This window comes from Alteromonas sp. DY56-G5, from assembly GCF_041414725.1.
Classification (GTDB): domain Bacteria; phylum Pseudomonadota; class Gammaproteobacteria; order Enterobacterales; family Alteromonadaceae; genus Alteromonas; species Alteromonas macleodii.
The window spans coordinates 1-57,671 of the sequence record NZ_JANHZQ010000031.1; the positions used below are offsets into that span (position 1 = coordinate 1).

Annotated in this window: 47 protein-coding genes and 1 pseudogene (1 of these 48 running past the window's edge); 15 read left to right on the plus strand and 33 right to left on the minus strand. The window is 45.0% G+C overall.

Translation table 11 applies throughout. The annotated features are described in order from the left end of the window. Positions 1-126: 126 nt before the first annotated feature. The 4 genes from NO989_RS14795 to NO989_RS14810 form a co-directional block, all read right to left on the minus strand. Positions 127-1,230: a mechanosensitive ion channel domain-containing protein gene (locus NO989_RS14795; RefSeq protein ID WP_171337922.1), complete on the minus strand. Its 1,104-nt coding sequence runs from the start codon at positions 1,228-1,230 to the stop codon at positions 127-129. A gap of 154 nt (positions 1,231-1,384) precedes the next feature. Next, on the minus strand, positions 1,385-1,795 hold the full coding sequence (locus NO989_RS14800; protein ID WP_014978478.1) for a hypothetical protein: 411 nt from the start codon (positions 1,793-1,795) through the stop codon (positions 1,385-1,387). A 79-nt stretch (positions 1,796-1,874) separates the two neighbouring features. Continuing rightward, entirely contained in the window at positions 1,875-2,804 is a 930-nt protein-coding gene (locus NO989_RS14805; protein WP_171337921.1) for a PA2778 family cysteine peptidase, read from the minus strand. A 4-nt stretch (positions 2,805-2,808) separates the two neighbouring features. Beyond that, positions 2,809-3,189, minus strand: coding sequence for a PA2779 family protein (locus NO989_RS14810; protein WP_014978476.1), 381 nt, complete (start codon positions 3,187-3,189; stop codon positions 2,809-2,811). Between the two features lie 653 nt (positions 3,190-3,842). On the opposite strand from NO989_RS14810, the gene NO989_RS14815 reads away from it, so the two are divergent. After that, positions 3,843-5,435 (plus strand): ABC-F family ATPase, encoded by a 1,593-nt coding sequence (locus NO989_RS14815; RefSeq protein WP_039230708.1) that lies wholly within the window; start codon positions 3,843-3,845, stop codon positions 5,433-5,435. A gap of 96 nt (positions 5,436-5,531) precedes the next feature. Here the strand turns inward: NO989_RS14815 and NO989_RS14820 are convergent, their stop codons facing one another. From NO989_RS14820 to NO989_RS14830, 3 genes are read right to left on the minus strand one after another with little or no spacing between them, the layout of a single operon-like run. Beyond that, positions 5,532-6,437 carry a hypothetical protein gene (locus NO989_RS14820; protein WP_014951403.1) on the minus strand — a complete coding sequence of 302 codons (906 nt, stop codon included), beginning with the start codon at positions 6,435-6,437 and terminating at the stop codon, positions 5,532-5,534. 47 nt (positions 6,438-6,484) lie between these two features. Further along, on the minus strand, positions 6,485-7,627 hold the full coding sequence (nagA, locus tag NO989_RS14825; RefSeq protein WP_371342803.1) for an N-acetylglucosamine-6-phosphate deacetylase: 1,143 nt from the start codon (positions 7,625-7,627) through the stop codon (positions 6,485-6,487). Then, positions 7,624-8,499 carry a BadF/BadG/BcrA/BcrD ATPase family protein gene (locus tag NO989_RS14830; RefSeq protein ID WP_156085995.1) on the minus strand — a complete coding sequence of 292 codons (876 nt, stop codon included), beginning with the start codon at positions 8,497-8,499 and terminating at the stop codon, positions 7,624-7,626. Before NO989_RS14830 ends, nagA begins: the two co-directional genes overlap by 4 nt. Before the next feature lie 253 nt (positions 8,500-8,752). Between NO989_RS14830 and NO989_RS14835 the strand changes: the two genes are divergently transcribed. Further along, positions 8,753-9,517, plus strand: a complete 765-nt coding sequence (locus tag NO989_RS14835) for a MipA/OmpV family protein (protein ID WP_156085994.1) — start codon at positions 8,753-8,755, stop codon at positions 9,515-9,517. Between the two features lie 111 nt (positions 9,518-9,628). On the opposite strand, the gene NO989_RS14840 is transcribed toward NO989_RS14835, so the two are convergent. From NO989_RS14840 to NO989_RS14855, 4 genes are all read right to left on the minus strand, one after another. Further along, positions 9,629-10,171 (minus strand): CreA family protein, encoded by a 543-nt coding sequence (locus NO989_RS14840; RefSeq protein ID WP_371342804.1) that lies wholly within the window; start codon positions 10,169-10,171, stop codon positions 9,629-9,631. Between the two features lie 68 nt (positions 10,172-10,239). Continuing rightward, positions 10,240-11,823, minus strand: coding sequence for a histidine ammonia-lyase (gene hutH / locus NO989_RS14845; RefSeq protein ID WP_156077963.1), 1,584 nt, complete (start codon positions 11,821-11,823; stop codon positions 10,240-10,242). Positions 11,824-11,825: 2 nt separating this feature from the next. After that, positions 11,826-13,565 (minus strand): urocanate hydratase, encoded by a 1,740-nt coding sequence (gene hutU, locus NO989_RS14850; protein WP_156085993.1) that lies wholly within the window; start codon positions 13,563-13,565, stop codon positions 11,826-11,828. Between the two features lie 105 nt (positions 13,566-13,670). Beyond that, the gene (locus tag NO989_RS14855; RefSeq protein ID WP_049589034.1) at positions 13,671-14,495 is read right to left on the minus strand and encodes a UTRA domain-containing protein; all 825 of its coding nucleotides are present in this window, start codon (positions 14,493-14,495) and stop codon (positions 13,671-13,673) included. Positions 14,496-14,687: 192 nt separating this feature from the next. On the opposite strand from NO989_RS14855, the gene hutI reads away from it, so the two are divergent. Beyond that, positions 14,688-15,947, plus strand: coding sequence for an imidazolonepropionase (gene hutI, locus NO989_RS14860; RefSeq protein ID WP_049589040.1), 1,260 nt, complete (start codon positions 14,688-14,690; stop codon positions 15,945-15,947). After that, positions 15,940-16,908 carry a formimidoylglutamase gene (hutG, locus tag NO989_RS14865; RefSeq protein ID WP_156085992.1) on the plus strand — a complete coding sequence of 323 codons (969 nt, stop codon included), beginning with the start codon at positions 15,940-15,942 and terminating at the stop codon, positions 16,906-16,908. The genes hutI and hutG overlap by 8 nt, the downstream gene beginning before the upstream one ends. 34 nt (positions 16,909-16,942) lie before the next feature. Here hutG and sstT read toward each other — a convergent pair whose 3' ends face one another. The 7 genes from sstT to NO989_RS14900 all read right to left on the minus strand — a co-directional run bounded on the left by sstT (position 16,943) and on the right by NO989_RS14900 (position 28,784). Continuing rightward, on the minus strand, positions 16,943-18,163 hold the full coding sequence (gene sstT / locus NO989_RS14870) for a serine/threonine transporter SstT (protein WP_101563563.1): 1,221 nt from the start codon (positions 18,161-18,163) through the stop codon (positions 16,943-16,945). A gap of 380 nt (positions 18,164-18,543) precedes the next feature. Then, positions 18,544-19,965: a S41 family peptidase gene (locus tag NO989_RS14875; RefSeq protein WP_069943812.1), complete on the minus strand. Its 1,422-nt coding sequence runs from the start codon at positions 19,963-19,965 to the stop codon at positions 18,544-18,546. A gap of 125 nt (positions 19,966-20,090) precedes the next feature. Then, on the minus strand, positions 20,091-23,828 hold the full coding sequence (locus tag NO989_RS14880; protein WP_168533291.1) for an AAA family ATPase: 3,738 nt from the start codon (positions 23,826-23,828) through the stop codon (positions 20,091-20,093). 4 nt (positions 23,829-23,832) lie between these two features. Continuing rightward, positions 23,833-25,365, minus strand: a complete 1,533-nt coding sequence (sbcD, locus tag NO989_RS14885) for an exonuclease subunit SbcD (RefSeq protein ID WP_371342805.1) — start codon at positions 25,363-25,365, stop codon at positions 23,833-23,835. A gap of 215 nt (positions 25,366-25,580) precedes the next feature. After that, positions 25,581-27,398, minus strand: a complete 1,818-nt coding sequence (locus tag NO989_RS14890) for an alpha-amylase family glycosyl hydrolase (protein ID WP_371342806.1) — start codon at positions 27,396-27,398, stop codon at positions 25,581-25,583. A gap of 19 nt (positions 27,399-27,417) precedes the next feature. Then, positions 27,418-27,819, minus strand: coding sequence for a heme-binding protein (locus tag NO989_RS14895; protein WP_231506413.1), 402 nt, complete (start codon positions 27,817-27,819; stop codon positions 27,418-27,420). After that, positions 27,816-28,784 (minus strand): aldo/keto reductase family oxidoreductase, encoded by a 969-nt coding sequence (locus NO989_RS14900; RefSeq protein ID WP_156085989.1) that lies wholly within the window; start codon positions 28,782-28,784, stop codon positions 27,816-27,818. The genes NO989_RS14895 and NO989_RS14900 overlap by 4 nt, the downstream gene beginning before the upstream one ends. 238 nt (positions 28,785-29,022) lie before the next feature. Here NO989_RS14900 and NO989_RS14905 point away from each other — a divergent pair, with 238 nt between their 5' ends. Beyond that, a complete protein-coding gene (locus NO989_RS14905; RefSeq protein WP_156085988.1) occupies positions 29,023-29,940 on the plus strand; it encodes a LysR family transcriptional regulator in 918 nt (305 codons plus the stop codon). A 122-nt stretch (positions 29,941-30,062) separates the two neighbouring features. On the opposite strand, the gene NO989_RS14910 is transcribed toward NO989_RS14905, so the two are convergent. Further along, a complete protein-coding gene (locus NO989_RS14910) occupies positions 30,063-31,355 on the minus strand; it encodes a TMEM143 family protein (RefSeq protein ID WP_278344389.1) in 1,293 nt (430 codons plus the stop codon). 665 nt (positions 31,356-32,020) lie between these two features. Here NO989_RS14910 and NO989_RS14915 point away from each other — a divergent pair. Continuing rightward, positions 32,021-32,332, plus strand: a pseudogene (locus NO989_RS14915) (PAS domain-containing protein); the annotation flags it as partial. Positions 32,333-32,455: 123 nt separating this feature from the next. Next, positions 32,456-32,863, plus strand: a complete 408-nt coding sequence (locus NO989_RS14920) for a methyl-accepting chemotaxis protein (RefSeq protein WP_321825600.1) — start codon at positions 32,456-32,458, stop codon at positions 32,861-32,863. A 128-nt stretch (positions 32,864-32,991) separates the two neighbouring features. Here NO989_RS14920 and NO989_RS14925 read toward each other — a convergent pair whose 3' ends face one another. Next, positions 32,992-33,315 (minus strand): DUF3718 domain-containing protein, encoded by a 324-nt coding sequence (locus NO989_RS14925; RefSeq protein WP_014978455.1) that lies wholly within the window; start codon positions 33,313-33,315, stop codon positions 32,992-32,994. A 324-nt stretch (positions 33,316-33,639) separates the two neighbouring features. Here NO989_RS14925 and NO989_RS14930 point away from each other — a divergent pair, with 324 nt between their 5' ends. Continuing rightward, complete coding sequence (locus NO989_RS14930) at positions 33,640-34,248, plus strand: YigZ family protein (protein ID WP_156085985.1); 609 nt, start codon at positions 33,640-33,642, stop codon at positions 34,246-34,248. A 123-nt stretch (positions 34,249-34,371) separates the two neighbouring features. Here NO989_RS14930 and NO989_RS14935 read toward each other — a convergent pair whose 3' ends face one another. From NO989_RS14935 to NO989_RS14945, 3 genes are all read right to left on the minus strand, one after another. Then, the gene (locus tag NO989_RS14935; protein WP_014975770.1) at positions 34,372-34,908 is read right to left on the minus strand and encodes a redoxin domain-containing protein; all 537 of its coding nucleotides are present in this window, start codon (positions 34,906-34,908) and stop codon (positions 34,372-34,374) included. 320 nt (positions 34,909-35,228) lie between these two features. Continuing rightward, positions 35,229-37,175 (minus strand): M1 family metallopeptidase, encoded by a 1,947-nt coding sequence (locus NO989_RS14940; protein ID WP_156085984.1) that lies wholly within the window; start codon positions 37,173-37,175, stop codon positions 35,229-35,231. A gap of 220 nt (positions 37,176-37,395) precedes the next feature. Then, positions 37,396-37,824 (minus strand): organic hydroperoxide resistance protein, encoded by a 429-nt coding sequence (locus NO989_RS14945; RefSeq protein WP_014948414.1) that lies wholly within the window; start codon positions 37,822-37,824, stop codon positions 37,396-37,398. Positions 37,825-37,963: 139 nt separating this feature from the next. On the opposite strand from NO989_RS14945, the gene NO989_RS14950 reads away from it, so the two are divergent. The 3 genes from NO989_RS14950 to NO989_RS14960 all read left to right on the plus strand — a co-directional run bounded on the left by NO989_RS14950 (position 37,964) and on the right by NO989_RS14960 (position 40,002). Then, positions 37,964-38,416: a MarR family winged helix-turn-helix transcriptional regulator gene (locus NO989_RS14950; protein ID WP_039230769.1), complete on the plus strand. Its 453-nt coding sequence runs from the start codon at positions 37,964-37,966 to the stop codon at positions 38,414-38,416. Between the two features lie 337 nt (positions 38,417-38,753). Further along, positions 38,754-39,428 carry a hemolysin III family protein gene (locus NO989_RS14955; protein ID WP_014948411.1) on the plus strand — a complete coding sequence of 225 codons (675 nt, stop codon included), beginning with the start codon at positions 38,754-38,756 and terminating at the stop codon, positions 39,426-39,428. A gap of 46 nt (positions 39,429-39,474) precedes the next feature. Beyond that, a complete protein-coding gene (locus NO989_RS14960) occupies positions 39,475-40,002 on the plus strand; it encodes a hypothetical protein (protein WP_061484801.1) in 528 nt (175 codons plus the stop codon). 100 nt (positions 40,003-40,102) lie between these two features. Here NO989_RS14960 and NO989_RS14965 read toward each other — a convergent pair whose 3' ends face one another. From NO989_RS14965 to NO989_RS14980, 4 genes are all read right to left on the minus strand, one after another. After that, positions 40,103-41,044 carry a hypothetical protein gene (locus NO989_RS14965; protein WP_014978448.1) on the minus strand — a complete coding sequence of 314 codons (942 nt, stop codon included), beginning with the start codon at positions 41,042-41,044 and terminating at the stop codon, positions 40,103-40,105. 17 nt (positions 41,045-41,061) lie between these two features. Continuing rightward, a complete protein-coding gene (locus tag NO989_RS14970) occupies positions 41,062-41,820 on the minus strand; it encodes a hypothetical protein (protein ID WP_156085983.1) in 759 nt (252 codons plus the stop codon). Then, positions 41,820-42,350, minus strand: coding sequence for an RNA polymerase sigma factor (locus NO989_RS14975; protein WP_156085982.1), 531 nt, complete (start codon positions 42,348-42,350; stop codon positions 41,820-41,822). Before NO989_RS14975 ends, NO989_RS14970 begins: the two co-directional genes overlap by 1 nt. Before the next feature lie 257 nt (positions 42,351-42,607). Further along, positions 42,608-43,516, minus strand: a complete 909-nt coding sequence (locus tag NO989_RS14980; protein WP_156085981.1) for a hydrogen peroxide-inducible genes activator — start codon at positions 43,514-43,516, stop codon at positions 42,608-42,610. A 334-nt stretch (positions 43,517-43,850) separates the two neighbouring features. Between NO989_RS14980 and NO989_RS14985 the strand changes: the two genes are divergently transcribed. After that, positions 43,851-44,828 carry a universal stress protein gene (locus tag NO989_RS14985; protein ID WP_014975760.1) on the plus strand — a complete coding sequence of 326 codons (978 nt, stop codon included), beginning with the start codon at positions 43,851-43,853 and terminating at the stop codon, positions 44,826-44,828. Positions 44,829-44,924: 96 nt separating this feature from the next. Here the strand turns inward: NO989_RS14985 and NO989_RS14990 are convergent, their stop codons facing one another. The 5 genes from NO989_RS14990 to NO989_RS15010 form a co-directional block, all read right to left on the minus strand. Beyond that, positions 44,925-46,196: an inorganic phosphate transporter gene (locus tag NO989_RS14990; protein ID WP_039224609.1), complete on the minus strand. Its 1,272-nt coding sequence runs from the start codon at positions 46,194-46,196 to the stop codon at positions 44,925-44,927. A gap of 340 nt (positions 46,197-46,536) precedes the next feature. Next, positions 46,537-47,253 (minus strand): phosphate signaling complex protein PhoU, encoded by a 717-nt coding sequence (gene phoU / locus NO989_RS14995; protein ID WP_014948403.1) that lies wholly within the window; start codon positions 47,251-47,253, stop codon positions 46,537-46,539. 150 nt (positions 47,254-47,403) lie between these two features. Next, positions 47,404-48,210, minus strand: a complete 807-nt coding sequence (gene pstB / locus NO989_RS15000; RefSeq protein WP_014975758.1) for a phosphate ABC transporter ATP-binding protein PstB — start codon at positions 48,208-48,210, stop codon at positions 47,404-47,406. A 15-nt stretch (positions 48,211-48,225) separates the two neighbouring features. After that, on the minus strand, positions 48,226-49,785 hold the full coding sequence (gene pstA / locus NO989_RS15005; RefSeq protein ID WP_075176031.1) for a phosphate ABC transporter permease PstA: 1,560 nt from the start codon (positions 49,783-49,785) through the stop codon (positions 48,226-48,228). After that, positions 49,778-51,955: an ABC transporter permease subunit gene (locus NO989_RS15010; protein WP_156085980.1), complete on the minus strand. Its 2,178-nt coding sequence runs from the start codon at positions 51,953-51,955 to the stop codon at positions 49,778-49,780. The genes pstA and NO989_RS15010 overlap by 8 nt, the downstream gene beginning before the upstream one ends. A 209-nt stretch (positions 51,956-52,164) precedes the next feature. Here NO989_RS15010 and NO989_RS15015 point away from each other — a divergent pair, with 209 nt between their 5' ends. The 3 genes from NO989_RS15015 (at position 52,165) to ppx (ending at position 56,510) form a co-directional block, all read left to right on the plus strand. Beyond that, positions 52,165-52,671: a glycine cleavage system protein R gene (locus NO989_RS15015; protein WP_014975755.1), complete on the plus strand. Its 507-nt coding sequence runs from the start codon at positions 52,165-52,167 to the stop codon at positions 52,669-52,671. A gap of 187 nt (positions 52,672-52,858) precedes the next feature. Next, the gene (gene ppk1 / locus NO989_RS15020; protein WP_014948398.1) at positions 52,859-54,931 is read left to right on the plus strand and encodes a polyphosphate kinase 1; all 2,073 of its coding nucleotides are present in this window, start codon (positions 52,859-52,861) and stop codon (positions 54,929-54,931) included. Positions 54,932-54,947: 16 nt separating this feature from the next. Further along, complete coding sequence (ppx, locus tag NO989_RS15025) at positions 54,948-56,510, plus strand: exopolyphosphatase (protein WP_156085979.1); 1,563 nt, start codon at positions 54,948-54,950, stop codon at positions 56,508-56,510. Positions 56,511-56,640: 130 nt separating this feature from the next. Here the strand turns inward: ppx and NO989_RS15030 are convergent, their stop codons facing one another. Continuing rightward, on the minus strand, positions 56,641-57,671 hold the end of the coding sequence (locus tag NO989_RS15030; protein ID WP_156085978.1) for a S9 family peptidase. 1,096 nt of this gene lie beyond the right edge of the window; the window shows 1,031 of its 2,127 coding nt (coding positions 1,097-2,127); its start codon lies off the right edge, out of view; its stop codon occupies positions 56,641-56,643.

Genomic DNA, 57,671 nt, shown 5'->3' on the forward strand with positions numbered 1-57,671 from the left:
AAAATATCGCGATCGCAGCCTTCGGCTGCTAGAAAAAATAAACCCCTCCGAAAAAAGAGGGGTTTATCATCAATCTGCCACGTTACACAACGTGGCTTTTTTATTGAGCTACGCAAACCAGTCTATTTAGTCTCTTGGCTTAATGTGTTCGTGCGCTGCCGGCAGGCTAGCTGCACCTTCCTGCTCTAGGTTAAGCGCAGTAATTGGAAATGGAATGACAATCCCTTCTTCATCAAAACGCTTTTTAAGCATTTTTATAAAGGCGCTCTTTATGAAGAAGCGGTTAAAGTATTCACGGGTTCTCAGCATCACTGTTAAGTTGATACTAGAATTGTCGAAAGTGTGAAACAGAACAAAAGGTTGATAAGTTTCAACACCAAACTCGTGCTGCTCTAGAATAGTATTGGCAACCTCTAAACATACGTTTTCAACATGCTCTAAATCAGAGCTATAATGCACGCCAACTTCAACAGGCACCGACAGTTCGCGTTCAGGGTAGTAGTAGTTAATCAACTTTGAATTAGACAACTTACTGTTAGGCATGATCACGATGTTGTTAGGTAGCATTCTAACCCACGTGGAGCGCCATCCTATTTTCTCTACAAAACCTTGTTCTCCGGAATCCAGCTCTATGAAGTCGCCTATACGAATGGGCTTATCCATTACCAACTGAATACCCGAGAAGAAGTTTTCAAGCGTTGGCTGTAGCGCTAGTGCTACTGCGAGCGAAGTAATGCCTAACGATGCAACAATGGGTGTTACCGACACCCCCATGGTGCTTAATATAATCAAAATTGCTAATACAGCGAAAAGCGCTCTAACTGCTCCACCGGCAATTGCGCTGGTATTTTTAACTATGGTTGACTGGTCGCGATAACGACTTAACGAGTAAGTGACAAAACGCTCGAAGAAGAGAAACAAAGTAATGATGAGGCCAGCTTCGATAACAATGGTTAGCGCTTTAATCGCCCCTTCATCTTCTATCTGAAATACTGAAACAATACTTTTAACCAACAGCAGGAAAATCACCCAGATAAGCAAATTAAGTGGAGCATTTAACGACAATACAAGCACGCGATAGATATCAGACATACTGCTGTTTTCTGAGCGCGCTTTAGCTTTCAAACGCACCAAAATAAGTCGTTTAACAATGAAGAGCACAATAACAACGCCTACTAATCCGGCTATTGCTATTGCCTGCTGGTTTTCAAGAAGTTGAGTGCTGTCCACGGCTGACGGGGCTCCTGCATATATGAGTAGGCACTTTTTATTTTAGCTACACCTTAGTACGTGAAAGAAGAGGCAAAAGGTGCACCAGTTATACCAATCCACATAGGTAATTGCCCACTAGAGTTAACTGTGCTATTAACTTATTACAGGCTAATTAGGAATCAGAGAGCAGAGATAGTTTGCGTTCATATTCGCGAGACAACCACGAAGAAGCTTCGTCAATATCTGTGAAAAAAAGATAATCCATACTTTTGAGCTCGGGGATCCTCTGAAACATTATTCCGCGTATAACAGGTCCTTTATAAACATAAGCTTTCGCGATTAATCCCATATCAGGGAGCCGTTTTATAATACGCTTGAGTATGTCGAAGGCCTCAGGAGTTGCTCCTTCAACTTGGCTAATATCTGCCAGAAGGGAAAAGGGTCGTTGATTCAGTCCTATGACTAGTTTAAAAAGACGATCGCTGTAGTCTTCCGCACTTTTTTCATTAAACGCGCCATAGAGTCGAGTGGTGACTACTCCGTTCTCGTGCGAAATTGTTGATGAGCTCAGTATTTTTGGCATAGCCTACTTTCACAATTACTTCCTAGGTTAATAGTAGACGATAAGTTTTCGTAAATGCGAATACTCTTAAAGTTTAGGTTTATTTTTCAGCCAATGTTGACAGCGCTTCGTTATCGGGAAAGCGTTCAAGCCCCTGTTTTAGAATTGTATTTGCCTTCTCGGGCATGTTGTTTTCGCGCAAAGCTAATACGTAGTTGTGAACATAAACATGTTGGTTCTGCCCCACTTCATAGCCTTTCTTAAACCAAGCCACGGCTTGGATGTCGTTTTGCTCTAAGTAATAATTGGCAATCAGGAAATAACTTAACCAGTAAGTTGGCCATGTATGCGACGCGGTTTCCAAAAACGCCAATGAACGCGCTTTATCTCCCACTTTAAGCATGTCGTAAGCCGCACTTACATAAGTAAACGGTGTCATCTCAGGCGAGGTTACATTAGGAGGAACTGGTGCCAAATACCAGTAATTTCCTCTTCCCCACGTTCTTTCAAAAAGCTCAAGCGACATTTCGTGATTAGGCGTAAGGCCGGTATGTAAAGTAACCGTTCCCTTATCACTATCGAACCCAATAACAACAGCGTAGTGCCATTGGGGTAACAACTGGATGGACAAATTTTGAAAAACAATCACTGGGATATCGTCTTTAACTAACGACACAATTGACGATAAAGTCCCTCGGTCAGAATATGGCAAAAAACCAAATTGTCGGGTAGCGCTCACCATTTCTAGTTGTAAACTCCCTTCTTTACTGGGAATGAATAACTTAGGCGCAATGTCATTTGGAGAGGTGCTTTCACCATAGTAACCAAACACTTCAGATAGTGTGGTAGGCCCGCAATAAAACTGTTCTTGGGGAAAAAACGGAACAGATTGAATAGTGTGAGATTCAGGTAAAGAGGCAAGTCCCTCTTGCCGCAGCTTGTCAGCTTGAGGTGTGGACTGGCAGCCTGAAAGCAAAAATAGAAGCGAAAGACCTGCTAACGCGCAGGCCTTTTTAACTGAATTGATCATCCAATTAGCTGTTCACTGGACGAATAAATGGGTAAACGTCAGTTACACCAATCAGGTCCAAAATTGCGATAATAGCAAGTACGGTAAGCACTGCGCCCACAACACCACCCGCTGGCGCTTGATTAATTTCATCATTTAATTGGGCAATTTCGCTGTCGGTCATGCCGTTGATTCTGGCGATAGCTTGGTTGCTATCTACACCTAAGCTAACCAATTTACTCTGCACATCTGCACGATTAACCATGTCAATTAGCTGCTGCTTATTGTAGTGAGCGGCTTGAGTTTGCATTACGGAATCTGAGCTAATTGCTTCTGCATGCACGCTGCCTGACATTAAAACCGTTGCCGAAAAGCAACCAATCGCAATTTTTTTCAACAATTTCATGATGTTTCCCTCTTTAAAATGCCCAGTTTTATTCTTCTTTTGCGTTACCTAACTCACGATAAACTAGAGTGAAATAAAACTTCGCACTGATTCAGCAGACGCATTTGCGCTCTGCGGTTTATTTTCAGTAGATACACAGCAAGATTAAGACCAACTAAAAATGCTTTTTTTCATAATAGACAAGGTTTCATTTTTTCTCTTTAAAATAACGATTTAAGTGACCTTTGTACGAAAAATGCTGTTCAAAGCTTTGTTCGTTAATTCTGCATTGATGCATCACCGCGCGCTGACTTTTATGTAATATTTTCTTTATGCTGGAATTATTTGCTTGCCACTAATATAAAAAGAGCAACAAACCATAAGGGGCACTCTGTGGAATGAGCGGGTGTTTCGAAACGCCTATTTCACGCCTCATACCATACGGAGTTAAGTTTGAGGTGCAATTTTTGACAAAAACACGCTATAAAAGACCGTATCGGGGTTAATACTTTCTTTAGCGTTTGGGTGAAATGCGTATCAGCGCAAAAACTGTTCAAAATTCCCTCGACATGTAGCCCTCAATTCCTTATAGTGCGCGCGCTTTTATATATTAGTGAAGTGACAATCGCTTTCACTACTATCTCTTCTCATCGTTTTACCCCTGGATACCTGTTTTGATTACCACCGCAAATATCACAATGCAGTTTGGCTCTAAGCCATTATTTGAAAATATTTCCGCAAAATTCGGCAACGGCAACCGATACGGCCTAATTGGCGCAAACGGTTGTGGCAAGTCTACCTTTATGAAAATTCTAAGCGGTAAACTTACTCCATCGTCGGGCAACGTTTCTATGGCGCCAGGCACAAAGCTAGGTATCTTGAGTCAGGACCAGTTTGCGTTTGAAGAGTTTAGCGTAGTCGATACCGTTATCATGGGTGACCGTGAACTATGGGAAGTTAAGCAAGAGCGCGACGCCATTTACAGCAAGGCTGAAATGAGCGAAGAAGATGGCATGCGCGTGGCGGACTTGGAAACCCAATTCGCCGAGATGGATGGTTACACCGCCGAAGCGCGCGCTGGCGATATCTTAAACTCTGCTGGCATCGACGAAAGCTATCATTTTGGTCTAATGAAGGAAGTAGCACCTGGTAAAAAAGTACGTGTGCTTTTGGCGCAGGCGTTATTTGCCGAGCCAGACATTCTGCTTCTAGACGAACCAACCAACAACTTGGATATCTACACCATCAGTTGGCTAGCTGAAGAGCTGAACAAACGTAAATCGACCATGCTTATTATTTCGCACGACAGACACTTCCTAAACTCTGTATGCACGCACATGGCCGATATCGACTATGGTGAGCTGCGCGTTTATCCGGGTAACTACGACGACTACATTCAAGCTGCCATGCTCGTTCAAGAACAGCTTCATGCAGAGAATGCTAAGAAGTCAGCGGAAATTGAAGAGCTACAGAGCTTCGTAGCGCGATTCTCTGCCAACGCATCGAAAGCGAAACAAGCCACCTCGCGTGCCCGCCGTCTTGAGAAAATTGAATTAGCTGAGGTAAAAGCGTCTAGCCGTCGTAAGCCTTATATTGTGTTTAACCAACATAAGAAACTTCACCGCCTTGCCATCACACTTGAAGACTTAGGCCATAGCTACCCAGATCTTCCGTTATTCGATAACGCGAACTTGCTATTAGAAGCTGGTCAGCGCTTGGCGATTATTGGTGAGAATGGGGCCGGCAAAACCACGCTTTTGAAGTGTTTGGTTAATGACATTGAACCTACCGCAGGAAGCTATAAGTGGGCTGAAAACGCTGCGATTGGTTACATTCCGCAGGATAACGCTAAATACTTTGCCGAAGATATCACTATGTTTGAGTGGATGAGCCAATGGCGTAGCCCCAAACACGATGACCTGCAAATAAAAGGTATGTTAGGACGTTTGCTATTTACGTCTGACGACTTCAACAAACGCGTGCAGGTATGTTCTGGTGGTGAGAAAAACCGTTTGCTGTTCGGAAAGCTAATGCTTCAAGACATCAACGTTTTAGTAATGGATGAACCCACTAACCACATGGACATGGAGTCGATTGAAGCCTTGAACAATGCGCTATACAAGTTTGATGGCACTGTTATTTTTGTTAGTCACGACCGTGAATTCGTTTCGTCACTGGCAACGCAAATCATCGAAATTAAAGACAAGAAACTGAATCACTTCGATGGAAACTACGAAGAGTTTTTGGCGCATAAAGAAAACGCGTAGTTATATATCGATGCCTTCATCAATAGATGAAGTGAGCCACATAACAAAACGGGCACTTATTTAAGTGCCCGTTTTTTGTTTCAGTATATTAAAAGCTTACTGACCAGATAAATACTTGCCAACCGCTGTCGCTAAGCGGTCGAAGTAGTTAACAATCGTATTTTTAATTGGCGCTAACTCTTGTTCCGTTATTTCATCAAAGTTATCTGGCGGTGTGAAATCTTCAACACGCTCATTTTTTAGCGCATCATCTTGAAATTCGGTAAACACTGGCAGCGTTAAGATATCAACTGGCTTGTCTAAACGCTCAATACTAACGTTAAAGCTTGCCGAAGCAATATAGTGATCGGTACCCAAAAAACTACGCGTAAACAGTCCGAACCCTTTGCTTTGATGCTCTGAACATCCATAAGTACCGCACTCGGTAATAGCCACCGTCGGCGCTTCTTCAACGATAATCACAGTGGCAATGCCTTTGTCTAACAACGATTTTCTTAATGTGTTTTGTTTGTCATTGAATGCCCCGTTATTTCCTTCACCCATCACAAAATCTAGGGCGCCTGCATCGTCAACCATAGAAGAGATATCCACCGCAGTGAAACGACTGTTTTGCTCAATGGCTTTTTTGAATGTGCTATACAGCGTGTTGTTCAATTGCCAGTCGTAGCTATATTCTTTCGTAAAATTGTTAAATTTAGTGGTACCGATATGCGTGTGAGTGGGAAACTTTTTAGCGCTAACCCATACCCCAACTTTTTGTTTTGGTGGCGCTACTGGCTTGCTATCTGGCTCTTTAGTCGATTCGCCTTTCGTGGTTCCATCATTTACGCTGTCGCCATCTTGCACCACATCTTCTTGCTCTGTGCTTTCAGTTGGCGTGGCTTCCTCGCTATTAGGTTGAGAAGGAACGCTTTCGCCAGAATCCATACCTCGTTGCGTAACACACCCTGCAGCCAACATTAATACGGCTAACAGAACAGTAAACTTTGTCACAAACTTCATAACACTTCCTTATTTCAAAGCCATTTAAGTTAATACTAAATTTCTACCTAAAAGACCATTCTCATATTACTGAAAACGTGGGTCAGTGCATTGGCGGAATTAAGCAGTAAAAAGTCTGCGCGCTGACCTTCGGTAATGCTGCCTATGTCACTCTCTAGCCCCATAAATTGAGCCGGCGTGGCACTCGCCATTTTGCTCGCACCTTCTAACGTTACACCGCAATCATTGTGCGCATTCAAAACTGCACTATGCATATCTAAGCACGAGCCAGCCAGTGTTTTGCCATCTGGCGTAGTCAGTTTATCGCCATGCCTAACAATCTCGGTATTAAAAAAGTGAAGACGCTCAATATCACTGCCCACATGCGCCATGGCATCGGTAACCAACACGGCGCGGTTGGCAGTTTTCACATTTAATGCCAACTCAGCACTTTTGCGATGTAAGTGGTGATGATCGATAATAAAACCACAATATACGGTGTCATTAAGCAACGCTGCACCAACGGCTCCTGGCTCCCGGGAGGTTAATGCAGACATAGCGTTGTACAAATGCGTAAAGCCTGTAGCTCCCGCGTCGATAGCCGCCTGGACTTGCTCATAGCTGGCATTGGTGTGCCCAATTGCAACCACAACTCCTTCAGTAACCATTTCTTTTATGAAGCTAGTACTCACCGTTTCTGGTGCGACAGTAAGTAAGACTTTACCAATATCTTTACGACATAAGGTTGCAAGCTCTGCGTCAGAAGGCATTCTTATAAATTGTGCTTCGTGCACGCCCTTTTTTGCTTTGCTCAAAAAGGGCCCCTCAAAGTGAATCCCTTTTATTAACGCTTTAATGCACTCTGGGCCGCCCGCCATTACTTCCGCAATGGCATCCGCCGCCTGAGCCATTGTTGAAGCATTATCGGTAATGATAGTTGGCAACATTGACGTTGTGCCGAAACGAAGATGAGCCAGCGCCATGGTTTCTACTATAGCGGCAGAAGGGCTATGGTTAAAAAGCACACCACCACCGCCGTTCACTTGCGTGTCGAAATAACCGGGAATGAGCTTTCCGTTGTAAATACTACTGAGCTCTGCTGAGGTCGCATCGCTAATACTGACTATCTTGCCGCTATCAGCAGTAATGGTTTGGTTTTCAAGCCAACCTTTTGGCGTTAAAACCTGCTCGACAGTAATCGATTCTTTCATTCGCTTTTTACTCTTTTGGCAAAGCTGATAGCGCCATATTCAGCACTTTTTAGCGGCGCTGTTAAATTAGAAGAGATAGAAGGCGAAAGTAAAGGCGTGTAAACATCAGCAAGGCCACCAACTAAACATAGCGGCAATGTAGAAGCCTGATTAATCAATGCTTCACCCAACTGATTGAGGTAATTTGCTCCCTTTCGAATAAGAGAGGTCGCGGCGGCACACTGGTCTCGATAAGCCTGTATAACCACTGGGGCAATATCACCAAAATCTGCAGCGTTGTAATTTGCCACCAAGGTCACTAATTGCAGAGGTGACGCTAAATTAAGGTGCTCACAAATTCGCTTCTTTAATTCACTAACGGGCTCTACGCCGTCATAAGAAAGCAGTACATGCTTTATAGCTGATAAGCCCAACCACGCACCACTTGCATCATCGCCAACTTGCAGACCGTAACCACCTTTGTCAGTAAATACCCCCTTGTCGTAACGGGTTGCCGCTGAACCTGTACCGCAAATAATAAGGGCTCCAGACTGATTGTCGTGCGCGCCCAAACAAGCGGCGTGTAAATCACTTATTACCACGGTATCGGCAAATGGGTTGTCTAACGCCAAAAAAGAATGCTTTGCTTGAGGAATATTCGCCCCTGCCAATCCAGCAGCTAGCAACACTTCTTCGCATGTAATCGGCAACGAAGCACTGTCTATTGCGTCTAACGTTGCGTCTATTACCGATCCCATTGCTTGTTCGGGGTTGGTCATTATATTTGCAGGGCCTGCCGCCCCTTCACCTAATGTATTGCCATCAATATCTTGCAACAATGCACGGCACCGGGTGCCACCACCGTCAATACCCACTACATATTTGTAACTCACGGGTTACCTGCTTCTCTAAACTATTCAATACAACTTGTTGTATGCACTTTACCACACCGATTTCACAGAATAACTTGCTTTCTTGCCAGTAACGCAGCCTTTCACGTTACCCGAAGGCCCTTATACCAATCCGCATAGTTAATTGCCCACTCAGAAGCCGCTGCAAAAATGTACAGCTTAGCTCAATAGGCACAAGCGAATATGATCGAAGAACACAGCAGAGCAGTATCTTGATTAAAAAGGAAATTTACCTATGAATTTAAAAACCGTTATTGGCGCAATAACTCTGGCTTGTGTAGGTGTTAGTTCTACTCCTGCTTTTGCACAACAAGCTGGCGCTCAACAGCCTCAGGGTTGGATGTGGGGTTTTGGCGTCGCAGCATCGCAAGATGTATATACCGACTTTGATAATCGCGTTGTTCCTATTCCTATTATCGGCTACACCGGTGAAAAGTTACGCGTTTACGGACCATTTATTGGCTATGAACTTTTTCGCGAAAGTGGCTTTACTCTTGACGCTCAGCTTGTCCCGATATTTGCAGGTTATGAAGAAGATGACAGTGCCGTATTTACAGGTATGGACGACAGAGATTTTAGCTACGCGGCCGGAGTTGGGCTTAACTACAACCCGGGTAGCTGGGTTTATTCATTGTCAACCAATGCCGATATTCTTGGTAAGTTTGATGGCTACCAAGCGTCCGCCCGTATCGGGAAAAGGTTTAGAATAAATAACGTCATGATCGAGCCGTCTATAGGCGTAAACTACCAAGACAGCAATTACGTCGACTATTACTACGGCGTGCGCCCTGAAGAAGCCACAGCATTTCGAAGTGCATATAACGGCGATAGCGCGCTCAATACGGAAGTACGCGTTGCCATCTCAACCCGACAGTTTCTGGGCGGCATGACCCGTTTAGAAGTTGGCGCCACCTTCTTTGACGATAGCATCAGCGATAGCCCGCTGACAGACGATGATACCGCGCTTAACGCCATGCTGGTTTATACACGCTTTTTCTAGACTATTGCTAATAGCCTACTCTACAACCGCGTAGATGGCTTAAAGACAAGGTGCTAGCATCAAAAAAGCCCTCATGTAAGAGGGTTTTTAATATTGAGTTGATGCGTTTCGCTACGCGGGCTTTTTAAACGCTAGCGTTTCCCACAGTGGTACCGTAGACAAACTATGTTTATAGCTGCCAGATGTCTCTTTGGTGCTGTAAGACAAGTAAATCAGCGTTTTTGAGTCGGCATCGTAAATTCTTCGAAGCTTCATGTTTTTGAAAAACACGCTCTTAGATTTTTTAAAAATTACTTCACCTGAATCTGACTTATCAATGGCGTTTAGCATCTCAGCCGTAATAGGGCCGGTTTGTCTGCACGCGATTGAACTGTCTGATGGATCCGACAAATCAAGGTTCGCTTCAATACTTGAAATATGGCAGGTTACACCTGTCACTATGGGGTCTTGAAGCGCATCAATTTTAATGTCTTTTGTGGTGAAAAGACCAAGGGACACATCGCCCACTTCGCTGTCGCTACAGCCTGCCAACGTAAACACCGACGCGGCGAGTAACCCCAGCACTGTGCTTTTCACAAAAGTGCCGCTCTTGAAAGTGCCTTTCATAGAAGTACGAGCCTCGTATGAACTTAACCAACGTCCATTTGTTTTCATATCATTCCCACCTCTACTCTATTTATGATCTTTATTTGTTTACTCGAAATACCGAGCCTGTGATCATTTTAGCCTAACAGGTTTAACTGTGTCTTATCCATAAGGTCGTGCTGCTTAATAAGTTGCTTTGCCTTTTCAATGTCTGGCGCAAAATAGCGGTCTTTGTCGTAAAACGGCACTTGGTCTCTTAGTAGCTGCATCAACACTTGGAGCTTTTCGCTGGTTTTAAACGGCTTCCTGAAATCTAACCCTTGGCAGGCCGCTAACCACTCAATGGCCAATATACCTGCCACGTTATCGAAAATATCTCGTAAACGCCTCGCGGCGAAGGTCGCCATAGACACGTGGTCTTCTTGGTTCGCAGACGTAGGCAACGAATCGATAGATGCGGGGTGCGCCAGGGTTTTGTTTTCACTAGCAAGCGCCGCACAGGTAACCTGCGCAATCATGAAGCCCGAGTTTACCCCACCATTTTCAACTAGAAACGGTGGCAAACCACTTAAATGCGTATCAATCATTAACGACATTCTGCGCTCCGACAGTGCGCCAATTTCAGATAGTGCAATAGCCAGCATATCTGCCGCCATTGCCACGGTTTCCGCATGAAAGTTTCCGCCAGATAGAATATCGCCAGTTGGCGTATCAGCGTCATCATTATTTTCAACAAAAACCAACGGGTTGTCGCTTACCCCATTAGCTTCCACCACCAAAATCTCTTGGGCATAGCGCATTTGCTGTAAACACGCTCCCATCACCTGTGGCTGGCAACGCAGAGAGTATGGGTCTTGTACTTTTTCACACCGTTGATGTGAATGACCAATCTCTGAGGTGTCTAGCAATGTTCTAAACGCAGTCGCCACATCGCTCTGGCTTTTGTGGCCACGCACTTCGTGGATCCGCGCGTCGAACGGCACGCGAGAACCTAACGCGGCCTCAACAGTAAGCGCACCAATACCTATAGCACTATGAAGCGCATTTTCAGTATAAAACAACCCCTGAAGTGCAAACGCTGTCGAGGCTTGCGTGCCGTTTAACAGTGCTAAGCCTTCTTTGGGTGCCAGCGCAATTGGCTGCATACCCGCAATTTCAAGGGCTTGGGCTGCACTAATTCTCTCTCCTTTATAAAAAGCTTCCCCTTCCCCTAACAGCACTACACTCATGTGTGCTAAAGGCGCTAAGTCGCCGCTGGCGCCTACCGAGCCTTTTTCAGGAATGGCGGGATAAACCTGTGCATTAAACAAGGTAATGAGCGCTTCTATTACGCTGAGGCGAATGCCAGAGTAGCCACGGGCCAAGGAGTTAATTTTTAACAGCATGAGCAGGCGCACAGTATCTTCTTGCATAAAGTCGCCCGTACCGGCGGCGTGCGATAACACAATACTGCGCTGTAATAGCTCTAACTCATCAACATTAATACGGGTATTAGCCAACAAACCAAAACCGGTATTGATGCCATAGACAGTACGGTTCTCTTTAATAACGTTAAGCACTACTTGCTCGGCGGCGTTTATAGCGGGTACTGCGCTTTCATCTAAAGATAAATGAACGTGGCTTCGATGTACTTCCCGTAACTGATCTAACGTCAATGTACCTGGCACAAGATTAAGTTGCTTAACACCACCGTTTTCAGTAATAAAAGACGAATGCGACATGACTATTTCTCCCCCCCAGAGCTTTTGTTCGAGCTTGAATGTGTGCTTGTTCCATCAGGGCTTTGATTATTAGCCGCGTTATTGACCATGGGAAGATCCAAGTTATGCTTGGCAGCACAGTCTTTTGCAATGTCGTAGCCTGCATCTGCATGACGCATTACGCCCGTGGCAGGGTCGTTATGAAGAACCCGAGCAATACGCTCAGCCGCTTCGTCCGAACCGTCACAAACAATCACTACACCCGAGTGTTGGCTAAAACCCATTCCTACACCGCCACCATGATGAAGGCTTACCCAGGTTGCACCACCCGCTGTATTTAATAGGGCGTTCAGCAGCGGCCAGTCCGAAACGGCATCTGAACCATCGAGCATGGCCTCGGTTTCTCTATTGGGTGAAGCTACCGAACCAGAGTCGAGATGATCCCGCCCAATCACAACTGGCGCGCTTAGCTCGCCACTGCGAACCATTTCATTAAAGGCAAGCCCCAGCTTTTGTCTTTCACCCAGCCCCACCCAGCAAATACGCGCGGGCAGGCCTTGGAATTGAATGCGTTCTTTGGCCATATCTAGCCAGTTATGTAGATGGGGGTTGTCGGGTATAAGCTCTTTAACTTTAGCGTCCGTTTTATAGATATCTTCCAGATCGCCTGACAGCGCAGCCCATCTGAAAGGCCCTATGCCCTGACAAAAAAGCGGTCGTATATAGGCAGGAACGAAACCTGGGAAATCGAACGCATGCTCAATACCCTCTTCTAGCGCCATTTGTCTAATGTTGTTGCCATAATCAAGAGTAGCAGCGCCAGCTTGTTGGAAACCAAGCATTGCTTTAACTTGCAGCGCCATCGACTGTTTAGCACTTTTCACAACACCCGCTTCGTCTTTTTTACGCTGCGCCTCTGCTTGATCTAGCGTCCACCCCACTGGTAGATAGCCATTCAACGGATCGTGCGCACTGGTTTGGTCGGTCACAACGTCGGGAATAATCCCTTTCGCTAGCATATCGGGAAAGACTTCAGCAGCATTGCCTAATAGGCCAATTGATACAGGCTTCCCAGCTTTTTTGGCTTCCTCAAGTAGTTGCATGGCTTCTTCTAACGATTGCGCTTTTTTGTCCAAATAGCCCGTGCGAATTCTGAAATCTATGCGAGTTTCATCTACCTCCACAGCTACCATTGAAAAGCCAGCCATGGTTGCAGCTAAAGGCTGTGCTCCGCCCATACCGCCCAAGCCACCAGTCAAAATCCAGCGTCCTTCAGCGCTTCCTTCAAAATGCGTTTTGGCCACACTAACAAACGTTTCATAAGTACCCTGGACAATGCCTTGCGAGCCTATGTATATCCATGACCCTGCGGTCATTTGCCCGTACATCATCAAACCTTCTTTATCCAGAGCGTTAAAGTGCTCCCAGTTTGCCCAATGCGGTACAAGGTTAGAGTTAGCAATTAACACACGAGGTGCATTTTCGTGAGTGGGAAATACCCCAACAGGTTTGCCTGATTGAACCAGCAACGTCTCATCAGTATTTAAACGCTTGAGTACTTCTACAATTTTGTCGTAAGACGCCCAGTCACGGGCCGCACGCCCAATACCGCCGTAAACCACCAGATTTTGCGGATGCTCCGCAACGTCTGGATCCAGGTTATTCATTAACATGCGAAGCGGCGCTTCAGTTTGCCAGCTCTTCGCATTTAGCGTACTGCCTCTTGGGGCACGTATTTCTCTTGTAGGGTCGAGGCGTTTCATAAACTTCTCCTAGGCATATTCTTACGTTTGCTGATTTGTTTTTTATTAGGAAGTGTCATCTTTTTAGAAAGTAATGAGTTGCTAGCGCCTTTGGCGCAATGACACTTAGAACTCCAAGTGTCCTCCCAAGCGGTATCGACTGCCTGGGTGATACAGCACCGCGTGGCTAACCACTGCGCTTGAACTCGCTTTTGGACTATTATTCACGGATGTATCTGACGTAGCCTTTAAGCCGTTCCCTAACTGGGCATTCGCCGTCGAGGGCTCGCCAATATTGCTCTCATCGCTGGTTATTGCGCTGGGCACTCGAGAGAAGGTTCGTCGAGTAATCTTCAGACACGGCTCTTTAGGCTTAATCAATAGTGCTTGTGCAATATCTTTTTCAACAACCACAGCTTCTACGCTGTGATCGGCTTGTGAAAGGGGCGCGACCTGATTCAAATAAAAGTTTGCAGTTTGAGCTTTAAAATCTTTATCTAAATAGTCGTTAATCCATGCAGGGTTAACCCACCTGTCTTCATACTGCACGGGTAGGTTGTTCTCGCAGTGTACGATAATGCTATGAAATACTGGCTCTCCCACATCGATTCCCAGTCGTTGAGCAATAGCATCACTGGCTGGCGAGGTTTCCAACACTAATATCTCGTTAGTGTATCTATGCCCCCGTTGCTCTATTTCATCGCGAATACTTTTGATCTCAAGCATTGAGCTCATAGGGCGACTATCTGACACAAACGTGCCTATCCCCTGGCTGCGCATCAAAATGCCCTCGTCCACCATTTCACTTAACGCTCTTCGCGCAGTCATTCGGCTTACACGGTGCTGCTGGGCAAGTTGGTTTTCTGAAGGCACTTGGCTACCCGGCTTCATCTCACCACTTTCGATGGCATCCAAAATTGCTGTCTTAATTACTCTGTACCGAGGTTGCATATCGTGGCCATTCACAACTAAATTGTTAATAATATGCTAACAGCATACTTGTATATACAAGTATGCACAAGTACACTGAACTCAAAATTTACACTGCGTTTCAGTAAAGATTTTGGACAAAGCCAGACAAAGAACTAGACGACCAGTTAGACGAAAAAACCAGACAAGAGGTGGCTTAGAGTGGAGCACGTTATGGGTTATCAGTACGACACGCTTATTTACAATGTTCGCATTGCGTCTATGCAAGACAACGAGTTGCCTTATGGTGAATTACCGCCACACGCCATTGCCATAAAAGACGGCAAAATTGCTGCGTTACTTCCTTGCGATGACTCACTAGACGACGTGTTTGAGCAGGCCAAAAGCGTAATAGATGCCACTACCCTAATTCCCCAAAATGAAGGTTCAACGCCCAAACACCCGTGGCTATTGCCTGGCTTCATCGATTGTCATACGCATCTGGTGTATGGCGGCAATCGCGCCGAAGAATTCGAAATGCGATTGCAAGGCGCAAGTTATGTAGACATTGCGCAGCGCGGCGGTGGTATTAAAGGGACGGTTGAAAAAACTCGACGCTCTGACGAAAACACCCTGCTTCACACTGCGATAAAACGCGCAAAGCGACTGTGCGAAGAAGGTGTCACCACCATTGAAGTCAAATCAGGTTACGGGCTGGATTTAGACACTGAAGTGCGCATGTTACGCGTGGCTAAATCCCTTGAGCAGCATCTTCCTGTGAGTATTCAAACTACCTATTTAGGCGCTCACGCCTTGCCCAATGAATTTGCTGACGACTCAGAAGGATATATCGATTTCATTTGCAACGAGGCACTTCCTCACATTGCTTCGCAAAACTTAGCTGACGCCGTTGATGTATTTTGTGAAACTATTGGATTTTCAACTTCACAAACAGAAAGAGTGTTTAGCTGTGCACAGCAGCACGCTTTACCCATTAAAGCTCATGTAGAACAGCTTAGCGACAGCAAAGGCGCAGTGCTAGCAGCTAAGTACGGCGCACTATCGGTAGACCACATCGAATATTTAGCTGACAGCGATATTCCCTTACTTGCCCAAAGTGGCACCGTTGCCGTGCTTTTACCAGGCGCTTTTTATTACTTGAGTGAAGTTCAAAAGCCGCCGGTAGACGCCCTAAGGGCGCACAATGTGCCCATGGCATTAGCCACTGACTTTAATCCAGGTAGTTCGCCGTTAGCCTCAATCCTTACCGCGATAAATATGGGGTGTGTGCTGTTTCAACTTACGCCAGAAGAAGCGCTACGCGGCGCCACTGCACACGCGGCTAGCGCACTTGGGCTGCACGACCGAGGTGTTATTGAAGCAGGTAAGCTTGCTGACTTAACACTTTGGGATATCGAAACGCCGGCAGAGCTTGCCTATTGTATTAATGGCCACCGCCCCATTGCGGTGTTTAAGGAAGGTAAACATGTTTAAGTGGCAAGGCAGAATAGACAGTGAAGACGGCATTGAGGGCCTACGTTGGCATCAAAAAGTTAACGAACTTGAAGTGGGCGAAGATAATTCATTAGCCAACGCCGTTACCCTTGTTGGTTTTGAAAGTGATTTAGGTGTGGCATTTAACAAAGGCCGCGTAGGTGCAGCGGCTGGTCCAAACGCTATTCGCCAGGCACTGGCAAACTTACCCTGGCACTGGCCAAGCGCAGCATTGGCTGATTTAGGGAATGTTACCGCTAAAGAGAACTTAGTCCAGGCACAAACCCAATATGCTGACGCCATTTGCTATGCGCTCAAGCAAAATGATGGTTTGGTCATCGGTCTGGGAGGGGGACATGAAATTGCATGGGGTAGCTATCAAGGGGTTTTCAATGCTAAGCCCGAAAGCGCCCGCATTGGAATTATTAATTTCGACGCCCATTTTGATTTAAGAAAGCCTTCACCAAACACCAGTTCAGGTACGCCGTTCAGGCAAGTGCATGATCACTGCCAGTTACACGATTCACCGTTTCATTATGCTTGTTTGGGCGTATCGAAAGCGGCCAATACACCAGCGCTGTTTAACTTTGCCAATACGTCCAACACGCGCTATTTAACCGATGTGGCGTTAAATGATGAATCACTGTGTATGCAGCGAATAGATGAGCTACTATCTCCGATGCTAAAAGACATCGATGGGCTTTACGTCACTGTATGTTTAGATGCATTTCCAGCAGCACAAGCACCTGGCGTTAGCGCGCCCAGTGCATTGGGAATATCCCCCACACTTGTTATCAACACGCTACACTTTTTAGCACAGCACCAAAGTACTTACGGATATCAATGGAAACTGTGTGACGTTGCGGAAATGAACCCCAATTATGATATTGATAGCCGCACAGCAAAGCTGGCTGCACGGCTAATTTTTGAAGCAGTAGATGCAATAAACTCGCACATTTAACGAGTTAACGCTTTAACGTTTGACGCTTTTATGTTTACTGGCCGCCTGCCCTTTCACATGCAGCGGCGGTAAACAAGACATCAGTGGAACTATTTAATGCTGTTTCAGCAGAGTCTTGCAGTACGCCAACAATAAAGCCCACCGCAACCACCTGCATAGCCACTTCATTGGGTATATTGAACAGGCTACAGGCAAGCGGAATAAGCAGTAGCGAACCACCTGCAACACCTGAACTTCCACATGCTGATACCGCAGCGATAACGCTTAACAATACAGCAGTAGGGAAATCTACAGAAATTCCCAAGGTATTAACCGCAGCTAGCGTCAACACGGTTATTGTGATTGCAGCCCCAGCCATATTAATCGTGGCGCCTAACGGAATAGATACCGAATAGGTGTCTTCATCAAGCTTTAAGCGTTTACACAGCGCCATGTTTACCGGAATATTCGCAGCCGAACTACGGGTGAAAAACGCCGTAATACCGCTTTCTTTCAGGCATTTGAACACCAAAGGATAAGGGTTCTTTTTGGTTGCCAGAAATACTAACAAGGGGTTGGTCACAAGTGCGATAAATAGCATCGCGCCAATCAATACCGTTAGTAAATGAGAGTAGCCAAGCAATGCTTCAAAGCCCGTTGTAGCAATGGTATTAGCTACCAAGCCGAAAATACCGAAGGGCGCGAGTTTAATAACAAAACCCACCACAGTTGTTACGCTATCTGCCATATTTTGAAGTAGCGCTTTCGTTGCCTCGCTAGCATGACGAAGACCTAAACCTAGACCTACAGCCCACGTGAGAATACCAATGTAATTTCCATTTACTAATGCATTTACCGGATTATCTACCATGTTATAAAGCAAAGTAGTAAGGACTTCCGATACACCTTTCGGCGCAGCTTGGCTAACTTCTGAAGTCACTAAGCTTAAGCTTGTAGGAAAAGCAAAGCTTGCCAACACGGCGGTGAGCGCGGCCAGTAGTGTGCCCATCAAATAAAGCACAAGCACGGGTTTGATAAAGGTTTGCTCGTTTTGCTTATGGTTGGCGATGGACGCCATGACCAAAACAAAAACCAATAAAGGAGCAATTGCTTTTAGGGCTTTTACAAATAAGTTACCCAATAGCCCTGCTGATTGAGCAGCTGAAGGTGAAAAACTCGCTATCGCAATACCGCATACGATACCAATGATAATTTGCAGTACCAAACTGCCATTCATGTAGCGCTGAAACAGGCTGGGGCGTGACGTTGAATCCATAAATGTTGGTCCATTATTATTTTGACGACGCACCATGATACCAGTCCACATAGATAATTACCCACTCAGCGAGAGTTAAAATGTTCGTAATCGCGGCGTGTTACCGCAGGTATAGTGGTTCTACATCAAGGTAACACAACAAAGAGTACGAACATTTTAAACTCGCCCTTTGGGAAGGTCTGGCAAGCTTCCTAGCTGCATTCTGGGAATTTGAAAGGGAACAGCCATTCCTGCATTCCCACGCTTTGCTAGGAAACTTGCCAGCGCCTTCTGAGAGGGTAATTATCTGTGCGGATTGGTATAGAGGATAACGCCCAACAAATGAACCTGTTTGGTCTTAGTTACTCGCAAATAACCGTATGCTTGCCGTTTATAAGGGTTTACATGCCTTCAAGTATCTTTTGCGTATAAGACGTCCACTGGTAAAGAGGAAGTTCTCCATCAATATAATAGTCTGGCTGAATGCCTACCCCATCAATGGCCATATGCGGAATGCGTAAACTTTTAGTCAGGCTGTAATACAAAGTAAAAGTACCGCTCGGCGAATCAGTTTGATACATGTTAGAAATATCGAGTACACCTGCGGTAGTTTGCCCAAACAGCTTTACTTTTTTGCTTTGTTTAGCCGCCAGTAAGAACTGCTCAGCGGTGCTGCCATTACTTGAATCAACAAGTACGCCAATACTCTTCGGCAAGGGTTCAATTTTGTCGAATGTCTCCACCGTTACGTCTTCATCAATATTGATGTAGCTGCCGATGTGTTGATTAAGAATGTCGTACCCGTCTTTTGCCCATTGCTTTTCTTCTTCACTAAAATGAGGGTTTTGCAAAAAGCCAAGCATTCTAGAATTGTTAAGCTCGGTAGATAAGTATTCCATGCCTACAGTGCGAATAGGGTTAGTGTATAAAATAGGGAGTAAAGACGCATAGCTTACGTCACTACCACCACCGTTTCCTCGGATGTCGATAATGAGGTTTTCAGTTTTTAAAATCGTGTCTAGGTGCTTAGCGATAACCGCGTCGATGTCTTTTTTGAAGGCGTGATCGAAAGCCGGTATGCGAACTAACACAGTGTTCTCTGAAACTTTCTCGAATAGCGGAGCCTTTGTACTTAGTAGGCGAACATAGCGTGTTATTTCAGGGGATGATTCTTGTCGCGGTTCCTCTCGCGACATAACGATAAAGCTATTGCCCAACACCACTTCATTGTTACCCAAGAGTGTCATGGTATCGATTTGTCGGGCGGAGTGATCGCCCATAAAAAACGTCACTTTTGCAGTATTGTTGTCTTCAGGGTCATTAACGATGAACTTTACTTGTCCCGCCTTCCATGAAGGGTTGGTACTTTCAACGATATAAGCTTTATGGACATTGCCCTCTTTTTTTAAGGCAACCGTATAGCTTGAGAATTGCCAAATCCCCTCAAGAGTTTCGTCACGTTGGCTTTTCAAATGTTGTTTAAATGCCGATAAGTCGAAATCATGCACTACCGATTCGCGTACCGCTTCCTCTGAGCCATTCGTATTTAACGCAAGACCAATGTGCCCCTTGCGAAAAAATGTAAGCCAGTCGCTAAGCACTGTGTGGCATTGCGCTTCGCTTTTCGCGCTTTGTACTCGCGCCAAAATCGCACTATTGTGGGCCGAATAAAGGTCCTGCCCTTTTTTCTCGACGCTATATTGAAAACCGGCATCGTTGTTTTCAAACGTGCTTTTTAGCCATGCAAACTCACTTTCACACTGAAAGGTACTACCAAACGTACAGAAAGAGGCAAAAAGAGGGAATATCGCAAATCGTTTCACTAAATATGATGTCCATATCTACTTTTAATAACGATAAAGTATCATAAAACCATGATCTTGCGAGCATTTACCAAGCACATACTTGTAAGCAAACGTTTTAACTACTAATTCCTAAAGCGGTGAGTTCACCCCACCGCATAAGGTTTTTCTAGTGCACTTAAGCCCACACCGTTGCGTTTAATCACTTTAAGCTGAGTAGGAATACGCTCTTTCATGGCTTCAATATGGCTTATCACACCAATCATTTTTCCGCTGGCATTTAGGTTGTCTAGTGCATCAAGCGCCACATCCAAAGTTTCAGCATCAAGGGTGCCAAAGCCTTCATCCAAAAACAGTGAATCAATACTGGTCTTGTGACTGACCAAGTCAGATAAAGCTAAAGCCAGCGCTAGGCTCACTAAGAAACTTTCTCCACCAGACAGGGTTTTGGTATCTCGCACTACGTCACCTTGCCAGGTGTCTAATACACTTAAACCCAACCCTTCGTTTTCTTTTCGAATTAACTGATAGCGACCGTGTAATTTATCAAGCTGCTGATTTGCAAGCTGCACTAAGTTGTCCAGAGTAAGCCCTTGTGCAAAACGTCTGAATTTGTCGCCGCTGGCCGAGCCAATTAACGAGTGTAGGTAAGTAATATCGTCGTAATAGGCCTCAAACGCAGCCATCTCATCCACAAGCTGTTGCTGCCTTTCGCGGGCTTGATTGTTAGCGCTTAGCTGCTGTTCTATTTGCCCTAAAGACGATAACAGCGTGTCACGCTGCTGAGCTTGCTGGGTAATTTTCGTATCGAGCCACTGTGCACCGTGCTCTTCTAACTCGCTCTGCCACAATGCTGCGTTAGCATGGGCTTTTAGCGATTGTTGGGTAGCTAGCGCGTTTTCTAGCTTTAAGTCTGCTTGTTGTTTTTGCTGAGTTAATCGCTTTTGCAGTTCAAGTAAGGTGTTGCGGGTATCTTCGTCTAAAAGCGCATTGCTAAACGCTTGCTCATCGTCAAATGGGCTGCTCGCCAACTGACGGCTAAAGTGCTCTGTTGCCTCTGTAAGTGCTTGCTCTTTTTCGCGCAGTTGCTCATTGAGCTGGGCAATTTCGGCCTCTAAACGAGACAATATAGTGTCCGTTTGTTGCAGGCGAGATTTGCATTCACTCACGTTTCGCTCAGCCATTTCTTGGCCAGCGCTTGCCTTATTCCTTGTTTCAGCAATATCCCCTTCTGGGAATACGGTTTTGCGCGAGTCTCGCAGCGCCTTTAAACTATTATCTAGCTGCACAAGCTCTTCAGATACATCCTTTAGCTGATTCTCAGCGCTTTCGATATCACGACTAACCACTAGCAAGGCGCTACTTACCCCTTGCAACTCATCTTTAAGTTTAGCGTGTAGCTGATGATTGTGTTTATAGGTTTTAAGCGCTTCGGCTTTTTCATTTAACCACGTGGCAATTCCATCAATAGCCAAGTTGTGAATATCAGCACCGTGCGCCGTCATAGTTTCCCTAAGCGCTAAAATACCATCGTTAACCCCTTTTGTTTTATTCTCTAACTCTGCACTACGTTCTGTAAATTGCTTTTCCAAGGTTTCGCGCTGCTGCAGAGAAACTGCAAGTTCTGACTGTTTGGCTTGTAGCAACTGTTGCGCTTCATTTTTAGCCTGCAATGCAGCATTTAGAGCTTGCTCGCACTCCTCTAAACGGGTTAATTGGGCACTAATATCATCGAGACGAGTTTTAAACTGCTCCGTAAATTGAGCGACGCTTTGCGAAGTATTAATGTCGACCTTTTCAAAGCTCGGTATATCAGCGCTAAGTACGCTTGAAATCTGCTGCCACTTTTCTAGCAGCGTATCTCGTTGCCCGCTTGCCTGTTCTAGCTGCTTATTAACCTGAGCAAGAGTGAATTCAGTTTTTGTAACACTTTCTTTTGCCCGCGCCCCTTGCTGCTCAATATCATCTAACTGCTGCTTTAAGCTATCTCGCTTTTGGATAGTTTCAGGTACATCAATAACCACGCTAGACGTGGTGTGCTCGTTTGCCCCACAGACAGGGCATGGCTCGCCACTTTTTAGCTGGGCGCGCAGGTGCGCCACTTCAGCATCCAAGGCGATAAGCGCCTCTATGTCTTTTAAATTACTACGAGTTTGCTTGTAAGCATCAACCAAGGCTTGGCGGTCAGATTGCTGCTGAGCTAGTTTCTTCGCTAAGTCTTCCTTTTGCGCACCCAGCGATACTTTCTCTTGTTCTAGTGCCAAATATTGCTGTTGAATATGCCCTATCTGTAATACGTTATCCCAATGATGAAGCTTGGTATCACGCTCTTGCTGAAGACTTGCTTTACTGGTTGCATTAGCACTATTAGTATCACTTGGTTTGTCAGATAGCGCGGCCTGAAGTGCCTTTTCGCACTTGGCTACTTGCGCGTTTTTGTCATCGAAGGTCTGCGTTAACGCGCTTAACGACTCATTTGTCTTTGCAATAGCGTCATCTAGGGATGAAAGCGCCTGACGATGATTATTTACGCTTTGTGTCAGTGTTTCTAACTGCTTTTTATCATGTTCAATATGGCGCGCCGTTTCACTCCAGCCACTTATAAATTCCGCTATGCCGCTAAGTGATTGATGTTCACGTAAGTAGGTTTCCAGTTCACCAAGCTTGGTCTTGTTATCTGCCGAAGCGTTTTCGATTTCTGTGCGCTTTAGCGTTAACGCGTTTATTGACTGCCTTAAACGTGCCGCGTTTTCGTTTGCTTTTTGCTGTTCGGTAGTGAGCTGCGCTATTTGGTTATCTAGCGGAACTACCTGCTCATTTATGCGCTTTTCAAGCTCACTGCTTTGTTGCTTTGTAAGAACTAACGCTTGTTCAGCGTTCATCACTTCCAAACTGAGCTGTGCCTTTTGCGTTTTTAAGTCGGGCAACTGGGCTGCTTTCCCGTCAAGCCTTTCTTTATAACGGGTTACGTCTTGCTGAAGCCCGTTTTTTTGCAAAAATGGCAGGCGAAGCTTTTCAGCTGGCTCACTTTGGGTTAAAAGATCAAGTTCTTGTCTCGCCTCATTGATGGCGTTATTCGCGGTCTGCTGCGCTTCACTGGCTTCTTTTATGGTTTGCTCATTGGCGTTAAACGCTTGTTGCCACTGCTGTTGCTTTTGTAACTGAACAAGTGTTTGGTTAGACACGGCGACTTGGCTCTTGGTTTGTGCTTGCTCTTCTTCAAGCTGGGCGATTTGCTCGTCGCTAAGCAAGGTTACGCCTTCCAGCTTTATCGCAAACTCTTTTTTCTTTTGTTTAGCGTCACTAAATTGCTGATGTACTGCCTGTGATATCTGCCCGTAAATTTCAGTGCCAGTTAACTCTTCAAGCAGCTCGGCTCGGTCAGCCTCGTTAGCATTTAAAAACGCAGCAAAATCCCCTTGCGACAACATCATAGACTTGGTGAAACGGGCAAAATTAAGGCCAGTCAGCTTTTCAATCTCTTCACTTTTCGGCCTAACCTGGTAAGCCAATATCTTGCCGCTTTCAACTTCGGCTAGCTCAACTTCGGCACTTTGCAGATTACCGTCAACTTTCCCTCTGGCCCGACGCATACTCCAAAACGCACGATATGCTTTGCCTTTAATATCAAACTCAACCTCCGCCAAACACTCCGCCGTGCCGCGGGTCATGATGTCGTTGTTAGACGTTGAAATTGGCCCCAAGCGAGGGGTTTGGTGATAAAGCGCTAAACAAATGGCATCAAGTAGGGTGGTTTTACCTGCCCCTGTTGGGCCAGTTATGGCAAACAGGCCATTGTCGATAAACGGCGACTGGGTGAAATCTATCTTCCACTCCCCTTTTAGGGCGTTTAGATTTTTAAGGCGTAAGGTCAGTATTCTCATTGTATTACTCGCCTTTATTTTCTGTTGTGTTTGCCAATGGTGCCTTTACTGATACTTCAGCATCTTCATCATTGGTATGCACCCGCTCTAGCGCTTCATTAAACAGCTGCCTTATCCGGTTTATGCGTGAAGCGCTTTTTTCTGAACCGGCTTGTTTCATTGCTCGAGGGCTTTGGTCGTCATCTAGCAGGGTTTCTCGTACCGACTCAGTTGGTGCCGACTCATTTGGTGCCAACTCACTTGTTGGATTATCTTCTATGCTCTCCAGTGCCAAACGCGCTTCAAATACATCGTTTACCGATAGTTCACTAAGCTGAACGTTTTGCTTTTCTGTTAGGCTATTTACCATGCGCTTACGCTTGCGTTTCAACTGTAAAATCTCAGCGTTTTTCCCTTCTAACAAGCCCTGAATACGCTGCTGTAGATCAGTCAGATAGTCTTCTTTTTCAACTTCAATGCATAACCACACTGGGTCTTTAGAGCTAATGGCGTTATCCGTTGCGCTAATGGTTTTATTAAACTCGCTAAGGGCTTTATCTACTTCATCCAATTCGCTAACGGCATCATCTGTTTGAGAAGCTAACGTGATGGCATCGCTCTTATTAATGGCCGCCTCTATAGCTTTTAAGTCCCCTTTTATTACTTCCATGGCCTGAAAGCGCGGTACCGGAAGCGTTGAGATAGTTGGCGTTGTGCTTTCTATTTCAAACGTAACCAACACCACTTGCTTTTGTGTGTTTAGTTCATCAAAACTTAGCGGTATGGGTGAGCCTGAATAGCGAATGTGTTCTGTCTTAGCGACTTTCTGTGGCCTGTGAATATGCCCAAGTGCAATGTAATCGGCGGGCGGAAACCCTTTGGCGTCAAAGCCTTCAAGGGTGCCGATGTAGATATCGCGTACACTTTCTGACTGACTCACGCCTAAAGCGGTTAAGTGCCCTGTAGCAATAATAGGAATGGCAGCGCTGTTTTCACTGCCGTCTTTTATTCGCTTTTCTTCCATTGAAGCGCGCAGTGACAAGGCTTCATTATAAAGCGTCCCATAATGCTGCTTTATCGCATCGCCAAGCGCTTGACGCTTGTCAGTGCCGCTTTGCCCTGCCTCACTAACAAGCACATCGCGTGGGCGAATAAAGGGTACGGCACACAGTACGGCACTGGGCTGCCCCTTGCGATCGTTAAGCGTAATGACTTGTTCACTCAATTCGCCGTATGTACTGGCAATTACGTGGCTATTTAAGTATTTCAGTAGCGCCTTACTTTCGTTCAATACCGATACTGAATCGTGATTTCCCCCCAGCACCACCAATGTACACTGCATCCCCTGAAGTTCACCGATAAACGCATGGTAGAGCTCTCTGGCGTAGCTAGGCGGCGTGCCCGTGTCAAACACATCACCCGCGACAATAATCGCATCTATTTGATGCACTTCTACTTGTTGAAGAAGCCATTTAAGGAAAGCGGCGTGTTCGTTTTTGCGACTTTTCGTAAAAAAACTCTGACCTAAGTGCCAGTCAGATGTATGCAATATTTTCATGTAGAAGTGAACCAGGCTTGTTGCATTGGAGATAGAGAAACGCATTCGGCGCAATGGCGCTGCTGCTATGGAGTGTCGATGTTGATCAACGCACCGTACAGCAACTATAGAGATTTTGTGGTTTTATGACAATGGTTTGTCTGTGATGCATGTTCACAGGGAGCAGGTAAAAAAGAGGCACCACACGCTTTAATAAACGTCTGGTGCTCAGGATATTATTTTGATGAAAACAACCCAAAGCTAAAAGCTGGCAGAGTAATCTGTGTTTCACCGTTGTCAGAAGCGGAAATTTTAGCGGCTCCTGAAACAACTAAGTAGCTTTCATACTGCTGAGAAACCGTTACCGTTTGCTGCTCGGCTGACACGTTAAACACAACTAAAAGTGCTTCGTCATTTTGTTGCGCCACGCCCCCGTTTGGCATTGTGTCATTCGCTACGCGGGCGAAGGCAAACACCTGCTTTTTATCATCAAAGAACTTATTTTCTTGCACTCCATATTGAAGTAACGGCTGCTGCTTGCGAATGGCAGCGTACTCTGCAATAGATTTGTACAGCGGGTGCTGAGGGTTGAAGTTGTCATTCTTGGTGGTTTGCTTAGTACCTAACAACGTATTGTCGTTATAGCTAGCTACCTTAGATGGCATCATATCTTCTCTGGCATCCACATCGTTGCCATCACCGGTAAAGCCCTGCTCATCGCCATAGTAAACGACAGGTACGCCGCGAGAGAAAAACATCATGGCATGTGCCAGCATACTGCGCTGCAGCTTTTCTTCGTTAGACGCATTGGGTAAATGCTTATTTAAGAAGAAGCCCGGGCGACCCATATCGTGATTGCCTAAAAAAGTAAGCAGTTGATTAACGTTGCTGTCTTCGTCATTGTAAAGGTGATCTTGTGCTATCAGAGTTTCAATGGTCGACACTGGCTTGTCTTCAAAGAACACGCCTCCCACCGCACTTTGAAATCCAAAATCAAGCACGGCAGGAAGTTTACCCTCGGTAGTGAATGAACTTAGCGCTTCAGGGTTTGGGTCATACACTTCACCAAATACATGAAAGTTCTTAATTCCCTCAGCTTTAGCGTGCGCCATAATTGCCGGTGAGAATGCTTGCCAAAATGGCAACTGGACGTGCCTTACCGTATCAATTCTAAAGCCGTCAGGTTTAAATTCACTGATAAGCTTGGTGTAAATATCAATCATCCCTTTAACCACTTCAGGGTCTGAAGTATTGATATCATCTAACCCATTAAAATCGCCATATAAACTATTTTCACCTTCAAAAGTTGTATCACCTTGATTGTGGTAAAAGCGCGGGTCGTTTAGCCATTCTGGAAATTTCTCACCCTGCTCTTTTTCTGGAACAAAAGCACGGTAAGTCCCTTGCTCTTTCACTTCCTGCAAGCTGCGATAAGTGCACTGGTCTAGTCCACTTTTAAACGAACCGTCGGCGTTGTGACACTCTTCATACTTAATCACGTCTGCCGTATGGTTAGTAATGATATCGAAAAATACTTTAATATCTTTTTTATGCGCAGTGTCAATCAAGCGCTTTAAATCGGCGTTACTGCCAAAGTGAGGGTCAATTTCGGTGAAGTCGACTATCCAATATCCATGGTGGGCAAAACCACCTTTCTGCACAGCTTTATTACGCAAAATAGGTGTCATCCAGATAGCGGTGATCCCCATAGATTTTAGGTAATCCAGTTTTTGTTCGATGCCCGCCATGTCGCCACCATGAAACGCCCATTTAGACGTTGTGTCGAGACCTCCGTGAGAGATCGATCCTTTTGGTGCCCCGCTGTCGTTACTTACATCGCCATTGTTAAATCTGTCTGGCATAACGAAGTAGAAGACGTCTTCGCGCACGTCGCGCTTTAAGTAACTACTTTGTGGCTGTGCCGCATTGTTGTTCTCGCCACTGTTCGTCGCACCGCTGTTAGGGTCTCTATTGTTAAGAGATGGGCTGCAAGCAGTTAACGCAAGCAATATTGCGGTAAAGGCCATTGTCATTTTAGATGTTTTTTGAATCATTAACCTGTTCCTTAGTAGGTTAAAACTGAGCAGTAATATTTTGAGCTAGCGCTTCGTCATCAAACTCGGCCATACCGCTAATTCCCATTGCACCCACTACTTTGCCTGCCTTATCTTTTACAGGTACACCACCCGCCATACCTGTGATGCGAGGGTCGGTCCAAAAGTTAATGGTTTTGCTCGTTTCTTTTGCCCACGCAGCAAGCTGACTGGTTTTTTGCCTGTCTCTGGCTGCCGTATAAGCCTTGTTCTGCGCTAGTAGACAGGTTTGCGGGCTAGTTTCATCCATACGAGAGAACGCGATAAGCTCACCCACACTGTCTACAACAGCAACGGCAATGTGTTGATTGTTTTCTTGCGCCCAATGAATGCTATCTGTAATCATTGATTGAGCTTGCGTTAAAGAAATAGAACCCATCATGGTAACTCCACCCCTTTTGCACTTACGTACAATGCGTACCAGTCTTCCCGAGTAAGCGTCACGGTAACGGCTTCTGCACTTGCTTTAATACGCTTGGGGTTTGCCGAACCAACAATTGGCTGAATGTTGCTGGGGTGGCGCATTAACCAAGCCAACACGATTGCGTCGGGCGATACACCATATTTTTGCGCTAAGGTCGCAACGAGTTTTTTAGTCGCTTCTTCTTGCGCAGTTAGCGTGGCGGGTGCTCCGGTATATTTACCCTGGCTTGCTGGCCCCCACGACTGCATTTGAATGTTGTTTTGCTTTGCGTATTGAAGTGTGCCCGCTGTAAAGTTCACATGCTGCCCATCTGGGTTACCGACATAAATACCTTCATCCACAAAGCCTAAGTTAGTAAGACTCATCTCAACCTGATTCGCAATAAGCGGCTGATTAATATAGTGATTAAGATGCTGCATTTGTACGCCGCTCATATTCGACACGCCAAAGTGCTTAACCTTACCGCTATCAAACAAGGCATCAAATGCAGCGGCAACCTCCTCTTCTTCCATCAATGGGTCTGGGCGGTGCAGCAAAAGCAGGTCGAGATATTCCGTATTTAATCGCGAAAGCGTGTTTTCAACAGAAGTGACAATCCAGTCTTTCGAAAAATCGTAACGTTTGGGCCCGTGTTCATCTTCAAAACGAATCCCACATTTAGACTGAAGCACTATCTCTTCCCGTAAGTTAGGGCGTGCTTTTAACACTTCACCAAATGCTTGTTCTGCTTTACCCATTCGGTATATATCAGCATGATCGAACACGGTAATACCGGCTTCTAGCGCAGCATCGACCGCCGCAAACGCATGCTGGATTTGATCTTTGGTTAATGGGTTAAAGTCCCACTCTCCACCAATAGCCATACAGCCGTAAACCAGCTGACTGGCGTGTGAAATGTACTGATTTAGAGGAAGGTTTTTCATATACACCGCTCGCAAAAAAGAATTAATAAAGGCCTTTCGGATAGCTCAAGTTTACGCTTGCAGTTACCACCTTTCAGCGCACAATAGCGAAATCATTATTCTTTATAGCGAATAGCTGTATTCCATATATAATCACTAACTCTACATTTTCTGATGTGACGTTGCTCAAGACGCAGTTTTTCGAGCATGTTGTGAATATTTATCTCCGATTTAATCTCGTGTAAAAAGTAACTAGCCAATGAAACCACATAAAAAAGTCGAGCGATTGATGCTGTTTAGTGCGGTAGCAGAAACCTTAAGCTTTGGTGCTGCGGCAGAGAAAATGCAGATATCGAGGGGCTACCTGTCGGAGCAAATAAGGGAGCTTGAACTTGCGTTAGGCGTAAAGTTGCTGCAGCGCTCAACACGCCAAGTAAGTCTTACCAACGAAGGTAAACAAGTGTACGCCGATACACAGAAGATTAATCGCAGCGTGGTAGAGCTAGAGCAAAATTTAGTACGTGAGCAAACGCAGCTGGAAGGAATAATCGCCATTACGGCGCCGAATATGTTTGCGCACTACTTGTTAAGCGAACTGTGTTTTTCCTTCTCGCAGCAGCATCCTGATGTTTCGTTCCATTTAGATACCAGCTATCAAAGGCACGACTTAAACCGAGGTCATTTCGACTTGGCGTTTCGCTCTACTAACAACCCGCCGCAAGATATGGTGGCCAAGCCATTATTTACTTATAGCCACACCATAGTTGCAGCACCGCAATACCTTAAGCAAGCCGGCACACCCAAAGTGTTGAGCGATTTAGATGCGCACCAGTGCTTTTGCGGCCCCGACCAAGATAACTGGCTCATAAACGGTAAGCGCACAGCGGTTAAAGGCTGGTTAAAACTTAATGATAATCTGGCGCTCATTCAGCATGTGCTGGAAGGCCGCGGCATTGCAAGACTGCCAAGCTATGTGGCGAAAAAGCATAGTAAGGCGGGTGAACTGGTCGCGCTTTTTGAAGAAATTAAGCCGGGGTCGACACCGAGTGTGCCTCCAATAAAAAGCACCAGTCAGCTGTTTATTGTGCACCCACAGCGTCCCCATCAATCGCTAAGAATAAAAGCCTTTTTAGACACAGTTAAACAAGCACAACACGAAGGTTATTTTAGCGGATAAGTACTCAAACTGTCAGCGCTTACCTGCCGCTATTCACGTGCGTAGTGAGTAGCAATAAGACTTGAAAGCTTCGCTTAGGCTTTTCATTCCTTGGCGTACTATTATCGACGTTAAAGGGTAAATCAAACAGGCTGATAAATATTATCCCAGTAGTCATCAAGTATCTTCACAGCATCGTTAAGCGCCCGCGCCACAAAAATATCGCCGTATTGTTCGACTAGCTCCATGTCCACCAGCTTATTAATAGCGTCAGTAACGTCGAAATCGAGCGCACAATCAAGCTCTTCTGAAAAGTAACTTTCTATTACACTATCGAGCGTTGCTAATGTCATTCCACCAGCGGCAATCTCGCGCTCTGCACGCACCGCGCAGAATGCAGCACCACCTTCTACAGACACTTCACTACATTTCAGCAAAAATGTATAAGCCAACAAAGCTTCTTTGCAGTCCTCTTCCTCTGCTGCATCAATTAACGTATGAAACACGCCTGCATTATTGTCTAAATTTTTAAAATAGAGGTTGTCAGACAAGGCTTTCATAAACCTGATTTTTCTGTTTTTAAACTTTGTCCATTCCTTAAAGATAAAGCTGCCGAATACACCCATGCCAATACCAAAAGTTATTAGGCTTTGCTTAGTCAATTCCACTTCATCGTCTTTAAAGCCAAGCCAAAAGGCCAGAAAAGATGCCATGAGAAGTAGCGAGGCGCCTAACTTAGTCACTAGCACCACGGTGCCACCTATTGCCGCCGATGCACTAATGATCAACTTATCTAGTGGACGCATTTTGACTTCGCTATTGGGAAACAGCATCTCCAAGTCTGCTTTAGGTACGTTTTGGAAAAGCTTTACTATGGTGGAGCCAGGTTTAAAGGTGACTGGCGTATGCCCTTTCTCTTTGAAGTAGGCTTCATCTTTAAAAGTGATATAAACGGCCACTTTGTCGTAGTTGGTAAATGACACCTGCTTTTTTCGCAACCCGAAAAAAGTACGCAGCGTTTCAGTTTTTACCGACTCACCCCGTCGATAAAACACCACATCTTCAAAGTCTTCGAAGCTAACCGCTAGGCGCACTTTAAACAGCGACTCTTCGTTTAATGCTGCTTCTAAATCTTTGTTTGTGACTTTTTCAAAATTGGCTGCGTTTAATAGATTGGCAAACGCACTCGAAAACGCCTTTTGGCTTTGCTTCCTAGTAGCTTCACTTGAAGGTGTAAGATCGCGGGTGTCTTTGTTTGGATCAAAGTCGTTATAGCTATCTTTCAGACCCTCAAGTTGCTCATGATATTGATAGTGTATGCGATTAACGAGCAATGTTGAGAACGTACGAAAAAGAGTCCTCTCTTGCACAATTACGTTTTCACACAATCTACTAACATCATGTTTGCGAAATGGGATAAAGCGTTCTAATGGCATCGAGTGGTCTTATTAGTTCGAATGTTTCTTGTTAGATAAAAATAGTTACCGTACTGTAACAATGAAAACAACCACTTATAAATAAATTAAGCCTAATTGATAATGCCTTAGACATAGGCTTCGCCTAATATCTAAACGACATAAATGTTAAATATAGTTAACATAGACTACACTAATTCTTAATTATACTTGTAATTTTCGGAGACGTTATGTTCGTATCAAGTTCTCGATACAATAATGACATTTCGGCTCTTAGGGACGAAAGCCAAGGCTTGCTTGGTACGCTGGATGCGTTCAAAAACACAATGGCCTATGCCATCTATAGTACCGATGGACAGTGCACATTTGCCTCTCCCGTATTACTTTCCATTTTGGATTACTCAAATTCAACCGCAACGTCGTTTTCCCATGCGGCAATGCGCGTTGAAGGTGTTGAACCTGAGTCACAGTACAAATCGTTTTGGCAACACTTGGTCAATGGCGGCAGCTTTAGCGACACGGTTGCAAGAAAATCGGCGTTAGGTGAAACGAAGTGGCTTAAGGCAAGCTACGTAGCGGTGAATAAGCATGGCGTTACAGAAATTCATGCCATTTACCACGATATCACTGAACATGAAAATGCTTATTTTGCCGGTAAAGCAGCGACGGACGCACTAAACAAGTCGATGGCGGTAATTGAGTTTCATCCTGATGGAACAATTATCACGGCAAATGAGAATTTTACTGCAACAGTGAAATACAGTTTGGCCGACATTCAAGGTAAACACCATCGCATGTTCTGTCGCGATAAGTTTTATCAAGAAAATCCTAATTTTTGGGATAACCTTGCCCGGGGTAATTTCTCTTCAGGCCAGTTTGAGCGCGTAGATGCGCACGGTAACGCATTGTGGTTGGAAGCAACGTACAACCCCGTGTTTGACGCTTCGGGCCGAGTAGTAAAAGTTATTAAATTTGCATCTAACATTACCGATGCAATTAACGAAAAGAATGCAATCGCACAGGCGGCGGAACTCGCAGTATCAACGGCAGAAGAGACGTCTCAAATTGCCCATGAAGGTGCCTCGTCACTTCAACGAAGCGTTGAGATTTTCAATACAGCCATGTTAGAAGTTGAGCAAACCAATCAACTTATGCACGAACTGAGTGAGCAATCGCTAAAAATTGAAACCATTGTGACAACGATTAGTGGCATTGCTGAGCAAACCAACCTTTTAGCACTAAATGCCGCTATTGAAGCTGCACGTGCAGGCGATCAAGGTAGAGGATTTGCTGTAGTAGCAGATGAAGTGAGGCAGCTAGCGCAACGTACCAGCGATTCGACTGTGGAAATTGAAAGTGTAGTGGCAGAGAACAGAAAGCTTGCTGACAAATCCACGAAGAAAATGGCAGGCGTTAAAGACAGTGTTGACCAAAATAGTCAACAGATTGCGCAAGTGCAAAGCATTATTGATGAAATTCAAAAAGGCGCATTGAATGTATCTGAAACTGTATCAGGTATTCTACGCTAGCAGTCATGTTAAATTAGTAAAAAGGGCTGTTGTATCATCAACAGCCCTTTTTTTTAAACCCGCTTTTTCACACAAACGATTTTTCGCGTACGCATACGTACAAGCCTAGCACCGTTTAATTGTGGGGGTTATTTTGCGTGCACCACGCTAGCAATCTGCTGCTGTTGAATATTCAGGTATTTCTTGATGCTGTCCCCGTTCTTGCCATATTGATCAACAAACGCAGCGACAGATAGTCCGTTACACGTCATGTCCTGTGCTACGTACTTTTTATCTAGCGCAGATTCTTTAATTTGTTCATGTAGCTTCCACTTGTTCCCGGTAGCGGCAGCAACGCAAAGGTTAGAGGTGACCGAATCGTCGGTAGGCTTAAATTCTACAGAAGCTAAAGCACTTCCGGTGAACACAGAGGTAAGAGCAACAATAGCGATAGCAGTAATACGTGATTTCATAGCATGATTTCCTTATTGGGACATGAAGTTACGTTGTTGTGGCGTTACGCCTTGGCCACACTCATATTCACTATTACAATCACTGCGCCAACTTTACAAAGCTATTTAAATTCAAAAACTTAACTACAAACCCAGAAATAAGCACCCGCTAGAACAGTAAACGAAATACGACCTTTCAAGATAATTCGCCAAATAGTAGTATTTTTGACCACTGCGTTCTATCTGAGCCTATCGTCGTCTAAAATTTCGTTTTATTGAGCGATAAAACACACTGCTTACCTTATTTGGCTTAAATAAAAAATTGTCTTAGCTTACAATGCGCTGATGACTTATCCCGTTCCAGCTAAACAGGTTGAAACCCTGTACGAAATTAAGAAAAGCAAATTCATTGCTTGTGCCGGCTTTGCAAATTCTCGTGAAAGTGCAATGGCGCTTTTAGATAGTGTGAAACAACGGTATCCCGACGCCAGACACCATTGCTGGGCTTATGTTTTTGGCAACCCTAACTCGCCAAGTAGCGCGGCGATGGCTGATGACGGCGAGCCTAGCGGCACTGCCGGTAAACCCATATTAAATGTACTCCAGCACAAAGATATCGGCGACATCATGATTATTGTCACGCGTTATTTTGGCGGAATTAAATTAGGTGCGGGGGGATTGGTAAGGGCTTACTCGGCTGCAGCACAGCAAGCCATAGATGCTCTTGAGGTAAGACAAGAGATAAAGCTGGAAGCGCTTAGCGTAGACATCGATTTCAAACATGAGCAGTTTGTACGTCACTTGGTAGAGCAAGCTCAAGGTAAAATTGCGAACTGTAACTATGGAAGCAGCGTGGTAATAAATGTTGAGCTACCTTTAGATGCACTTCAAGACTTTAAAAAGCAGATGGCCCCATTGCTTTTTCAGTGTCAGTTGAAAACGAGTAAGTCCTAGAAAACAATAAGCAAGTGATAAAATTAGGGCTAGCTTTTGATGGTTTCTATATGTAAATAAAAAAGGCTCTGAAAACCACCAGAGCCTTACCTTTTAATCACACATAACTAGGGCCTGTTAACCTTATCCTTTAAAGGTGCCTCGAATGGGGTAGTTGTTATCTGGGTTACGTATAAACTCCAAGCCTGATACAAGTTGCTCTAAGTCAGGGCGCACAAACGGCGCGTTTGCTATTTCAGCAATATGAATGTCGTTTTTTTCATTCACTACAAATAGCGCAGGTTCAGCAAAATTGTGGTCGGTTTCTTTATCTGAACGCGGCTTGGAGATGTATAGCCCAAGTTTTTCCATATCTTCTTGCGAGAGACCGTAAGCAATAGGGAACGTAATCGACAGGTCGTCTAGATGCTCATCGAGCTGTGCTTTGCTGTCACCACTTACAGCCACCAAATCAATATTGAGCTCACGTAGACGACCTTTATAATCTTCTAATTTGTTCAGGAATTTAGTACATATTGGGCAGTGTTTACCGCGATAAACAACCACCATTTTCCAATCACATCCCTCTTCTTTATTGGTAAGCGACACCGTTTCCCCTGTCGATAGGGTTGCTGAAACATCGGGAAATGTCGTTGCTGGATGCATTTTTTGCGTATACATAAAAACTCCTTAAAGTCGGTTTAATCCTTCAAAGTACAAGCGAGATCGCGATAAACTGCTTTGTACAGATACACATCAAAGTAAAATTCTATACGTTGTACCCAACTTTCAGATCGTTTATTTGAACAATTGTTCAAATTTTTATTATCTTTCCTCTCGCGTTTTCTATACCAGCGACAGACACAAAAAAAGCAGCTCAATTGAGCTGCTTTTATTTTTTAGCCAAGTAACGGAAACCTACAAACGTAGACCTTTACTGTCGTTATCACAAAAACGAAGGTCTTCTTATCGAGACCGGTTCGCATGAGTCTAATAAAGTCTTAGTTCACATAGCCTTCATTAGCTTTCACTGTAAGTGGGTGATAGCCCGGTTTCGCTTCTTCAAATGCGCGTTTAGCAAACGCCTTGCCTTCAGGTGTTTTTGATAGCTCGCGATAAAGGGGCCTAACAAGCTTATTGCGCCCTATCGACACCAAGTAGCTATACAAACGATCATAGGCAGGCTGATAGTTATTCTCTACTGCGATCATCAACCAGCTATGAGCAATTTCGTTGTTTTTAGTCGAGGTGAGTGAAAACGCTGAATCTAGCTCAGCCAGCTTTGCGCTGCTTAGCGATTCGGGCATGTTGTTTAGAAAATATAGCCACTCGTGTACAGTCCACTGCGCGGTTTCAATATCCGCCGCTTTCACGTCGCCAGAAAGCCAAGCGCTTCGTGTGTCATCGATTTTAGTGAACGCATCAGATTCTGGCTGTGGCGCTCCCTCGGGAATGCCTGGTTCAAAAATCCACGTTTGGATGCGCTCCGCGTCTAGCTTATCTGGATACTGCTTTAACAAGGTATCATCTAAATAAGCAATAAACGTGTCGGTAGTAATGCTCTTAAAAGCAAAGTCTTTAAAGTACTGCATTAAGAAAGCATCAAAGTTTTCTCGGCCAATCTTTTGTTCAATTTCACGTAAGAAAAGTGCGCCTTTTTCATAGGGAATATTTGAGAAAACATCGTCCGGATTGCGACCACGAAGGTCAATAGCCAGGATCTCATCATTTTCCTCTAATGCAGCAACATCATTCTCCAGGTCTTGATAACCGAGCACCGCTTCTTTTTTGAAACGATCGTGACCGTAGATCATTTCCATAATTCGGTAAGTTAAGTAGGTTGTGAAGCCCTCGTTTAACCACAGATCACGCCATGTTGCATTTGTTACTGTATTCCCAGACCAGCTGTGCGCCAGTTCATGAGCAATCAATGAAACCAAGCTTTTATCACCAGCAATGACCGTTGGGGTGATAAACGACAAACGAGGGTTTTCCATACCACCAAACGGGAATGACGGCGGTAGAATTAATAGATCGTAACGGTCCCACTGGTAAGGTCCATAGGTTTCTTCTGTTACTTCTAACATCGCCTCAGTGTCTTCAAATTCTTTCGCTGCACTTTCAAGTAACGCAGGCTCAGCATACACACCGGTACGCTCACCCATGGCTTTAAATTCTAAATCACCTATAGCCAACGCAATAAGATACGAAGGGATAGGCTGCGGCATGGTGAACTCATATTCACCATCGCGCTCGGTGGTAGGATCGTTTGACGCACTCATCACCGCCAACAGCGCTTCAGGTGTCTTAATGGTCGCGTCATAGGTTACGCGTACTTGCGGTGAGTCTTGAAGCGGAATGAAGCTTCGCGCGTGAACCGCTTGCGCTTGGGTAAACAGGAACGGGTGCTTTTTACCTGCAGTTTGCGCTGGCGTTAACCATTGTACGCCAGACGCTTCAGGTGAGGTTGAATACGCAACCGTTACTGCGTTTGCGGAACTAGGTAACGTAATAGTAAGAGGTGTACCTAAATCAGGGTCAACCTCTCCCATTTCAAAAGGAACACTTTCACCGTCTACGGTAACACTTTGAATGTCTAATGCTCGCGTATCTAACACCAATGTGTTGTTGTCGGGCTTTTCACGCTTTACATCAAGCGTTACGTCGCCAACAAGCTGCTTGGTCTCAAAGTTTGCAGTTAAGTTTAGGCTGAGATGGGTCACCCGAATCTCATTGGGGTTCGCGAAGGAGTGATAATCTACCCCAGAGGCAATAGCCGCGTCAGCTTGGCTTGCTACTGCAACATTTTGTGCTTCAGTGTCTGAAGTCGAGCGTACGCTGACGGCTTGCTCTTTGTCTGTCTTGGCTGCGTCTACATTGCTGTTGTCGCTGCATGCGAACAAAACAGGCGCGCATACGAATGTAGCCAGTAATCCGTATTTTTTCATATAACTTCCTAAAGGATGATTGATACGATCTCAGTGTATCAATCTGTTATATGACTGGCGACTCTAATTCGAAGAGCTGCGTTGTAACTGCGCTATATTTCGAAAAGCAGTAAGGGTTAACGTGAATAAGTGCAGGATAGCTACGCCATCTGACGAAGACGTAGCTATCCGACAAGGGCATTAACTATCTGCGTTAACCGCTGACTCGTTTGCCGTTTAATTAAGCAAGGCTAATATCTACTTCAATGTTACCGCGGGTCGCATTTGAGTATGGGCATACTTGATGCGCAGTTTCCACCAAGCCTTGCGCTTGTGCTTTGTCCATATCGCCCAAATCTACCGTCAGTTTTACTGCAATAGCAAAGCCTTGTTCAATAGGTCCAATTGCAACGTTGCCAGTTACACTAATGTCATCGGCCAGCTTAATTTTTTGCGATGCAGCCACATGCTTAAGTGCACCGATAAAGCACGCCGAATAGCCCGCTGCGAACATTTGTTCAGGGTTCGTCCCTTCTCCACCTGCACCGCCCAATTCTTTAGGTGTAGAGAGTTTAAGGTCTAGCTTACCATCACTTGATTTCGCTGTTCCTTCACGACCACCTGTTGCTGTTGCACTTCCGGTATAAACGACTTGTTGAAGTTTATGCATAGTTACTCTCCTCATAGGTTTATTTAAACAACTACTTTGCATGCAAAATAAATTATCACCAAACCAACTTGCAGATCAAGTGCTTTGTATGCAAAATATTATTATTAAGAAAAAGCCGTATCGATAAGGGTTAAGCGTCATGTCAGAATTATTGAAGTTGGAAAATCAGCTTTGCCACCGTTTTTATACGCTGTCGAATGCATTCACTCGTGCTTACCGCCCCCTTCTTAAAGCGCTGGATATCACCTATCCTCAATATGTGACTTTAATGGCGCTTTGGGAAGATGACGACATTACTATTGCCGAGCTTTTAGAGAGAACGGCCATAGACGGTGGTGCTATGTCGCTGATTCTTAAAAAGCTACAAGACAAAGGCTTCTTAGTTGTCACTAAAGATAAAGCCGACAAACGCGTTAAGCGCGTTCAACTCACTGAAACGGGCAAGAAGAAGAAAGCCATAGCAGAAGACGTGCCTGCGCAAATGCTCTGCAAGCTCAATGGCATGACTGCAGATGAAAGCCGTACGTTAAAAGTCCTACTAGACAAATTAGGCGGCTGTTTCGAGAATGCAGATTTAAACCAGTCCGGATAGATAATCACCACTCAGCCCTACATTCCCACGCTTTGCTAGGAAACTTGCCAGCGCCTTGTGAGTGGGCAATTATCTATGCGTATTGGTATTTTAACCTCTTTTTGTAATCTGATTGTCATCAGATTTTTGACGTTTTCTGTTATTATTTTCGCATTGAGCGAACAAGTGTGCGCTATAATTGTCCTAATGGACGTAGTAGGGAAAATGCTGAACTGCGCGCATCAATTGAAAGCGCTAGTCGCTGAAATGATCGCATGTCTTATCGAGAAAGTGCGACAAGAGGCTTTAAGGGCATTTACTACCCATTATTCTTAGAAATAAAAAAACAGGAGCTGTGATGATCCAAGAACAGATTCAGACACAGGCTGTGCCGCAATCAAAAAGCATTCCTGCAAAAGCCTACTCTGTACTGGAAGAGTGGCTGAACAGTATTAGTCATGGGGTTGGCTTTATTGCTGCTATCGTGGGTTTAGTATTTATGTTGTATCGAGCGGAAGATACGCTCGCGTTAACCACTGCAGCTATTTATGGCTCTACACTCATTCTGGTGTTTTTAAGCTCAACCCTTTATCACGCCATTTCCCATCAAAAGGCAAAGGGATGGCTTAAGCTATTTGACCACAGCGCAATATACTTATTGATAGCAGGTACTTACACACCATTGCTACTGGTTTCGATTGGTGGCGTGTTGGGTATTACTATGACCGCAATTATCTGGAGCTTGGCAATTGGCGGCGTGGCGTTTAAGCTCGTCGCGCAGCACCGTTTCCCAAAGGTATCCGTGATGACTTATTTGCTGATGGGATGGATTGCACTGGGTCTTATCTACCCTCTTTATGTCGCCCTTCCCGGTGCTGGCCTATGGTTATTGGTAGCAGGCGGGCTGTGTTTCAGTGTAGGCGTGTGCTTTTACGTGGCAAAAAAGGTAAAGTACACCCATGCAATTTGGCACATGTTCGTGATTGGCGGATGTAGCTGCCACTACTTTTCAATTTATTATTTTGTCGTTTAACAAAAGGCCCAAATTAAGCTGCTATGCCAAAACCATGTAAAAACTTATGCTAACAAACAAGCAAGACGCCGAGAAAAAGGAAAACAGCACTACGTTGACACCAGGTATTGCGTGGTTTTCACTACACGCAGGACAAATATGCTTGGGTAAAAAGCCCGTTGAAAGTGACTTTGAACGCCTTAAGTCACTGGGTGTTACCCATATTGCAACGGTACAAACCAGTGAAGAGAACGCACCGGTTATTCGTGATCGTTCAATAGCAGCTGGGTTAGAGTGGCTTTGGGTTCCTTTTTTACACCCGTCGTCAGAGTCCCCCACCGAAGACGTACACCTTCACCAATACCTTCATGAACTATCTCAAATGTTGACCGAAGGAGCGAAGATATACTTACATTGCGATGGCTCACAGCACCGCTGTAGCCTTTTGTTCTATGCACTTTGCCACTATTGCCGTGTTCCATCTAATAGCGCTTACAATGCGCTGCACAGCTTTGGCGCTAGTGCGGCAAATAACCTTAAGAGATCCGAACTCACTTGGGCAGCAGAATTAGGGCATATTGCACCTAAAATGTAGGCCAATAAAAAGCGCGCCTTCGTTATCAACGTTCATTAACGAAGGCACGCGTGCTATTTTAACAAAGCAAAGCGTTCATAAGTGCGCCGAGCTTATTTATTTAAAACTGATAAATATTAGCGTTGGTGAGAAGTTTATTCGCGTCTATTTTTTCTTGAACACAGCGCACTATATCAGCACGAGTAAATACATAAATTCGGTCTTTGCGCTCGCGGCTCTCGTCCATCTCAAAATCTTTCAGCACCATGCTGATATGTTCATTTTCCGGCAGACCGCGTAAGCCTGACCCAAATCTGCATAAGGTCTCGCTCATGCCCGACTCAAAACCGGCCAGAAACGTTTTGTAAGCTTGCTGCTGCTGCGCTTTACGCGCCTCCATTTGTTTAGTCTGCTCTTTTTCAATTGCTTTAAGCTCATCCTTCATGCTTTTTTCTTTCGCTTCTAATTGCTTAAGCTGCTCTCCAGACTGCTCTTTTTGCGCGAGTAATTCTTTTTTTCGCGCCTCGTCAGCGTGACGCAATTCAAAGGTAATATCTCGCAGTTCACGCTCTACTTCTCTTGCTTCCCAGGCAAGTTCACGCTGCATGTTGCGCAAGTCGCGTAAGCGACTATTGTTGTCAGCAAACGCCTGAGAAAAACGATGGCTGGTTTCTTCTGCGTAAGCTTCCCACTCTCTGGCTGCTTCAAACACAATGTCATCAACATCACTAAACGAATTTGCAGACGGAACTGGTGGTGCAGGCGGTGCAGGTGGTACGGTGGCAACTAATCCTTCTACCAGCGTTTCTATCTCTCGTACCCAGTTACCGCTTTGGCCTCTTACTGAAAAAGTAAATACCGCCCCCTGCCCAGCAAGATAGCTGGTTTCAATTTGACTCACTCTCCAAGAATCAGTTGCGGCATTTTGTCGTAAGGACGTTTTGAGTACCCCAGACATTATTTCTAATTCATTCGATAGCGTGTCATATTTTTGCGCACTTTGTGCGTTCGCAAGACCACCAGCAGCAGAGCAAAGTAGTAAAGCAGTTAATAAACGTTTCATAATTTCACCTAATTACATTAATCATCTAGCGACGACTGTGGATTGTTTGTTTCATACGGCATGGTTAATGGCACTTCAGAACGCCTGTTAGGTAAACTTACCGCGCTGTACCCTATTTCAATGTCATCAATTTCATCCTGTAGACGCGTAAATTGGCGTGCATAGAATCTTTGATCGTCAATACGCTGCTCGTTGATAAATTTAATAAGCTCGGCAAAGTCGTGTTTGCGCTCTTCTCTACTCGACGCTAATAAGTACTTAGTAAGCTCTGCACTGCTTTGTTGCTGCTGTGTAGATAGCGCCTGAGCGTATTCTTTGAATAGTGTTTGGTTTGCTTGTTGATAGAAATCACGTTGCTCACCTAAAGCTTTAGCAACTTCCTGCGTAACGCGCTGCTCAACCATTTCATCCACTGTGTTGGCGCTTTTGTTTGAAAACGTAAGCGCTATACCGTTATCGCTATACGACAGCTTTGCGCCTGTGAGTACGGCTAACAGCGCACAGGCCGACATGGCCATGGCACACGCTGGCAAGCTAAACCAAGACGACAGCGAACGTGGTTCATCTTTCTTAAAAAAGGTCTGTTCTTTGTCCCACTGGGGAAGTGCCGGAGCAACGAAGCTTGCTCTTGCGCTGTTCAAACGGGCGCTATTTTCTACCGCCTGCGCAAATTCAGCATCTGCTTCGCACAACGCGTTAAACTGCTTTTCTTGCTCGCTATCAAGCGAGTTGTCCAGATAAGCTGAGAATAAGGCTTCTTTGTCATATAAGGTCATTATTCCAACTCCAACTTCAATTTTGCTAAGGCAGCGTAAAGTCGCGACTTAGCGGTATTTACTGAGATATCCATTTGCTGTGCAATTTCTTCGAACGTGAAGTGGCCGAAGAATTTCAATTCCACCACAGCTTTTTGGCCTAAAGGTAAAGTCTGCATAGCCTGCGTTAACGCTCTACTCTCTCGGTCGCTATAAAGCTGCATTTCTGGGCATGGTGCACCGCAAGGCGGCGCCTGTATGTCGTCAATGTCTGAATGCGGCTTTCGCTTGCGATACAGCTCAACACAGCGGCAGTGGGCAATGCGATAGAGCCAACTTTTAAAACTGCCCTCACCTTTAAAACAGGCAAGACTGCGAAACACAGAGATAAAAATCTCCTGCATTAAATCTGCTGCATCATGGCTATTCCCTGTCATTCGAATACCGTATTGATACATAGCGGTTTCGTAGCGAGATATAAGCGTAAACCACGCTTTTTTATTACCCTTTAATGCCTGTTCCACGAGTTTTTCATCTCGTTTATTAAACACGCCGTTCCCCGTTTTTACGCTCTGTTTTTTTACTTAACCATTAAGTCGATAGGCTTTGCAAAAAAGTTTGTTTAATTGATAAATAAATTGTCATTTAGGGAATAACGCCAATGAAACTGTGCTTTAAGCGATAGATGAAGAACTTCTTTGGGGTTGGTGCACAAGACAATAATTGATGTCAGCAATAAAAAAGCGGCTGAACCTACAGGCTCAACCGCTTTAGCTAAATATGAAAGGTAGCGCGCTCAGCGCCAAGCTTATTTTAACGTGGGAATAGGCAGCAGTGGCGAGATAATTTCACCAATACGACGAAACAGCTGCATACGCGTCGTGCCTGAACGCCATACTAAGCCAATCTCACGAAATCCCTGCTCTTCAGCGGGGAAGCTCTTAAGACCTGTGTGCTCAAGAATAGACTGGTTTATCGCAAGTTCAGGTAAAAAGGTGTAGCCCATTTTGCTATTCGCTAATTGCACCAAGGTATACAAGCTGCTAGCCGCTACGCTGCTAATTTGGTCGCTGTGCTGAAGATTGCACGCACTTACCGCATGCCCGGTCATACAGTGCTCTTGCTGTAGTAAGAAAATACTCTTTTTCGGCAAGGTTGAAATGTCGACAGGATTAGGTAGTTGCTCAGCAATATCTTTGTGCGCAATAAGATGGAACGGGTCATGCCCTAAGACCATCTGTTTACACCCTGGTGTTTCCATTGGCAACGCTAGAATAAGTAAGTCTAATCTGCCGTCGGTCAATTGCTGTAGCAACTTCTCCGTCGTGTCTTCCTGCATTTCCAAGTTGATCTCGGGTAAAAATGCAGAAAACGCTCCCATCATTCCTTCAAAAAGAAACGGCGCAATGGTTGGAATAACACCTAATTTTAAGGTGCCTCGCTGCCAATTGCCTGCGTTTTGCGCATACTCAACCAGCTCTCCCGCTTCCTGAAGTAGCACTTTACTGCGTTCAACGATATCTAGTCCCAACGATGTAAACACAAAGGTTTTATGTTCACGCTCAAGAAGTTGGCTTCCGAAGTGCTCTTCAAGGTTCTGAATGGCCGTACTCAATGTTGACTGACTTACGTTACAGCGCTGTGCAGCACGGTGAAAATGTTGCTCTTGATGTAGCGTCACCAAATAGTGCAGGTGCTTAAGATTAGGCCATTTCATGGGCATCTCACAATTATTTAAAAAGGGATTAAAAAATATTGGATTAATCTAACATAAAGATTAAATAGCGCCTAGGGTTGATACCCATGGTTAACGAGAGCGATCTTCTATTATTCACAGCTGTACATATACAACATCCTAAAAAAGAGGTAGATAATTCTGTTTATTGTGCAATCTATAAGAAGCTTTTGAGAATTTGACATTTCCCGCTGGAAAGCCCCAATAAGTAGCGTTAGGATTAAATTAAAGCGTTATACGCAACATATTTTTACAGCGAAGTAAGACCCGCTCTTGTATCATTCAGTCAATAGAGCGATTAACTATTGAGGGCAGTATGAAAGGACATTATAAGAACATTTTATGTGTATTAAGCGACTCTCATCGTCAAGATGATACGGTAGCCCAAGCACTCCATATCGCCAAAGCGCACCAAGCCTCGCTTACCATTATGCTTTCGCTAGAATCTTTGCCGCCCAACGCCAGTATGGTCATGGAGTCTTTCTCTTATGTTGATTCTCAGCAAACCATGGAAACCCAAGCCCAGCATTGGTTAAAAGAACAAGCGGAAAGCTGGGGAAAACACTATCCTGTGTCTACCGCGGTAACGGTAGGTCAGCCGCTTATTGACGTTGTGCGTTATGTAAAAAAGAACAATATCGATCTAGTAATTAAACGGGCAGAAGAGAGCTTTCTAGATAAGTTATTCGGAAGCTTAGATATGCGTTTATTCCGCAAATGCCCTTGCCCGGTTTGGATCATTAACCACAAGCCTCGCAGTCAGTACAAAAACGTAGTTGCAGCACTGGATTTGAACTATCACTATCCTCAGCATGAAGTGTCTATTAGGCGCGATCTTAATCGCGACATTTTGCGTCACGCAAGCCAAATAGCCTTGCTAGAATTTGCACAGCTGCACATTGTCCACGTTTTCGATGCGGTTCCTGAAAACATAGCAAGAGACGGGTTTATATCGGTTGATAACGACAGAATGGAAACCGATCTTGCAAAAATCCATGCCGAGCGTGAATCGGAACTAGACAAATTGCTTGAAGAACTAGGCAATGAATTGGATGACAATGTATTAGAGTATTTGAAACCTCAGAAGCATATTGTTCACGGTTACCCTCGAAGAGAAATTGCAGCCACAACCACATCCCTTGATACCGACATTATTGTTATGGGCACAGTGGCACGTTTAGGTGTGCCTGGCTACATCATGGGCGACACCGCAGAAGAAACTATCCATCAGCTTAAGTGTGCCGTTGTGGGTGTTAAACCCCGTGGCTTCGAAACGCCTATCTCTATTGATTAGGTTATTAACTCAACAAACAAAAAGGCCGTGCTTCACTTCAAGCACGGCCTTTTTTAATTCTTTTCGCTTAATACGAACGTTTGTAAGCGCTGTGTTTTACGCTACGCCAAACGACGCTTTAAGAATGTAGAAGAAAATAATCGAGAGGATTGCGCCTGCAGGCAACGTAACAATCCACGATACGACGATATTTCTCACAATGCCTAGGTTAAGCGCTGATACACCACGCGCCAGACCTACACCTAGTACCGCTCCTACAAGCGTTTGGGTAGTCGAAATAGGTAAACCCGTACCTGATGCGATAACTACCGTACACGCTGCAGCGAGTTCTGCTGCAAAACCGCGGCTTGGTGTTAAGTGTGTAATACCTTGACCAATGGTCTTGATAACGCGATGTCCAAATAGCGCAAGACCCGCAACAATACCTAAACCACCAAGAGGAAGGATCCAAGGTGCAAGCGTAGTGCTAGAGTTAATTTCGCCGCCACTACTTACTACGCTAACTACCGCAGCCAATGGTCCAATAGCGTTAGCTACATCATTTGAACCGTGGGCAAACGCCATACAACAGGCTGTTACTACCATTAGAAGTGCGAATACTTTCTCAACGTTAGCCGCCTGTAGGTCTGCATCTTCAGAACCGCTGAACTTCATACGGCCGATAAACCATTTACCCAAGAAGCCCAACGCTACGGCAATAGCAATCGCCAGCACATATCCGTTAACAGCGCTTAGCTCTAAACCAACGTGCTTAAGGCCTTTCTTGATAGTAACAAGCGACATCACAAAGCCCGCTAATGCCATATAGAACGGCACATAACGCTTAGCATTTGCAAACGGAGAGGCAGTTTGGAAGATGAGCTTGTGCGCGCTCATGAAAATAAGATAAGCAATGATGCCTGAAATAGCTGGGGTTACTACCCAACTACCAACAATACCACCCACTTTGTCCCATGCTACTGCGTCCATGCTGACGCCAGTGGCAGTAAAACCGATGATTGCACCGATAATTGAGTGAGTGGTAGATACAGGCCACCCCAACCATGACGCTACCGCAAGCCAGATTCCAGCTGCAAGTAGTGATGAGATCATGCCTAATACAAGGTATTCAGGTATGTCTATAAAATAGGTTGAGTCGATAATCCCTTTTCGAATGGTAGACGTTACTTCGCCACCTGCTAGGTAGGCGCCAGCAAACTCAAATATCATTGCAATGATAATGGCTTGTTTTATGGTTAAAGCTTTAGAACCTACTGACGTACCCATTGCGTTGGCAACGTCATTCGCTCCAATACCCCATGCCATGACGAAACCAACGCCGGCGGCAAGGATTATAAGAATTAGGCCATAACTTTCAAAAAATTCCACGGATAATCGCTCCCGATCTAAACGCGATTTAGGCTGGACGCTACTTGAGTAAGTAGCATGATCTCTTCACCACAAAGGCTAGAGAATGAAGTTAAAGACAAATTGTGTTTTATCATAAGGTTCGATTAAATTTTGCACGATCTGTTCTTGGCTGCGGCGCATGATAACGTAATCATGTTAGAAGCCATAGCGAAAATCACTGAAAAACGATAAAAGTATGCGGAATTATTTGAATGCGATGATAAATCCACCAAATATTTCAGTTTTATGACAAATAAATTTCACGAACTTTCATATTTGAATATTACTACGCAAAATAACACTGACCATTTGGACAGGTTTACGTCAAATCTTCCAGCTTTTGCTGCATATTTTCCAGCGGTGTATGTCTAACATCAGTACCGCGAGTGAGATAAACCACATATTCACACACGTTTTTACATCTATCACCAATTCGCTCTAACGAGCGCATTGCCCACAACACATCCAGCCAATCCTGCATGTCGTCAGTGCTTTTCTGCATTTCGGAGGTGGTATACGACAGCAGCCGTTTGTACTCACTGTCAATGCGGTTGTCTTGGTCATACACTTCTAACGCCGCAGCCTCATCCTGACGAGCAAAAGCGTCGAATGTGCCGCGCATCATGGCGGCCACGCGCTCCCCAATAAGTAACATGCTGCTCTTAATGGTATCTGAGCTCGGCAACTTATTGCGCGTTACTAGTTTGGCAATACGCTCGATTTCATCGCCCATTCGCTCTATATCGGTAATGGCTTTGGAAATGGTCATAATTAAACGCAGATCGCTGGCGGTAGGATGACGTTTTGCAATAATGCGCAAGCACTCTTCGTCAATTTGAATTTCCATGGAGTTAATTTTTAAGTCGTTCAACACCACTTTTTCAGCCAGAGCGGCATGATTGTGCTTTACCGCTTTTAACGTATCCACCAGCTGCTGTTCAACTTCGCCCCCCATGGTTAATACCGAGTTACGCAAGTTTTCCAACTCGATATTAAACGTACCCGAAATATGCGTGTTTAAGGCTACCTGTCGCATGGTGTTTTCTCCTCGCGGCGTAAGCATAACGAATAACGACAATCAATCGTGCCGCTACCTGTGGCAGAACTATCGTGACAAACCGCGACATCTTGCCAAATTGAAGCATTACGGCGCAAACCCATGTTAGAACACACACCTACTGCTACGTTATCCATATCGCCCCGTTATGTAGTCTTCGGTTTGCTTCTTCTCTGGCATAGTAAACAGCGTATCGCTGTCTGCATATTCTATCAGCCTGCCCTGATGGAAAAAGGCGGTGTAGTCGCTTACCCTAGCCGCTTGCTGCATGTTGTGCGTCACGATAATAATGGTGCATTGTTTCTTTAATGCATCCATCAGTTCTTCGATAAAAAGCGTGGTCAGAGGGTCAAGGGCCGAGGTGGGTTCATCAAGAAGTAGAATGTCAGGCTTCAACGCTAGTGCTCTTGCAATCACCAAACGCTGCTGCTGACCGCCAGATAAAACATGAGCGGATTCAAATAAACGATCTTTAACCTCGTCCCACAGCGCCGCCTGTTTCAGTGCGCTTTCCACCGCGTCGTCTAAGTGTCGACGAATTTTAACGCCTTGAAGCTTAAGCCCGTAGCACACGTTCTCATAAATGCTCATAGGAAAGGGGTTGGGTCGCTGAAAAACCATGCCCACGTTCGTTCTTAGGCGTGACACATTTACTTTGCGGCTATTGATGTTTTGCCCATCAATAATAATTTCACCATCGTATTTGCAACCGTCATACAAATCGTTAAGGCGATTGAAACAGCTAATGAGTGTAGATTTACCGCAACCACTTTGACCAATTAACGCTGTGATTTTGTTTTTTGGGATCCGCATGCTGATGTCATTTAACACATGCTTATTGCCAAACCACAGGTTGAGTTTTTTAACCTCTACCGCAGTTTGTTCTTCACCAATGTCGTTAACGTTCAGCGTATTGTGTTCAAACAACTTCAACATGTTACAAAACCTGTATTATCCTTTGAGATAGCGTTTGCGCAGGCGCGCTCTAAGTACAACTGCCAGAATATTTAATACAAACACCACCACAAGTAAAAGCAAGCAAGCGGCAAACATCATGCTTGCGCTCTTTCCATCAGTTTGGCTGTGAAACGCTCCGTCATAAATAAGTACGCCCAAATGCATAAACTGCCTATCAAGGTGGAGATAAGGAAACTCTCCATCTATGGGCAAGGTTGGCGCAAACTTGACCGCACCCACTAACATAAGTGGCGCTACTTCACCTGCCGCCCTCGCAATCGCCAGAATTACGCCAGTCATAATACCCGGAGACGCAATAGGCAATACGGTACGCACTATAGTCTCAATTTTGGTAGCCCCTAATGCGTAACTGCCCGCTTTCAATCCTTCCGGCACCCTGCGCAAACCTTCTTCAGTCGCCACAATCACTACAGGTAAGGTCAAAATTGCCATGGTTAAGGCAGCCCAGAAAACGCCAGGGCTTCCCATTGTGGGTGCTGGCAGTGTGTCACTAAACAATAGCTCATCAATACTGCCGCCCAAGGTATAAACAAAGAAACCAAGGCCGAATACGCCGTAAACAATAGAAGGTACACCTGCCATGTTGCTTACACTGACACGAATAATGGTGGTAAGCGCCGTGTTAGGTGCATATTCGCTCAAGTAAATAGCGGCTAATACACCAAAGGGCGTTACGATGATGGTCATTAAGAATACCATGAGTACAGTGCCAAACAACGCAGGGAAGACGCCACCTGAGGTATTCGCTTGTTTAGGGGAATCGGTAAGAAAAACACCGATTTCCGAAAACGCCACCTGCCACTTTTCCCATGTACTTAGACGACTGACAAAATCTACATCTTGAATACTAGATATGGGAATAACAAACGGCGTTTCGTCAGCAAAACTTACCAATAAGGTATATTCGGCTCGTGTTGCTTCTAACGCTTCCACACGCTTTTGGTATTCGTCAAACGATGCCACTAAACGCTCTCTTGCTGGCGCGTCGGCAACAACATTACGTTTATCAAATTGAGATAGCGCTTCGTGAATAGGTGCAAGGTGTTGCGTATTTAAATCTTCAATTTGAGCGCTTATTTGAGCCACTTCCTCTAGCACAATATCAATGTTACCAAGAGGTTGAGGCGGTTTAGATGGCACGACGATGTATTCAGGAATTGCCAACACACGCCTGCCGTCTAACAGTTTTATTTCTGCGCTTTGGTTTGCAAGTAGAGAAGTCTCTATTTCCTCTCGAGATAACTGGATTTGAAAGCCATAAGGATGCTGAGCATCTGAGAATTTAAGTGTCACATCCTCATTTGTTGATTCATCAAATAGGTTCGCAAGCACCGAAAACCTTGTGCCGTCTTGATGCGTACCGGTAACCGTATAGATGGGTTCTGGCCAAAAATATGCCGTACCTCGAAAACTAATAAGTATAAGAACGCTAACTAGCGCAATAAGCAGCAGGCTGGTGAAAAAAGCCGTTAAGCTAATGACTAACGATTGACGCTGTACCGCACTTAACCCAAACGTTGTTCGATTAACCATAGTACGCCCTACTTCTTATACGCTGTCGCAATAGCTCTGCCATGGTGTTTACCAAGAAGGTAAACAGGAACAAAATACACGCGGTGAAAAATAGAATTTGATAGTGCGCCGATGATACATCTGCTTCTGGAAGTTCAATTGCCAAGTTAGCAGTAAGTGCTCGCAAACCTTCTATCAAGCCCCAGCTGGAGATTGGCGTATTCCCCGTCACCATAAGGACTATCATAGTTTCACCAAACGCGCGGCCGAAACCTAGCATAATCGCGGCAACAATACCCGGTAGTGCAACGTGAAGAACAACATGAAGTAAGGTCTGTAGTCGTGTGGCGCCTAAAGCAAAAGAGGCGTGTTTTAAATCATTTGGAACGCCGTTTATGGCATCTTCAGCAAGGGAATAGATACTAGGTGATATGGCCACACCTAACGCTAACGCTACCACTATAGTCGTTTTCCCGATGGGACTATCGGACTCGGCCGCAAGCATTGTAGACCCGTCTACCCCCATTATCGAGAAAATAAGCGAAGGCGCATACTCCACGCTAATAAAACCCAAAAGGAACACTCCGCTTATAGCAAATAGTAGCTCTGCTCCGTGTCTTAGCTTCTTTGGTAAGTATTCCGCAACAGGGCGCTGTACCAGGGCAACGACAATAAGTACAAAAGGGATAACGATTAGGAAAAAGGCAAAGGAAAATAAAAACTGCTCAGCTTTTGGCGATAACCAAATGGCTGCGATGAAGCCAATAAGTACACTGGGAATCGCTTCGAGCAATTCGATAGCCGGCTTAATAACGTTGCGAAGGCGGCTTTTAGCAAAAAACGCGGTGTAAATTGCGGCACCGATAGCAACCGGAATAGCAATAAGCAGTGCTAAAAGAGAGGCTTTAATACTGCCTATTAATAGCGGCGTTAAGCTAAATTTTGCCTCTTGGAAATCAGAGGCACTGGTGGTTTGCCATACGGTTTCTTCCGTTTCATACCCTTCGTAGTGCTGCGGTTCAAACAGAGAGGCCCATGTAGTAACGCCGCTTAAGTGCCTGCCTTCCCATACTGATAAGGTGCTATCTGAATAGCCATAAAGCTTATTGCCGTACCAAATGATATTCTCAGCAGAACGCTCTATCTGTTGTGATGCCACTACATCGCCTGATACACGGTTTACCAACAACACTCTTGCTTTATCGGTCAGCACAGCCACTAAGTTCATACTGGCATGTTCTGCCACATCCTTAACGTTCTCTCCTGGTAACGCTACTTGGTAGGTTTGTTCAAAGGTAAGGCCTTTATCGCTTTTGCTCAGCACCCAGCGAGTAAGTGTCTGTGTATTGCTGTTCATTAGGAAAAAGGTGCGGTCTTTAGCAAGCGGAAATACAATCTTCTCATCTAATGACGCTGTGATGTTTCCTGCTATTGGCAGTAGTGACGCACCTTCATCCGTGAGCCTATTTAGGAAAAGGGCATCATCCACTTGGAGTAACACGCTCTGACTGCCGGGTAACAATACGAGTCTGTCTATATTATGAAACCGTTTATCCACCACCTGTGTAGGGCGAAGCCGATTTACCCAACGGATAAACACTTTATTGTCTTGAACGATAGAAACCACTGCCCATTTTGAGGACAGTGCAATGCTCCAGTCACTGCGTCTCTCCCACTCATCTTTGGGAAGCGCGAACGTAATGCTGTTCGACAACGCTGCTTGCGGTGTACTTGTGGCAATATCCTCTGCGCTACCGTCGGTCATGTTGAACGATCTAACCGGTAAAACTCTCACTTGGGCGTTGGGAGAAACGTCTACGATATAGTTCTCTCCCATCACACTGTGGGAAGACAGTCTATGCTCACAAGGGCGGATGTAATCGTGATTACTTACCAGAGCATCGCCTTTAAGCAACTTTAATCCCAATCGACAGTCAGACTTCCTAACCAGCATTGGCTGACTGTTAATGATGTCGCCTGCGCTGATAATTTTTTCATTATCTGACGTTTTCAAGCTCAACAGATGATTTAAGCTAGGGGTATATGCCAACGGCAGAGCTTGGCTGATTAGATGGGTAATAAGAATAACTAACGTCAACAAAACAAGGCCGCCGAAGCCGGTCACTACATAGCGTGACCACCTGTCGCTTCGCTGGCGTTTTTTGTTTGTGCTGTTGCTGTCGAAAGTCATGCGGCTGTTTAGTAATTCTTATTTTCGAAATTCTTCATTTTTAAGAAGAATAACCCTAAATTGCACTGGTGAGCAGTGTAAGTTTTGTTATGCTAATAGCAAGTGAAAGTTTAAAGCATTACCTTCGCGCAACCTACTCTGCGCCTATGGTATTACCCAACAGGAAGACGATCAAAGTTTTTCTCTACACGCCCAATAAGGAGCATCGTATGCAATCATTGGTTATAAGCATTATGGGTAAAGACAAGCCGGGTTTAGTAGACGCACTGGCTAAGTGTGTATACAAACATGAGGGCAACTGGCAAGGGTCGAGCTTTGCGCATATGGCGGGAATGTTCACCGGTTTTGTAGAAGTACATGTTGCCGATGAGAACAAACAGGGCTTAATCGATGCGCTAGACGCCATTAAAGATTTGTCGGTGCAATCTGTAGCGGTAGCTAGCAGTGAAAATAACAACACCACCAAATTGACGGTTGATGTAATGGGCAATGACAAAACCGGTATTGTCCAAGAGCTTACCTCTGTTTTAAACCAGTTCAATTTGAATATTCTCACCTTTGCTTCACATTGTGAAAGCGCGCCTAACTGGGGCAGCCTGATTTTCAAAGCAAAAGCAGAAATTGCGGTGCCAGAAGATTTTGACGACGGCGCATTGCAAGACTCACTGGAGTCGTTGGCTAACGATTTGGTGGTGGATATTACCGCGAAGCGATAAAAACAAGGGCGTATTTGTGGTGCCATACACTATCCGCGCATCACAATTACGAACTTATCATATTGAAAGTTAATGGAATAACCACAACGCAATGCGTGCGCACTTGCACCAGAATACGTGTTGTCACAGTAGTGTCACTGACTGATGGCAGTCTTTGACCATTTTTATGAACGTGAATTGAGACATTATGGATAACGACGTTTTATATTATCCCAAAGAATTAAGCTGGCTTGCGTTTAACGAACGCGTATTGCAAGAAGCCGCAGATAAAAACAATCCCGCCGTGGAGCGAATTCGTTTTCTTGGTATTTACTCAAATAACCTAGATGAGTTTTATCGCGTGCGCGCCGCTGACGTGAAACGACAAATTACCATTGCGCAAAATGACGGCAATGAAGAGGAAGCTGAACGCCAAACCGCTCTTATGGCGCTTATTCAGAAAAAGGTCGTCCAGCTTTCTGAAAAGTTCGACCAAATTCATAAGGATGTGGTTAAGTCCCTAGCTCGCTACAACATACATATTCTTCGAAAAGACGATTTAGACGATTATCAAAAGCAGTGGGTACGCAACTTCTTCGTTAACAAAGCACTGCGTCACATTGCACCTATTTTAATAGATAAGAAGACCGACCTACTTAGCCGTTTGAACGGTACGTCGGTGTATTTATATGTGGCGCTTAGAAGAAAGGACCGCAATCCTAAATTTGCGGTTATTCAGGTTCCTACCTCTGAAATGTCGCGCTTTATGCTGATCCCACCGCAAAAAAGCCGCAAGAAGAAGAGCATTATTATGCTCGATGACATGATTCAGCTGTGTATCGAAGACATTTTCCGCGGTTTCGTGAAGTTCGACGAAATTGAAGCATTCTCGTTTAAAATGACGCGTGATGCGGAATATTCTATCAACGAAGAAATTGACGAAAGCTTCGTTGAAAAGATGTCTGAAAGTATGAAGCAGCGCCTTATCGCTGAGCCTGTGCGTGTTATCTACGACACGAACATGCCAGAGGACATGAAATCTGACTTGCGCAAGCGACTTAAGATAACCAAGCTAGATACCATGCACGCTGCTGGGCACTATCGTAACTTTAAAGACTTTATTGGCTTCCCTAATGTGGGTCGAGAATATTTAGAGCATACGCCGCTGCCTGCTATCGACAGCAAGGCATTCTCTAAGTACAACACCGTTTTCGATGCCATTACTGCGCGAGACATACTACTGTACTACCCGTACCACCGCTTCCTACACTTCACCGAGTTTTTGCGTCAGGCGGCTTTCGACCCGAATGTTAAAACCATACGTATTAATATTTATCGTGTTGCCAGTAATTCACGCATTGTAAACTCGTTGATTGACGCAGTAGACAACGGCAAAAAAGTAACCGTTGTGGTAGAACTTCGCGCCCGTTTTGACGAAGAGGCAAATATCGAATGGTCTAAGCGCATGACTGATGCAGGTATACGCGTTGTACTTGGCGTGCCTACTCTTAAAATTCACTCTAAACTTTGTATTGTGACCCGTGAAGAACGGGGCAGTTTGGTGAACTATGCGCATTTCGGTACGGGTAACTTCAACGAGAAAACAGCAAAGATTTATACCGACTACAGCTTATTCACCCGTAATCAAGAACTCGCCGATGAAGGCGTGGCGGTATTCGATCTTATTCAATACCCTTACCGACGCTACAAGTTCCAGCATCTTCAAATATCGCCATTAAACGCCAGAACCAAAATTCAGTCGTTAATTCGTCAAGAAATTCAGCATTTGAACCAAGGCCAAAAGGCACAAATCACTTTCAAAATTAACAACCTTGTTGATAAAGAACTCATTGATGATTTGTACCGGGCTAGCCAGGCGGGGGTTAAGATCCGCGGTATAGTGCGCGGTATGTGCTCACTTAATCCGGGGATAAAAGGAATAAGCGAAAACATCGAAATTATCTCTATTGTTGATAGATTTCTCGAACACCCTCGCGTGATGATTTTTGAAGGTGGCGGCGATAGAAAAGTGTATATCTCTTCTGCCGACTGGATGACCCGTAACATGGACAACCGCATTGAAGTAGGTTGTCCAGTGTATGATAAAGGTCTTCAACAGCGCATTGTTGATATAATGGAGCTACAATTTAAAGATACCCTGAAGGCTCGAGTGATTGACAAGGATCAGAGCAACAAGTACGTTCGCAGGGGAAATCGTAAAAAACTTCGTTCTCAGATAGAAATTTATGACTATTTGAAGAAGCTAGAAGACACTTTGTAGGATAGAAAATTAGTACATGACCCAGCACGAATCAGTTTTTAATGACGTGGAAACCCGCGAAGTCAATAAAGTCGCAGCACTAGACATTGGCTCAAATAGTTTTCACTTAGTAGTAGCACGCATTGTTGCTGGGTCTGTGCAGATTCTGCATAGAGTTAAACAAAAAGTTCGCTTGGCCGAAGGACTTAGCGACGACGATATCTTGTCTGATGAAGCGATGGAGCGTGGGCTTGCTATGCTAAAAGTAGTAGCAGAGAGCCTGAAAGGTTTTGAGCCCGACTCCGTGAGAATTGTCGCCACCCATACGTTGCGCAGGGCGCGTAACGCCCGCGATTTTATCAGCGCAGCAAAAGATATCCTTCCCTACCCTATAGAAGTCATTTCTGGTGTAGAAGAAGCGCGACTTATTTATTCAGGCGTTGCACATACTAACCACTCCGACGGCCAACAGCTGGTTATTGATATAGGCGGTGGTTCTACTGAGTTCGTTATTGGCGAAGGTTTTACGCCTTTACTTTGCCGCAGCCTTCAAATGGGCTGCGTGAGCTATACCAAACGGTTTTTCCCTGACGGTGAGCTAAAGCCAAAAGCCTTTGATCGCGCTATCACGGCTGCACAGCAAGAGCTTGAGTTAATAGACAATAAATATCGCAGACTGGGCTGGGTCCAGTGTATCGGTACGTCGGGTACCATTCGTTCGCTGTTCACCCTTTGTCAGCAAGACAGACCTAATGGCCACGATATTCCGGTGACACTTAAAAGTTTGCGCAATTTAATGAAGCAATTCATAAGCGCAGGGCATATAGACAAATTAAGCTACCCAGATTTAAGTGAAGATCGTCGTGTGGTTATTGCTGGCGGCCTCGCTATTCTTATCGCCGTTTTCAAAGCCCTAGAGATTGAAGGCTTGGTGTACTCGCCTGCCGCCTTGCGCGAAGGCGTACTTTATCAGATGGAAGATGAGCTTCATCACGCTGATATTCGCGGCAGAACCGCGAGTAGTTTGGCAACCCGCTACGATGTAGATACGTCCCAAGCCACTATGGTGCTCAATACAACCCTTTCACTTTTCAACGATGTTGAAAAAGCGTGGAAACTTAAAGGGCGTGACTTTAAAAGCATGCTCGGCTGGGCAGCTTTACTTCACGAAGTCGGCATGCAAATTAACTCTCGAGGCATACAAAAACACAGCGCCTATATTCTTGGTAATGTGGACATGCCTGGGTTTACGCAGGAACAACAATTACTGCTAGCTACGCTCGTGCGATTCCATAGAAAGAAAATTCGAACCAATGAATTGCCCGCATTTAATCTTTTCGATGAGCAGTCGGTTAAGCATTTAATCGCGTTACTGCGTTTGGGTGTACTGCTTAATATTAAACGCCAAGAGGGTTTTGTACCTGACCTCGTTGTTAATGTAGAAAAGAACGAACTGACCATTACCTTCCCCGATGGCTGGTTAGATGAAAAACCTATTATCTCAGCTGACCTGCTACGAGAAAGCCACTACTGGAAAGCGCTTGATTTAAAACTCACAGTTGTTCCTGATATCGAGCAATTACATCCCGCGGTGGAATAGACAAACAGCGCCACTCACAATCGCGCTTTCGATTTTAAAAGCGAATGGCGAATATACTCGAATACTAAAAAAATGGGGCCTTGAACCGATTGAGTCGGCGCATTAGCCCCACTTAGTCTCAGCACACTAATTATTGAGCTTCAACTTGCGTACTTTGTGACTGCACGCTGTCGTATTTTTTAAACCACGCCAAGATATTTTCAACTTTACCAATCATTCTAGATGGCTTAGAAGCAATCCCGTGGGGCGATCCAGGTACTTTTACCAGCACGCTATCAACCTTTTGAATCTTTAACGCTTGATAGAACTGCTCGGTCTCAGACATTGGCGTGCGCTTGTCCTCCACTCCCGTGATCAGCATGGTGGGGGTCGTTACATTGCCTACTAGCGATAGCGGTGAGCGCTTCCAGTAGTGCTCTACATTATCCCAAGGCATACCCGGAAATTGGAAAGGGATTTGATATAGACCTGAATCGGCAGTCAGCACTTTCGATAACCAGTTGATAACGGGTTTAGCGACTACGGCTGCTTTAAATCGGTTAGTAAGGCCAATAGCATAGGCTGATGCAATGCCGCCTGCTGAACCACCAGTAATAAACAGTCGCTCTGGATCAGCGATGCCTTTTTCAATAAGTGCATCTACGCCCGACATATGGTCTGAGAAGTCATATTCCGAACTGTATTTCCCTTGAAGTAGCAATGCAAAGCGTTCTCCATAACCTGTACTACCTCTGTGATTATCATAAAACACCACGTAGCCCTCTGCAGCCATGCGCTGCAGCTCAGCCGTGAAGACAGGGCCATAAGCGAGATTAGGTCCGCCGTGAATTTCCAAGATAAGCGGATACGTTTTCGAGCTGTCATAGTTTGGCGGCAGAATGTACCACCCCTGGATTTCTTCGCCATCAATAGAAGACGGATAGACAATTTCTTTTACTTCGCCAAGTTGCTTATGACCTAGAACGTCTTCGTTTAGTGCAGTAAGCTGTCGCTCGTTTCGCGTAGTGACATATAAATCAGCGGGGCGATCGGTACGTCCTTTGGTATACGCCACTACATCATCAACAGCGTGATAGGTGCCAAACACATAAGGCCGTCCTAACGTAGTACCGCCCAGCCCATTAGCTACGGCTTTAACTCTGCCCGATAGCGATACCACAT

Bases quoted from the DNA above. Each gene is read 5' to 3' on its own strand.
- NO989_RS14800 (WP_014978478.1), bottom strand. From the start codon at position 1,795: ATGCCAAAAATACTGAGCTCATCAACAATTTCGCACGAGAACGGAGTA.
- NO989_RS14805 (WP_171337921.1), bottom strand. From the start codon at position 2,804: ATGATCAATTCAGTTAAAAAGGCCTGCGCGTTAGCAGGTCTTTCGCTT.
- NO989_RS14810 (WP_014978476.1), bottom strand. From the start codon at position 3,189: ATGAAATTGTTGAAAAAAATTGCGATTGGTTGCTTTTCGGCAACGGTT.
- NO989_RS14820 (WP_014951403.1), bottom strand. From the start codon at position 6,437: ATGAAGTTTGTGACAAAGTTTACTGTTCTGTTAGCCGTATTAATGTTG.
- nagA (WP_371342803.1), bottom strand. From the start codon at position 7,627: ATGAAAGAATCGATTACTGTCGAGCAGGTTTTAACGCCAAAAGGTTGG.
- NO989_RS14835 (WP_156085994.1), top strand. From the start codon at position 8,753: ATGAATTTAAAAACCGTTATTGGCGCAATAACTCTGGCTTGTGTAGGT.
- NO989_RS14840 (WP_371342804.1), bottom strand. From the start codon at position 10,171: ATGAAAACAAATGGACGTTGGTTAAGTTCATACGAGGCTCGTACTTCT.
- hutH (WP_156077963.1), bottom strand. From the start codon at position 11,823: ATGTCGCATTCGTCTTTTATTACTGAAAACGGTGGTGTTAAGCAACTT.
- hutU (WP_156085993.1), bottom strand. From the start codon at position 13,565: ATGAAACGCCTCGACCCTACAAGAGAAATACGTGCCCCAAGAGGCAGT.
- NO989_RS14855 (WP_049589034.1), bottom strand. From the start codon at position 14,495: ATGCAACCTCGGTACAGAGTAATTAAGACAGCAATTTTGGATGCCATC.
- hutI (WP_049589040.1), top strand. From the start codon at position 14,688: ATGGGTTATCAGTACGACACGCTTATTTACAATGTTCGCATTGCGTCT.
- hutG (WP_156085992.1), top strand. From the start codon at position 15,940: ATGTTTAAGTGGCAAGGCAGAATAGACAGTGAAGACGGCATTGAGGGC.
- sstT (WP_101563563.1), bottom strand. From the start codon at position 18,163: ATGGATTCAACGTCACGCCCCAGCCTGTTTCAGCGCTACATGAATGGC.
- NO989_RS14880 (WP_168533291.1), bottom strand. From the start codon at position 23,828: ATGAGAATACTGACCTTACGCCTTAAAAATCTAAACGCCCTAAAAGGG.
- sbcD (WP_371342805.1), bottom strand. From the start codon at position 25,365: ATGAAAATATTGCATACATCTGACTGGCACTTAGGTCAGAGTTTTTTT.
- NO989_RS14890 (WP_371342806.1), bottom strand. From the start codon at position 27,398: ATGATTCAAAAAACATCTAAAATGACAATGGCCTTTACCGCAATATTG.
- NO989_RS14895 (WP_231506413.1), bottom strand. From the start codon at position 27,819: ATGATGGGTTCTATTTCTTTAACGCAAGCTCAATCAATGATTACAGAT.
- NO989_RS14900 (WP_156085989.1), bottom strand. From the start codon at position 28,784: ATGAAAAACCTTCCTCTAAATCAGTACATTTCACACGCCAGTCAGCTG.
- NO989_RS14905 (WP_156085988.1), top strand. From the start codon at position 29,023: ATGAAACCACATAAAAAAGTCGAGCGATTGATGCTGTTTAGTGCGGTA.
- NO989_RS14910 (WP_278344389.1), bottom strand. From the start codon at position 31,355: ATGCCATTAGAACGCTTTATCCCATTTCGCAAACATGATGTTAGTAGA.
- NO989_RS14920 (WP_321825600.1), top strand. From the start codon at position 32,456: ATGTTAGAAGTTGAGCAAACCAATCAACTTATGCACGAACTGAGTGAG.
- NO989_RS14925 (WP_014978455.1), bottom strand. From the start codon at position 33,315: ATGAAATCACGTATTACTGCTATCGCTATTGTTGCTCTTACCTCTGTG.
- NO989_RS14930 (WP_156085985.1), top strand. From the start codon at position 33,640: ATGACTTATCCCGTTCCAGCTAAACAGGTTGAAACCCTGTACGAAATT.
- NO989_RS14935 (WP_014975770.1), bottom strand. From the start codon at position 34,908: ATGTATACGCAAAAAATGCATCCAGCAACGACATTTCCCGATGTTTCA.
- NO989_RS14940 (WP_156085984.1), bottom strand. From the start codon at position 37,175: ATGAAAAAATACGGATTACTGGCTACATTCGTATGCGCGCCTGTTTTG.
- NO989_RS14945 (WP_014948414.1), bottom strand. From the start codon at position 37,824: ATGCATAAACTTCAACAAGTCGTTTATACCGGAAGTGCAACAGCAACA.
- NO989_RS14950 (WP_039230769.1), top strand. From the start codon at position 37,964: ATGTCAGAATTATTGAAGTTGGAAAATCAGCTTTGCCACCGTTTTTAT.
- NO989_RS14955 (WP_014948411.1), top strand. From the start codon at position 38,754: ATGATCCAAGAACAGATTCAGACACAGGCTGTGCCGCAATCAAAAAGC.
- NO989_RS14960 (WP_061484801.1), top strand. From the start codon at position 39,475: ATGCTAACAAACAAGCAAGACGCCGAGAAAAAGGAAAACAGCACTACG.
- NO989_RS14965 (WP_014978448.1), bottom strand. From the start codon at position 41,044: ATGAAACGTTTATTAACTGCTTTACTACTTTGCTCTGCTGCTGGTGGT.
- NO989_RS14970 (WP_156085983.1), bottom strand. From the start codon at position 41,820: ATGACCTTATATGACAAAGAAGCCTTATTCTCAGCTTATCTGGACAAC.
- NO989_RS14980 (WP_156085981.1), bottom strand. From the start codon at position 43,516: ATGAAATGGCCTAATCTTAAGCACCTGCACTATTTGGTGACGCTACAT.
- NO989_RS14985 (WP_014975760.1), top strand. From the start codon at position 43,851: ATGAAAGGACATTATAAGAACATTTTATGTGTATTAAGCGACTCTCAT.
- phoU (WP_014948403.1), bottom strand. From the start codon at position 47,253: ATGCGACAGGTAGCCTTAAACACGCATATTTCGGGTACGTTTAATATC.
- pstB (WP_014975758.1), bottom strand. From the start codon at position 48,210: ATGTTGAAGTTGTTTGAACACAATACGCTGAACGTTAACGACATTGGT.
- pstA (WP_075176031.1), bottom strand. From the start codon at position 49,785: ATGGTTAATCGAACAACGTTTGGGTTAAGTGCGGTACAGCGTCAATCG.
- NO989_RS15010 (WP_156085980.1), bottom strand. From the start codon at position 51,955: ATGACTTTCGACAGCAACAGCACAAACAAAAAACGCCAGCGAAGCGAC.
- NO989_RS15015 (WP_014975755.1), top strand. From the start codon at position 52,165: ATGCAATCATTGGTTATAAGCATTATGGGTAAAGACAAGCCGGGTTTA.
- ppk1 (WP_014948398.1), top strand. From the start codon at position 52,859: ATGGATAACGACGTTTTATATTATCCCAAAGAATTAAGCTGGCTTGCG.
- ppx (WP_156085979.1), top strand. From the start codon at position 54,948: ATGACCCAGCACGAATCAGTTTTTAATGACGTGGAAACCCGCGAAGTC.